The following is a 55,824-nucleotide window of genomic DNA, read 5'->3' on the forward strand; positions in this document are numbered from 1 at the left end:
GACGCCGCCGGCCCGTTCGAAAACACCGACCTCGCCGTCAAGCGGTCGCATCATCGGAAAACGGCGACGGATGGCATTGGTGTCGAGCAGTTCGACGTGCAGATCGTGGCGTTTCGCGCTCTCTGTCGAGCCGATGATCACTTTGCTCGTCGGAGCGCCCGCCAACAATATTCCGGTGAGGGTCACGAGTCGCTCGCCGCTCAACGCTTCGAGCTCACGCCACAAATCGTAGGCTCGCAGTAAGAGCGGCACGTAGTCCGCATGTTCGAAATACGCCTGGCGGATGAGGCGCGATTTTCCGTGCGATGCGCCGAGGCTGTGTGCGGGACCGTGGCGCTCGATACCAAGCACTGACCAGCCGCGGCGCGCGCATTGCGCGGCCACGGCGCTGCCCATCGCGCCAAGGCCGACCACGACGACGTCATATACCACGCGCGGCGTTTCTCAACGGCACAGGCGAACTCCGGCAGGGCGTGTCATCACACCCGTGAATCCTTATCGAGCGCGCGGTCCTCGATTCGTGCGCGTATGGATTGCCCTCGTAGTTCAGCGGATTAGAATGCCGCGCTTCGAACGCGGAGGTCGGGGGTTCGACTCCCTCCGAGGGCGCCAGAACCATGAACCGAGCATGGACACGATCTTTAGCGTATGCTCTATCGGCTGCCGCTGCGTTGAATACGGCGCCGACATCTACCGCTTTGACGCCGCCAAACGCATCCGGCGCGCAGGTGATCCAGTACGTGCAAGTGCAGTACCGGAACGTTGTGCTGAACAATGGCCGCCCAAGCATGGGATCGAACCTCCTGAAGTCCGCGCTGCAGACGGCGGCGCACCAGTTCCTGTCGAATCTGCTTCAGACGGCCCTGACGCACGCCAACCCGGTCCTCGGATTCATCGCGCAGCAGATCGCCGCAAAGGCGCAGGCGAAGCTTGCGAGTAGTGTGGCCTCACGGCCGATGCACCTGGATCCCAGAATAAACGTGGCAGCCGAATTTGAGGCGACGACGACCGTCGCTGCCGATCGCACGCGCACGGACATCGGCGACGTATCCACGATCATCCAATGCGATCTGCGAAAGGTCATCGTCCTGGACAACGCCGAGAGGACGTACTCGGTCACGACGTTTGACCAAGCGGAGTCGCAGCAACAATCGCCGCAGTTCACGAGCGGCTTTGATTTCATGACGGCAGCGCTTGGGGGCTCTCCCGATGAAACCGCCGCAATGACCATCTCTCCTCAGCCGGACGACGGCGCTGTGACGATCGCCGGCCTGACGGCGCGACACGCGATATTCTCCCTGTCGTCGAACGGCGGCGGGAGCGGTCAGAAGACCGATCTTTGGTACGCGGATATTCCGGTCGCCGACCATTGCTCGCTCGATGCACAGAGCGCGCAAGAAGGCCCGAGTCCAGCGAGCGCCGGCGACGCATCGAAAGTGCGTGTGCCGCTGCGCAGCGTCGAATGGACAGAAATGCAGATGGGCGCGAACGAAGACTCCGCGACTCCGGCCTCTACCATCGCCCCGTCAGACTATGTGGACCCTATGCTCAAGCGGCCGGGGTTCGCGTGGCTTGAAACGACGTCTGTCGCGCAGTTGCGCTACGACCCGGCGTTCTTTGACGTGCCTGCGGGATATGCGCTCGTGACGCCCGCCCCGACCGACACGCCTTCGCCGGGAGCGTCGTCACCGCAGCGCCCGGTCGATAGCGCGAGTGCGGCGCCGGCGGCCGCGCCCTCGCCGAGCGCCTCACCGGCCGGCGCTCCGCGTTAAGCGCTTAGCGCGAAGCCATGGCCGATTTGCTTCGCACCTCGTTACTAGCGGCTGCGTCTAACCAGACGCTCAATCGCTTCGTCTCGACGCACGGCCGACGATTTGGCGCGGACCGGTTCGTCGCGGGCGAGACGGTGGACGAGTTCATGCAGGCGGTCCGATTGTTGAACGGGCGCGGCTTTCGGGTCGCGGCGGGTTTACTCGGCGAGGATGTCCGCACGGCAGACGACGCTCGCTCAGCCGCCGAGCAGTATGCGGCGATTCTCGACCGGTTCGCACGCGAGGGCGCAAACGCGAACGTCGCACTCAAGTTGACGCATCTCGGGCTGGCGTTGGATCCGGGCCTCGCCTTCGAGAACCTTCGCGCCGTGGCGGCCCGCGCCGCGAGCGTCGGAAATTTCGTGCGGATAGACATGGAGCAATCCGCCCATACGCAAGCGACCCTCGACATCTATCACCGGTTGCGCGGCAACGGGATGGACAACGTCGGCGTCGTACTGCAGGCGTATCTCTATCGCTCGGAATCGGACCTATCGTCGCTCAAAGCGCTCGCACCGAACGTGAGGCTGGTGAAAGGCGCGTACCTCGAGCCGGCAAGCGTGGCATTTGCGCGCAAACGCGACGTCGACGATCGCTTTGCCAGCCTCATCGAGGTCAGTCTGCAGGGCGGCGGCTTCACGGCGATCGCCACCCACGATGACGCGATCATCGAACGCTCGATCAGCTTCATTCGGGATCGCGGCATCGCGCCCGGATCGTACGAATTCCAGATGCTCTTCGGCGTACGTCCGAAGCTGCAAGAACTGCTGCTCCGCAGGGGCTTTCCGGTCCGCATCGCGGTGCCCTTTGGATCGTTGTGGTTTCCCTACTTCATGCGTCGCTTGGCGGAGCGCCCTGCAAACGTCTTGTTCTTCCTACGGTCGATGTGGCGCGGATGAACCGGCCGCGCACGTCCGGTATTACCTGCGCCAGTCTCACGCCGCTCGACGAGGCGGGTCAACCATGTCTCGCACTGCTCGAAGAACATTGCCGCTGGCTGATCGCGTCCGGCTGCGACGACATCCTCTTGCTCGGCACGACCGGCGAAGCGAACTCGTTCACTGTCGAAGAGCGGATGTCGATCCTCGAAGGGGTGCTCGACGCGGGTCTCCCCGCTTCTCGGCTCATGGTGGGGACAGGCTGCTGCGCGGTCGGCGACAGCGTCCGGCTGACGCGACACGCGATTTCGGTAGGCGTTGACCGCGCGCTCGTGTTGCCGCCCTTCTATTATAAGTCCGTTCACGATGCCGGCGTCATCGCCGCGTACGCGTCCATGATCGAATCTGTCGCGGACGAGACCCTGCGCGTTTACCTGTACAGCATCCCGCAGTTCTCCGGAGTGAGCATCGGGGCTGAGGTCATCCGCGAGCTTCGCGTTCGCTACCCGACTGTCGTCGCCGGCCTCAAGGACAGTTCGGGCGACAAAGCGAGCACGATCCGCCTGTGCGAAGAGTTCGGCGACTCGTTTGACGTGCTCGTCGGATCGGAATCGTTCTTGCTGGAGTGTCTGGCGGCTGGCGCATCGGGTTGCGTCACCGCGACGGCGAACGCGCACCCGGAGCTGATCAGCCGCCTTTATGCCGACCGGGGCCGACCCTCGGCGCCGGCCTTGCAAGCGCGAGCCGCCGCCGCTCGCTCGATGTTCGAATCGAAGCCGATGATCGCAGAGCTTAAAGATTTCACGGCTCGCCGCACCGGCGACGGCCGGTGGCGCAACGTACGGCCGCCGCTTATCGCCCTCGACTCTGGCGAACCCGAAGAAAACGTCACGCGGCTCGTCTGAGCGGGACGTCAATCGGCGATGCGGAGACGTGCACCGTCGCGGCGTAGGTCTTCGATCCGCTGAAGCGCTAGTTGTACGAACAGATCGGTTGTCGCCGCGCTGATTGCACCCCGCCGGGTCATATCCGGACGCCCCAGCCGCCGAAAATCGTGTCGCTTGCGCCCGACGGAACTCTCACGAGATCCGTGCGGCTGCGATCGAGCGCGTCCGGCGCGTCTAGGATATGTACGACGGTTGTTGATCTCGTGCGTCCCATGGTCTTTCTCCCTGCTTAGTAGTAACCTGCAATCAGTTTACACCAGTGACTGCTAACCTGTCAAGTAATTTTAATGGTTCCATCGCATCATAACAGTGTCATGATTGTCTTGATTTGTAACCATCATTGCTCTATAATAAGTGCCATGGATGAAAGCGGGACAGCCGATCGACTGGGCGATAAGCCGGCAGACGGGAAGTTGCGAGTCGTCCACGCGTTTGTGAACACGCGCAACGGATCGGGTCGCGAGGACTTCCCCAACCCCGACGCTCTGCGCGATTGGCTCGCCGGGCACGACCTGATCTCCCCGCGCGTTCGTCTGAACAACGCCGATCTCGAGCAGGCGCGTTGCGTGCGCGACGCACTTGTTCGCCTCGCGCTCGCCCGGCAATCCGGTCAACAAGATACGGACGCCATCGAGACGCTCAATAGAGCGGCGGGGCGTGCGCAGATGGCGGTCTCGTTCGATGCAGACGGCCGCGGCCGGATCCGTCCGCTTGCGCCGGCCGCGGACGGCGCGCTCGGCGCGATCATCGCGATCGTCTTTGAAGCGATGACCGACGGGACGTGGAACCGCCTGAAGATATGCCGCGACCCGTCGTGCGCATTCGCATTTTACGATCGCTCGAAGAATCGCTCAGGTGCGTGGTGCGACATCGCGAGCTGCGGCAACGTCGCTAAAGCGCGGACTTTTCGCGCGCGCCACGCGCACCACGCGCACCACACTCGCAACGCCTCGTAGTAGGGCAAGCATCGCTTGCCCAGGCGGCGTGAAGCATTCGCGCGGGGCCGCACGGAATACGCCGGGCATGAAAAAAGCTTTCGCGTTCGCGCAAATCAGCGTCCTCTGCGCATCGATCTTCTGCCTTTCGGCCGCCTGCGCTTACGCCTCGACAGAGACCCGCACGGTCTCAGGGATTCCGCTTGACGCGCCCTGGAAAGTCACGATCTACGAGATGGCGCGTTCGAAATTCATCCATCCCGCGTGGGGCTGGCAGCACAGTGAGCGCAATTATGACCTCGCTCTGCGCCTGGCTCACGGCGACCACCTGAAGGTCGACACCGACGTTCTGTTCGCGGCGTGTTTCCTCCACGACATGGCCGCCTTTCCGCCGTACGCGAAATCCGGAATCGAACATGGTGATCGCGCAGCCCAAGAGAGCGGCGCGGTTCTCCGTGCCGCCGGATTTCCAATGCAGAAGTTGCCGGCGGTGCAAGCGGCCGAACGCGGTCACATGTACTACCGCGATCCGGGTTCCCGCCCCGAGGCGATCGTGTTACACGATGCCGATTCTCTCGATTTCCTCGGTGACATCGGCGCTGCGCGGATGATCAGCTTGACCGGTGAAAACGCCGCTGATTTTCATTCGGCGATCGTCGCGCTGCGCGGCTTCTTGCAAAGCATTCCCCCGCGCCTGATCACAAAAACGGCACGTGTGATGGGCGTGCAGCGCAGCGCGGAGCTCCGCCGGTTTCTCGATGCATTGTCGACCGAGACACTTCAGGAAAAGCTTATCTGACGCTGTCCTGAACGCTGCGGACGCGGCGGCCGATGAAGTAGACCGCCATGCCGCCGCCGATCATCAAGGCGGTCATGCCGAGCACCTTGATCACCGCGAGCGCCTTGTGCGGGTCGTCGTCCGCCGGAAACGCCGAGAGCACCATCGACGCGGCAGTGGTGGTGAACCCGATGACCCCCGCCGCTGCGACAGTCCACCGGCCGCCTGGAATCCGAAGCGGGTCCGCGCCGCTCGGATCCACATACAGTTTGATCGCCGAGGCGAAGAGGAAAAGAAACGGAACCATAGTGATGAGCACCGTCGTGCTGACGAGCACATCGTAGGCGCCCTTCACGGTCGTGCCTCCTTGACCAAGGAAGATGAACACCGCCGCGATTCCGGCTTGGGTCAGAATCGCGACGACCGGCGAACGAAAGCGCGGATGCATGCGACCGAAAATCGGCGGAAGAAACCGGTCGATGCCGGCGACGAATGGGATGCGCGCCACCGCACCCAGCCATGCGCCCGCGCTGCCTAGGCAGCTTATCGTCACGAGGACCGCGGCTATCGGCGTGAGCCATGGCCAGCCGAAACGGCTTGCGGTGATGCCGATCGTCTGCATCACGCCCGACGACGCGTTGACGGAGCTCGCCGGCAGCGCCGCAAGAACGCTCGCCGTACCGGCGATATAGATGGCGGCGATCATCGGCGCCGCAAGCACGAGGCCGAGCGGAATCGACCGGCGCGGATTTTTAATTTCGCCCGCCATGAATGACGCCGCTTCTGGTCCGGTCCATGCAAACGCGATCACCGACCAGAAGATGATGTCCTTGAATTGAAAATTCAGGCGCGCGGTCGTCGCGTTGATAGGCGTCGCGGGTCCGAATTTCAGCCACGCCATCACTCCCAGCGCGATCAGCAGCATCGTCGCGATCCACCGGCCGAGTGCGCCGACGTTGTTCAGCCACTTGCCCACGGCCAGCCCGTAGACATTCAGTATCGTCGCAAGTCCGAGACCGGCGATCGAGACAGCGATGTAGTACCACGGCGACGCCGCGAGAATGCCGCCGCTCGTGCCGCTGATGAAGAGCGCGTTTCCAGCGGTGAAATAGAGGAGCGCCGGAAAATAGGGCAGATTGCTCGCCCAATACGTCCAGCCGGTCATGAATCCGGCGAAAGGCCCGAACGCGCGCTTGCTCCAGACGTAGAGACCGCCTTCGTCGGGATGATGCGCGGAAAGATAAACGACCACGAGGGAGAGCGGCAAGAACATCGCGATTCCGCCGATGAGCCAGACGACAAGCGACGACGGACCGGCGGCCGCGGCGGTGGCAACCCACTGAAAATTCGAACCGGCGATGACGAAGAACAGGACGACGTCGCCGAGACCCATCGCGCGCCGCAGCTCGGGGACTTCCGGCATGGAATCCGTCCCCGCGATCGACGGCGTCGCCACGGTCAGCGGAGATCGAAGTGCGCTTGGATGTAGTCCATCCAGTGTTCGTACACATCGAGCGTGCGAACGGGGTCGGACGGGAAATGCCCGGGAACCGGCCAGACACGTAACGTGGCATCCTTGTCGTTGTCGCGCAGCGCGCGCCAGTACATGGATGACGTCGCGAACGGATCTCGGTTGTCGCCGATGTCGGACAGGATGAGCACCGGCGTGGTGACGTCCTTGACGTACGTGATCGCAGACGCACGGCGCCATTCAGCGGCATTGCCGGCGACATACGGCGATCCGTGGAAGAGCGCGGCGTCCGATTGGCTGTCGTCGGCAACGCCGTAGTCCGTGGCCCAATCGTTGACGGACGCACCCGAGACAGCGGCGTTCCAGATGTGGTACTTCGAGATCATCCACGCGGTCATGATCCCGCCATACGACCAGCCGGAGACTGCGATGCGGCGATCATCGACTATTCCGCGCGCGCGAACGGCAGCGACGGCGCTCATGATATCCTTGCCGGGACCTTCGTCGGGGTCGTAGAGCACGCCGCGCAGATATGCCAGACCAAGATTTGTGCTGCCGCGATAGTTCGGTTCAAGCACGAGCCAACCGCGCGCAGCCATCAGCTGTGCAAACACATCGAAAGACCGCACGGAGGCGCTTGTGGGACCCCCGTGGATCTTCAACACGAGCGGGTAGCGCCGATGCGGGTCGAAATGCGGCGGTGTGAAGAGCAGCGCATCGCCGACGATACCCATCGTGGTGGGAAAATCGATCGTCTGCGCGTCGGCAAGCTCAAGATCCGCGACCGACCGGTTGTAATCGGTGAGCTTTACCGCAACGCCATCCTTCGACCGGACGTATAGCTCGCTCGGCTGTTTCACGCCGTTTCCGACGAATACCATCGTCCCGTCGGCCGCGATTGCGCCAGCGAGCGACGAATCGACGCGTACATCGCCAACATCGACATTCGTGCTCGTTCCATCGAGCGACCGCGCGCGCAACGCAAGCGACGTATGATCGTATGTCGAGATGATGAGCCCGCGGGAGTCCGCAAGCCACGCCGCGTCGTTGACGTTGCAGTCGCAGCTCCTTGTTATCGAGACGCCGTTGCCGCCGGCCGGCGACGTCACATACATCTCGATCTGGTTCGATTGATTGTCGCCTTGAGAATAGCTGTACGCGATGTGCTTTCCGTCAGGCGAGAACAGCGCCCCGCTCTCCCACATGTCGTGGGCGGTCAACCGCGACCGTTTCCCAGATGACACGTCGACGAGCTCGATGTGCGAGACGTAGGAGTCGTTGAGAATCGCGTTCGGATTGACGGTGTAGGCCAGCGTTTTACCGTCGGGCGACCACGCAAGATTCGAATCGCTCGCGTCGCCGAACGTGAGCTGCTTCGGGCGTCCGCCGGCTGCCGATGTGACGAAAACATGCGCGGGGCGCGGCGCTGAGTGCGCGACTATCGGTTCGGTTGTGAAGACGAAACTGTCGCGAAAGCGGTCCGCGCCGCTGCGTTTCGGCTTTGGATCCGCGGCTGCATACGCAATCCCGCTGCCGTCCGGCCGCCACGTGTATTCTTGGATACCGTCGCCCGCCGACGTGACCGGTTTCGCGTCGCCGCCGTCGAGCGGCATCACCCAGACTTGGACCGCCGCGTCATCGCCGCTGCCTGCATCTGCGAGAAATGCGAGCTTCGTGCCGTCGGGCGAGAACGACGGTGCGTCGACATCGTGCCGATCCTGGGTCAGCGTTCGTCGCGAGTGCGTGGTCAGGTCGATGAGGTCGAGATCGGTCGAGTAGGTATCGTCATCCCAATTGATCCGCGATACGACGACCGCGGCGAACTTGCCGTCGCGCGAGATCGCCGGGGCCGACAATCCCACGAGCGCCCGAAAATCCGAGGATCGCATCGTGCGTGCCTGCGCTTCGCTCGACGCTCCGTGCGATACCGCACCGATACCGACCAGAAATAGTAAGAGCCGACCGAGATGTCTAGTCATGTGGCTAGCGCACGTTCGACGCGGCGAGCGTCTGCGGCCTTCGCGCGGCCCGCCTTATAAATATGCATTATTGCGGTTTCAACGGAGGTCGCGCTGCGCTCTGCTCCGTAACACCGACGATTGTCCGGAGGAAATACATGCAATCGTTGTTTGCGATCATTTTCGCTTTGTTCTCAATGGTGGGCAGCGCCGCGTCGGCGGCTCCCGAGGCCTCGCCTTCGCCGAGCGCGCCGGCGCCGTCACCCAAACCGACGGCGACCGCAGCCGCACCCAAAGCATCGCCCACGCCTTCCTCGCCGTTCGCAAATATGAAATGGCGGGAAGTCGGTCCCGCCGCGTCCGGCGGCCGGGTGGCCGCGGTCGCGGGCAGCGCGACCGATCCGAATCTTTACTATATCGGCGCCGCCGGCGGCGGCGTCTGGAAGTCCGACAATGGCGGCGTGACCTGGGACTCCGTCTTTGACGATCAAGACGTGCAGGCTATCGGCGCGGTCACCATCGCGCCGAGCGACGACAGCACGGTCTGGGTCGGCAGCGGCGAAACCAATCCGCGCAACGACGTCATGCTCGGAACCGGCATCTTCAAATCCGTAGACGCGGGCAAGTCATGGACGAAGATGGGCCTCACGGATCTGCGCACGATCTCTCGCATCGCCGTGGATCCGAAAGACGTCAATCACGTCGTCGTGTCGGGCATGGGCGATCTTTTCAAAGATAGTCCGGCGGGCGGCGTCTACGTCACGAACGACGGCGGCAAGACGTGGACCCATTCGCTGTACGTCGGGCCCTCGAGCGGCGGCTCCGACCTCGCGATGGATATGAAAGATCCGAACGTGGTGTACGCGGGCATCTGGCAATTCCGGCGGCAGCCATGGATCGCATCGAGCGGCGGCCCGGATGGCGGCCTCTACAAATCAACAGATGGCGCCAAGACGTGGACGAAGCTGACCGGGCATGGGCTGCCGAACGGCATCACGGGTCGAATCGGCCTTGCGATCGCGCCAAGCGACTCCGCGCGCGTCTACGCGCTGATCCAAAGCACGGACGGTTTCCTTTACCGTTCGGATGATTCGGGCGCGACGTGGACGATGGTCAATCACGACACGCTCATCGATCAGCGACCGTTCTACTTCAGCCATATCGCGGTCGATCCAACCGATAAGGATACCGTTTTTTCCGTCTCCGAACAGGCGTCGAAGAGCAAGGATGGCGGCAAGACGTTCAAGACCATCGCCGATCAAGTGCACGTGGACTATCACGCGATCTGGATCGCTCCGAACGATCCCAAGCGCATCATCTTGGGCGAGGACGGGGGTGCACCGGTCACCGTGGACGGCGGCGCGAACTGGTTCTTCTCGCGCAACTACGCGATCGGAGAGATCTACCACATCGCGGCCGATGACGCCACGCCGTACAATGTTTGCGCGGGCTTCCAAGACAACAGCGGCTGGTGCTGGCCGTCGAACAGCCGCGATTCCGACGGGATCACGAACGAATACACGACACCGGAGGTAGGCGGCGACGGTCAGTGGCTCGTGCCTGACCCAGCCAACCGCGACTACGTTTGGACCGATTCGCAAGACGGAGCCGTGAGCATCTGGATGAACTCGAGCCGGATCAGCTTCGGCGTCGCACCGGATCTGACGTGCTTCAACGGCTTTGCGATCGACAAGTGCACGTACCGTTTCAATTGGGATTCACCGATCGCGTTTGCGCCGTGGAACCCACATATCGTGTGGTACGGCGGCAACGTGATCTTTCAGTCGCAAGACGAAGGCCGGCATTGGCTGCCGATCAGCCCCGACCTCACGCGCAACATAAAGTCCCATCAACAGGCATCCGGCGGCCCGATCAGTCTTGACGTTTCGGGCGCCGAGACGTCAGACACGATTCTCGACATCGAAGGCTCGTCCGTCAAGCGCGGCGAGATATGGGCCGGTACCGACGATGGTCTCATCCAGCTGACGCGCGACGGCGGAAAGCACTGGAAGAACGTGACGCCGCCAGGCGTGCCTCCGTTCGGACGCGTTGAGGCGATTGCCCCGTCGACGATCGCAGATGGCACCGCTTTTGCCGCGATCGATCGTCATTACAGCGGCGACTACGCACCGTATATCTTCAAGACGAGCGACTTCGGAAAATCGTGGACGTCGATCGCCGCCGGTCTTCCGGCAGATCAATCCGCGCGAGCCGTGCGCCAAGACCCGGTCAATCCGAATCTCGTCTATGCGGGCCTCGAGCGCAGCATGTGGATCTCGTTCGACGGCGGCAGCCGCTGGGAAAAGCTCCAAAGCAATCTTCCCCACACGGCGGTCTTCGATATACGAATCCAGCCGCGATTCGATGACCTTATCATCGCAACGCACGGCCGCTCCGCATGGATCATGGATGACATCCGTCCGCTCCAAGATCTCGAAGCCGCGAAGAGCGCCGGACATTATGTCTTTCAGCCGCCGGTCGCATATCAGTACAACAACACCGAGAAAGCGGAAGGCACCTACACCGAATACGCGGCTCCGAACCCGCCCACCGGCGCGGTCATCGACTTCTTCCAAGCCAAGGCGGGCGGAAAGGCGCCGGTGGTCGACATCCTCGACGCGCGCGGCCGCCTCGTGCGCAGCTACGCCGGTTCGCATCCGGTCGGCACGAGCGGAAAGAAGGAGCCGTGGATCAAGAACGGCTCGGGTGTCACGCGCTTTATCTGGGATTTTTCCGAAACGCCTATCACGCCGTGGTATGGAGCGGCGAGCAAGGGCGCCCGTCTTCCGAACATCAGCAACTCCGTCGTCCCCGGCACCTACACGGCGCGCGTGACCTTCTCGAATGGTCTGCGCCTGTCGCGTACCTTTACCGTTCGACCCGATCCCGATGCACCGTGGACGCAGGCCGACTATAAAGCCCAGTACGATTTCTCGGAGCGCGCGTTGTCGATGCTGGATAACATGAATAAGGGATTCAACGCGATCGACGCACAGGTGGCCCGCTTGAAGAAGCTTGGCTCGCCGAGCGCCGTCGCGCTCGCGCGAGAAGGCTCGGCTGTCGAAAACTCGCTGACCGCGAACTACAAAAACGGTGAAGACGGCATCATGTTCGCGCCGAAAGTCTACGAATTCGTTCAGGGATTCGTGTTCAGCGGTGCTGCCGGACCCGTCTTGCAGACGCAACGACAGGCCGCCAAACTAATCACGCCGCAATACGCCGCCGCGATGGCGAAGATCGACGGTTGGCTCGCGCGGGCAAAGGCGGTGCGTTGAACGGCATACGGCCGATCTCGCGCGCCGACGTTGAAGCGGCCCGCGAGCGCATCGCAGGCACCGTCCTGCGCACGCCGCTTGTCAAGCTCCAAGTCGAGGGACCGGGCTGTGAGATCTACTTGAAATTGGAAAATCTCCAGCCCACGAATTCGTTCAAGATCCGCGGCGCGGCAAACGCGGTCGCGAAGCTGTCGGCCGATGCGCGCTCTCGCGGCGTCTGGACGATCAGCGCCGGCAATGCAGGACAAGGCGTTGCCTACGCAGCCCGAGCTGCCGGTATCCCATCCACGGTGGTCACCATCGAAACCGCCCCGGAGACTAAGGTCGCGCGCATGCGCGCTCTCGGCGCGCGCCTCGTGAAGGCGCCGTTCGACGAATGCTGGCATGCCATGGAGCAGCGCGCGTTTCCCGGTGTCGACGGCACGTTCATCCATCCTTTTGACGATGATGATTTCATCGCGGGCAACGCGACGATCGGACTTGAGATCCTCGAGGATCTCCCCGACGTCGCGACCGTGCTCACTGCTTTCGGCGGCGGTGGGCTCATCGCCGGGGTGGCGTCGGGCTTACGCGCCGGCGGGCGCGCTGACATCCGCGTCTTTGGTGCCGAACCGGAGACCGCCGCGCCGGCACATACCTCTTTTGCTCGCAATGCCGCGTCGGCATTCGCGGCTTGGGAGCCGAGTTTCGTCGACGGAGCCGGCGGGAAAAGCGTGTTCCCGCGCATGTGGGAACGCATCCGCCACATCGTCACGGGTTCAATCGTCGTGTCGCTCGAAGACACAAGGCGGGCGATGCGAACGCTTGCCGAGAGCGCCCGCGTGATCGCAGAGGGAGCGGGCGCACTGCCGGTGGCTGCGGCGCTTTCCGGCAGAGCCGGAGCGGGGCGTATCGTAGCAGTGGTATCCGGCGGCAACGTCGACCTCGCAAAGTTCTGCGAGCTGATCGCGCAATAATCCGCACGAGGGAAACGGACGAGGATCGGCACGCTGACGAGGCCGAAAACCGGCGATTGATTTAGGAATGCCGCGTCGCCGCGTCAAATCAATGTAATGTGCATCCAAGGCCCCCCGCAGCTTCCGCCCTTGCGCTGTTCGCCCTGGCGCTAGCCATACACGTGACTTTCAGAGCACCCGCGGCCGCGGCCGGCACCGGCGAACTCAGGGCGACCGTCGCGAGTGCCGCGGGCACGCCGATCGCCGGCGCGACCATCCGCTTGATCGGTTCCGGCGGCCGCTACGGTTTCACATCAGACGAGCGAGGCCAGTTCGGCGGCTCTGTTGCAGCTGGAACGTATGTGCTTTCCGCCCACGCTGCGAAATATATGCCCATCTCCGCCGCGACGGTGTTCGTCGCTGCAGACCTGGTCACGGCGATCGATCTGACGATGACGCTTTCCCAAGCCTCGTCGATCGGCGTCTTGGATCGCGTCACCGTCAACGGCGCAGAAGCGGTCTCAACGTCGCCGTCGCATGTCGTGGCCGTGAACGCGCGGCTCGCAGCCGAGCAAGGCGTGACGCGCGTGACGGACATGCTCGGCGACGAACTTTCCACAACCATCGTCCCTGTCGCGGGGGGCGGGTTCAACGCGCCGGCGGCCGTTGCGCTTCGAGGGCCCGATCCAAGCGAGACGCTCGTCGAAATCGACGGGCACCAAGTCAATAATGGAAACGCGGGCTCCTTCGATGTCTCATTGCTCGACCCGGCCGATTTGCAGAGCGTGCAGATCGCGTACGGCATCGCGCCCACGTCATTGTTCGGTCCCGACACCCTTGGCGGCGCCGTGAACATACAGACGCTCGAACCAACGCAAACTGCGCAATCGCTGCTCCGCGTGTCCGCGGGATCCTTTGGTACGTTCGGCCAGACCGCGCAGACGACCGGCACGAGCGGCGACGTGGGTTACGCAGTCTCGATTCATCGGATCACGTCGGCTGGCGAGATACACGACTTTCCAATCGTCGCGGACGGCGCCGACGGAGTTGTCGGCGATGGATCGGATGCCACTTCATCCATTGTGAAGTTGCGCTACGGCTTGGACAGAGGCGCGGGGTTCATCGGCGTCTCGCTGCGCGATCAGGCCGTCTACCGCGACCTTTCCGCCGTGCTCACGAGTTTGGGGAGCAGCGTGCAGAGCGGCGCCGGCTCAGCGCTCCTCGGACATAACTCCGCCTACGGTTTTGACGCGCAGGTACCGCTCGGCGACGCAGCCGCCGACGGCACAGGGCAGACGACGGCTTTGTTCAGGCACCTGACGTCGGTCGTGGCCCAATCGTCCGAGGGCCCGGCGCAAACCGCTTCACCCTTCCTTTACAACGACCGCGACGTCATAAACGACGACACGCTCGAAATCACGCATCCGCTCGATCGCGGCGTCGTGACGATCAAGTTCGCGCAAGCGAGCGAGCAGCTCGCCACCGATTACGTGCCGGGATCCGTCAGTTCGGACATCGTCCTCGCGCCTCCGACTATCGACGTGGCACGGCCCGCGGACTCTCCGAGTCCCGGCAGCGCCGCTGACCCGGGCACGTTCGGCCAAGCGTCGCACTCTGTCGGCGCGCTGTACACGTGGGACGCGACGGCAAAGCTGCACTATTCCCTTGCAGCATATCTCAGCGACTACAGCACCTTTGGAAAAAGCTTCGATCCGCGAACCGGCTTCGTATGGACGCCCAATCCGGCTTCTGCGTTACGCGCATCGATCGGCACGACGTTCCAATCACCGCAGCTGCCGTCGCTCTATGTTCCGCCTGTTTTGCCGCCGCCGGTCAATGGATACATCAGCATCGGAAATCCTCATCTCGGGCCCGACAGAGCGACAGAATACGACCTCGGCTACGATCACTTTTTCACGGCGCCGCGAGGATCGCCGAGCATCAGCTTCGATGTGTATCGCTCCGACCTGCGCAACGCGATCACGACATTCATCCCGCCGACGACGTGCCCGGCGCCTCCGACTGGACCGCCGCCTTGCCTCAGCTATCCGGTCAATGCAGCCGCCCAGGTCTACACCGGGGCTGAAACGCACGCTTCCGTGCCGTTGGCCGGCGACGTTTCGCTACGCGCCGGGTACGGAGTCGATAGTGTGTACCTCACACAGGTGCCGCCGTTCGCACAAGACGGCTCGCTCGTCGTTGGTGAACAGACACTAGGCGTGCCGCTGCACAAGGCCACGCTTTCGGTAGAAAAAGATCCGCACGCCGCGCTCGCCTGGTACGCCCGCGTGCTCTACGAAGGCGAATACAACGAACTCAATCGCCCTCCGTTTGCGACGATCCAGGCCGGCGCCACGTGGCACCGGCGCGACCTCGACGTGGGTCTTTACGGTACCAATCTCACCAACGTCTACGACGACAGGTTCACGCAGCTAAACGGCGGCCTGCCGTACGGCGGGCTGACTGGGCCGATTCCCACGGACGCGCTCCCTCTGGCAGGCAGAGTCGTGATCTTCGCCCTCACCCTTCACTCGCAATAGAGCAGCATCGCTCCAGTCGAAAGGCGGCTAACTTTGGATACGGCACTTGTCATAGCGCGGTTGATCATCGGCCTCGGCATCTTTGCGCACGGAACGCAAAAGCTCTTCGGTTGGTTCGGCGGCTATGGGATCAAGGGCACGGGCGACTTCATGGAAACGCTCGGATTTCGGCCGGGCGCGGCGTTCGCGGTGCTATCGGGATTGGGTGAATCCGGCGGCGGCGTGCTCACGTTGCTGGGATTGTTAAATCCGATCGGCCCGGCGCTCATCGTCATGGTCATGATCACGGCGATCGGATCCGTCCACATCAAGAAGGGCTTCTTCACCTCGGATGGCGGTTGGGAGCTCAACTCGATGTACATCGCGGTGGCGCTGCTCATCGCACTCATCGGGCCGGGGGCGTATTCGATCGACGCCGCCCTCGGCATCACATTTCTCGCCGGAGCTCAGATCGCGTGGATCGCGCTCGGCGCCGCAGTTGTCATCGGCTTATTGAATTTGGCGATGCGCCGCTCTAAGGCCGCGTAGCAGCAGACGGCTGTGCATGCGGCGGGACTTAGCGCTGCTGCTTGCGTACTACCGGCCATGACACGAAGAAATCGCATCGCGATCGCAATCGCGTGCCTGTCTTTCTTTTTGGCGTGGACGCGCGTTCCCGCGGTTTCCGGACCGGCTCCCGCGCCCTCCCCAAGACCCACACCGGCCGGCCCGTTTGCATCGATCGACTTTCGCACGATAGGTCCGGACTTCGGGCGGATCGACGCGGTCGCCGGTGTCGCGGGGAATCCGAAGATCTACTTCGCGGGCGGTCTCGGCGGCCTGCTGCGTTCGCGTGACGCCGGCGCGACGTGGCGTCAGGTATTCGCGGACAAGCCGGTGAGTTCGATCGGCGCCGTTGCAGTAGCGCCGTCCAACCCCAAGATAGTGTACGTCGGCACCGGCGAGCCGAACTTGCGCAGCGATATCGCGTTTGGTGATGGCGTCTGGCGATCCGACGACGGCGGCGACACGTGGCGTCACGTAGGTCTCGCGAATACGAGCCAGATAGCGACGGTCGCGGTGGACCCCACCGATCCGGATACGGTGTTCGTCGCGGCGGTCGCCGATCCGTATAAGAGCGGTTCGGACGGCGGCGTCTACAAGACGAGCGACGGCGGCAAATCGTGGCGGCGCGTGCTCTCGAGCGGAAATGGAATCGGCGCGTCGAGCGTCGTCATGCAGCCGGGAAATCCTCACGTGCTCGTCGCCGGATTGTGGAGCGCATCGCGTTCACCGTACATGTTGACGAGCGGCGGTCCGGGCGGCGGGTTATTCATTTCTTCCGATGACGGTGAACATTGGACTCAAGCGCTGGGTCACGGCTTGCCTGCCGGCGACACCGGCCGCATCGGCCTCGCATTTGCGCCCAGCGCTCCGAGCAGGCTCTATGCGCTGATCGAGTCGCGGAGCGGCGTGTTATGGCGCAGCGATGACGCCGGCGTGACCTGGAAAATGGTGAGCGACGACCATAATCTCGCGCAACGTCCGTTCTATTTCTCAGAGCTTACGGTCGACCCGCGCGATAAGGACCATATCTATTTCCTTTCCGTGCGCTTGATGGAAAGCAAGGATGGCGGCGTCACCGCAAAACGGCTGCGGCCGCCGGGCGGAGACAACCATCAGATGTGGATCGACCCCACCGACGGCGATCGTCTGATCGTCGGCGACGACGGCGGTCTCATGTATTCGCTCACCGGCGGAAAGACGTGGTCGGCGCCGCCGATATTGGTCTCGCAGTCGTATCATGTGTCGGTAGACGATCGCGTGCCGTACACGGTGTGCAGCGAAGATCAAGATACGGGCGCATACTGCGGCCCGAGCAACGACCTTATCAACGGCGACATCGAACCCATCGACTGGATTCCGCCCGGGGGCGGCGAGTGCGGTTGGATCGTCTTTGACGGCAAAGACGACAACTTCATCTACGGCAGCGGTTACGAAGGAACGCTCACTCGTTACGATCGCCGGACGAATCAGGCTGCCACGATCAGCCCGTGGCCGGATGACACGAGCGGTTGGGGCGCGGGCTCGCTGCGTTATCGCTTTCAATGGACGGCCCCGGTTGCAACCGCGCCGTGGAACCCCGATGTGCTCTATTTCGGCGCGAACCGACTCTTTGCGACGATCGATCGCGGGCGCACATGGCAGATCGTCAGCCCGGATCTCACGCGCAACGTAAAGGCGTGGCAACGGCATGCGGGCGGCCCGATCACAGGCGACAACACCGGACCGGAAGAGTACGATACGATCTTCGCGATCGCCGCTTCGCCAAAGCAAAAAGGATCGCTGTGGGTCGGCACGGATGACGGCCTGGTGTGGATCACGCTCGACAGCGGCGCGCACTGGAAGCAAGTGACACCGGCCGGCGTAGGTATGCCGCGTTATGGACGGATCGACTACATCGAACCCTCGCCTTTCGATGTGGCGACCGCGTACATGGCGGTCGAGGATCACGAGCGCGGCGACCGCTCCCCGTACCTCTTCGCCACGTCGGACTATGGCCGCACATGGCGCGGAATCTCCGGCAATCTTCCGCGGACGAGCTACACGCGCGTCATCAAGGAAGACCGCGTTCGTCGCGGACTTCTCTACGTCGGAACCGAAACCGGCTTGTGGTACTCGCTCGACGACGGTGGATCGTGGCAGCAGTTCCACGACAATTTCCCGACCGTGCCGGTCTACGATTTCGCGCTGCAGCAGCGATTCGACGATCTCGTCGTGGCGACGCACGGTCGTGCCAACATGATCTTCGACGATCTTCGCCCGCTCCAAGAGTATAGCCCCGCGGTCACGGCGAGCGCGGTGCATCTCTTCAGTCTGCGGCCGGCTTACCGCTATGCCGGCGGCGGAGGGGGACAGACGAATGAGGGGTCCGGCGACGATCCGCAGTACGGCGTCGACGTGAACTTCTTTTTGAAGAAAGCGCAAGCCAAGAAGGACAAGATCAAGATCGAAGTGTTGGACGGCAACACCGTCATCCGCACGATCGGCGTGAGCGACGCGGTCGAAGGCGTCAACCGCACGTGGTGGGATCTACGCTATGATGGGATCGACAAAGTTCCGCGCGCCGCGGTCGAGGGGTTCGCGGGCTTCACAGGACCGCTCGCAGTGCCGGGGACGTATTCGATCCGGCTCGTCGCGGCCGGCGTGACGACGACGCGCTCCGTCGATGTGCTTCCGGATCCGCGCGCGAGCACGCCGCTGTCGGATCTGCGCGCCCAGCTCTCGTTCTTGCTGCGTATCCGCGACGACGAGTCGCGGATCGGTGCCCGAATCCTCAGACTTCGAGCGGCAAAATCGAAGGCCGACAAGACAGTCGCTGCACCCGGAGCGTCCGCCGCCGCGGTAAGCGCCGTTCACGCGTACGACCAAGCGATCGACATGGCGCTCAACGACCTCTATCAGCCGGCCGATCTCGCGGGCGAGGACGATATCCGCGATCCGATCCACGTGTACGAGAAGCTGAATAGTCTCGCCGGTTTTGTCAGCGGGGCCGACGTCGCTCCTCGATCTGCCGATTTCGAAGAACTCAGCGAGCTTGAGACCCAGATGCGGGCCGGCCTCGCTAAGGCCGATGCGGTGCTGTCTGCAGGCATCGTCCAGAACGCCGGCGGCGGCGGAACCCGGATGCGCGTGCACGGATAGGTCAATGGTGCTTGAAGTATTGCACCGCGCGTTCGTGTTTTTTCGCCGCCGCGAGCGTCTTGAACGTACCGAGATTCCTGCGTTTGCCGGTCTTCGGGTCCTTCTTCCGTGAATAGAGCCGATAGCCGCCCGACGACAGTTTGCGAATCATGCGAACTCCATTATGCGCAGCAGGCTGGCGCTTGACGCGCGTTTACTTGCGTTTCGAGGTGTTTCCGATCGCCGGCACGTCTTCGCCGAGCGCCGTGGCCAAGTCGATCTGATGGTCTTGTTCGTTCACGAGGATCTCGCGGATCTGCTCGGCCATCGCGAACTCGCCGAGCTCTTCGCATTGCCGCACGCGGTCGCGATAGTTCCGGATCGTCTCTGTCTCGTTCTCCAGATCGAATCTGAGCATCTCTCGCGCTTTTGCCGATGATTTGACCGGTTTTGGAGTCACGGTCGGCATCTCGCCCAGATAGTCGATCTGGCGCGAGATGATCAGCGCGTGGTTCAATTCCTGTTTCGCGTGCTCTTCGAGCTGCGCGGCGATGCTCATATATTCAGCGCCCTTGAGGACCTGAGAATAGACGACATACGCGATGATCGCCTGGTACTCGCGCGCGAGGTCCTCGTTGAGCAACGCCGCGAGGCGTTTGCGGGTGATCGCGTCCCCGTCGATCTTTCCGTCTGTCCGAGCGCTCATGCTTGTCTCCTTGCGGTCGTTCGTAGTTCGAGGCGGATACGTTAGCGACGCAGACACGCGCGACCTCGCCAGGGCGCGGGCCCGATGGGTCGAAACGGATTAAGCATGACGCGCGAAGATATCCACCGCCTCACGCACCTGTCACGCTGCGCAGGTTGAGCGGCTAAGATGGACGCCCGCGTCCTCGCGCAAGTCTTGCGCCGTTTGCCACCGATCGAAGACCCAAACGTGCTCGTCGGCACAAGCACGGCTGATGACGCCGGCGTCTACAAGTTGACGGATGAGATCGCCATCGTACAGACGGTCGACTTCTTCACGCCCATCGTCGATGATCCGCGAACGTTCGGCGCCATCGCGGCCGCAAACGCGCTGTCCGATATCTATGCGATGGGAGCTCGACCGGTCAGCGCTCTAGCGATCGCTGCCTTTCCTGAAGAAGGGCTCGACGCAGATGTGCTCGCTGAGATTCTCGCGGGCGGAGCGGACAAAGCGCGCGAGGCCGGCATCAGCGTCATCGGCGGCCACACGATCAAGGACCCGGAGCCGAAGTACGGCCTGGCCGTGACGGGCGTGGTCCATCCGCAGAAGATCTGGCGGAATTCTGCAGCGCGTCCCGGCGACGTACTCCTACTGACAAAGCCGCTCGGCACGGGAATCTTGACCACGGCGCGCAAGCGCGATCTCATCGGCGACGACGTCCTCGCTCCTGCGGTCGTCTCGATGCTGCAGCTCAATCGCACCGCAGCCGACGTGGCCGCGCAGGCGCCGCCGCACGCAGCCACGGACATCACGGGATTCGGTCTGCTTGGGCACCTGCACGAGATGACCAGCGGATCCGAAGTCGGCGCGACGATCGATTCACGGACCGTGCCGGTGTTCGGCCGCGCTCTCGAACTCGCTCGAGACGGCGCAGCACCCGCAGGCTCGGTCACGAATCTCGATGCAGCGATCGGTAGCGGGTGGATATTCGCCGATTCCGTCGCGCCCGAAATGCGTCTCGTGCTCTGCGACGCGCAGACATCCGGCGGCCTGCTGCTCGCTGTCGCGCCGGAGAACGCAGAAACGCTCGTCGACGCCTTGCGCGCAGCCGGTGTTCATGCCGCTTCGCGAATCGGCCAGATCACATCCGATCGTACCCTACGCGTCAATTGATTTGAAGGGGCCGATGATTTGAAGGGGCCGACGCCAGTCGGCCCGCACCACGCCACGCGTCAATTGATCTGAAGGGGCCGATGATTTGAAGGGGCCGACGCCAGTCGGCCCCGCAGTACGCAACCCGTCAATTGATTTGAAGGGGCCGACGCCAGTCGGCCCACGCATTACGCTGCGCATCATTGATTTGAAGGGGCCGACGCCAGTCGGCCTCGCATTACGCTACGCGTCGATTGATTTGAAGGGGCCGACGCAAGTCGGCCCCGCATTACAGGGTCTCAACGATTATGGGCCTAACGATATCGTCGCCCGCGGGAGTAGCTCAATTGGTAGAGCATCAGCTTCCCAAGCTGAGGGTTGCGGGTTCGAGACCCGTCTCCCGCTGCCCAGATCGATACGTCACGGCCCTAGTGAACCTCGGATGCCTTGGCACGATCTCGGCACAACGGTCCGGAGCATTTTTTGGGTCCCGAGCCGAACTGCCCGTGATGAAGATGATAACGAACATCACGACTCTCGCCGCGCTTTCGATAACAATCGCATTGTCGTCGGCCGCCCTGGGCGCGTCGACGACGCCTCCAAAGCCGTGTTCCGCGCCGGAGTATCGCCAATTCGACTTTTGGGTCGGCAATTGGCGCGTGACCGATCCGCAGGGACAGTTCGCGGGCACGAATGACGTGACGACCGAGTACGGAGGATGCGTCATTCAGGAGCATTGGAGCGGCACGGGCGGAGACGTGGGATCGAGCTTCAATGCATATCGAGCCTCCACCCGACAGTGGCACCAGACGTGGGTGGACAACCAGGGCCAAGTGCTGCTGCTCGACGGCTCTTACGATAACGGCGTGATGACCCTTAGCGGAACCGGCACGTCGCTTTCCGGTGCCGAGCGCCTTAACCGCATTCGTTGGACGCGCATCGATGACGATCACGTTCGCCAGTTATGGGACTCCTCAATCGACAGCGGGAAGACCTGGACCGTCGTCTTCGATGGCCTCTACACGCGCACGAAATAGCTACGGCAGCTCAGGGCCGGTAACCGCCATCCATCCAATCTGAAAGCTTCTTCATCTGCTCGTCGCTCCAATATGGACCGCCGGGCGGCATGCGCGAGGCCGCATCGCTCGATAACGATTCGTAGACCCGCTTCGCGTTATCCGGTTCGGACATCCATGCGTGGTCGGCGAGCTGGACGCCGAAGGCTTCCATGTGGTCGATGTCAACGTCTCGAAATAGCGGCCGGATATCGCGCTCAAATGAAATTGCGTCGCCGTTGTCTTGCATAGACTCGCTCCCCGAAGTTGTCTCCTAGTTGGATCAGCCTGTTTATTATACCCAGGGCGGCCACGGTTATCTCATCGAAAAGTCAGCGGATGGCGCAGGAGTTGCTCACGCTTGGACACGGAACGGCCGATGCGGACGAACTCGCGCGCATCATCCGCGAGGCTGCGATCGAGTCGGTCGTCGATGTCCGCTCCTTTCCCAAAAGCCGCCGCCATCCGCAGTTCTGGCGTGAAGAGATGGAACGCTGGATCCCCGATTTGAGCGGAAGCGCTTACCGCTGGGAGCCCGGGCTCGGCGGTTTTCGGAAATCCGATCGCGAGAGTCCGAACATCGCACTGCGCCACCCGTCATTTCGCGCGTATGCCGATTACATGGAGACGGACGGTTTTTGCACCGCCCTCACCGACTTGCTTGCGCCGGTCGGCGTGCGAATCGCGATCATGTGTTCCGAGACCCTATGGTGGCGCTGTCATCGCCGGCTGATAGCCGATGCGGCGGTCTTGCTGCGCGGCGTGAACGCGCACCACCTCATGCACAACGGCGAACTGCGACCGCACATCCCGACCGCCGGGGTCCGCGTCACCGAAACCGGCAAACTCCGGTACGATGTGCTCTTCGAGAGGGAACCGGACGACGAGGCGCGAGACGGCGTGTAGTGCTACCCCTGCGTTTGCCGCTGGAGCGAGACCATCAATCTCGCCGCCGGATGTTGCGGATCGGGGCTGATCCCGGATATCTGCCACCCATCTTTCCCAAGATCTTGCACTTTCTTGAGATCTTCATCGATGGTTGCGTTCTCGCCTTGACTATCGGCGCGGCTCGATACGACGGATACGAAGCAAAATTCAAAACTTGGGCTCACGCGTTTGACCTCCTTGGAACGGCGGTGTGTCTACCGCCTACAGTCTCTTGGCAGTCGAAAGTTCCGAACACGCGACGTAGTGCATGATCGCCGTGGACGATAGATGCATGTTGACGACGTAATCGTCGGCCGTCAACGTCTTTATGCCGACCGGCACGACGGTGACCGACGCGCCTTCCTCGACATCGTTGAGTCCCCACTTCGGATGTGGATCGAGCCGGGCGCACGTGCCGACATGGATGTGCGCCGGCTGCGACGCGCCGCTCGGTTCACCGGTCACGGAGATCGTCACCCGCGTCGATGCGGCGGTGATGGGCGTGAGCGTCACAGATCCGTTCTCACCCGAACCTCGCTGCGCCACGAGCGGGGCCGTCAGCGTATACGTGGTCGGAGCGGCGGTAGCGATCGGCGCGGCAAGTGCGAGCGACATGCCCGCGGCGGCTAGAGCCTTCATAGCGTCGTTTCCTCCGTCTGTATCATTCATTGTACCCGAATCGGAGAGACGGAAACGACGCGTTCGGGCCGAAAGCCGATGCCGATGGCGCGCGCCGGTAAGCGGCGGAGAAGCGGCCAGCGGTCTAACAGCCGCAGCGGCCACGGCGGCGCGAACGGAACGTCGCGCCCCAATATCTTATCGATCAGCCGGTTTTGGATGAAGATTTGCAGCCCTTGCGTGAGGCGAGTCGGCCATTCGCGGCGTCGCTGCACCGCACGAAGATCATCATCATCTACGGCCGAGCGCTGCAACGGTTGTGTGAGGATATTCGCGGTCGCGACGGCATCTTGAACGGCAAGATTGATGCCGACTCCTCCGATGGGCGACATGGCGTGTGCCGCATCTCCAATGCAGAGCAAGCCCGAACGGTACCATCTTCGAAGGCGGTTGACGACGACGGTGAGCAGTTTCACGTCCTCCCAATCGCGGATCTCGACGACGCGGTCGACAAGGAAAGGAGCAAGTGAGGAAAGCGAAGCACGGAATTCTGCGACGCCGCGCTCGCGGATCGCGACGAAATCGCCTTTGCGGATGAGGTAGCCGCATTGCCAGTAGTCGCCGCGGTCGATCATGATCATCATCTTGCCGTGGTCCAGCCGCCCGAAGGCGAGACTCGGATCCTCGCGCCGGCGCGAGAGCCGAAACCACAGGACATCCATCGGCGCGCCGAAATCCCGGACTTCGAGCTCGGCCTTTTCGCGCGCGAGCGAGTGGCGACCGTCGGCTCCGACCGTCAGATCCGCGAAAATCGTCTGCGCGCCCTCAGGCGTGCTGACGTTCACGCCGACGACTTTGCCCGAGCCGTCGAACACTAGATCGGTAGCCGCCGCATTCATCGCCAGATGAAAGCTGGGATATTTTCTGCCCTGACGCGCGATGAAATCCAAGAGATCCCACTGCGGCATCAACGCGATGAAGCGGCAGCGCGCCGGCACATGACTGAAATCCGCGATCTGGACGGAATTCGCACCGATCTGCGCACCGAGCGATCTCACCTCCTGGTGCGGGAGCTCCAGAAGTCCGTCGAGCAACCCGAGCTGGTCGATCACGTCAAGCGTCGACGGATGAATCGTGTCGCCGCGGAAGTCGCGAAAGAAATCGGCGTGCTTTTCCAGCACGGTCACATGGATTCCAGATCTGGCCAGGAGATAGCCGAGCATCATGCCGGCCGGCCCGCCGCCAACGATACAGACGGAAGTTCGCGCGTCCGCGATCACGAGGCGGAGTTAGACGAGCGTGTCGGGCCCCTGCGGTCCCGTGATCGAACTGATGCCGCCGCAGGCTTCATGCCCGCACTTGCAGTGACTGTTGTCGTGAGCATCGCGTTCGCAGCGCTCGCAGCAGAATTGACTCGGCGAGTTCGCGCTGATGATGCACGAGCAATTCTGCTTGGCACAAGCTTGTTCCATGCGGACGACGATCCTATCTGGTCTTGCGGCGCGTTCGCTTCAGTCGCTTGACGGCTGAGTTCACATGCGTCTTGACCACTGCGCGTACGACGGCGGCGAGTTCCCGCTTGTCGGCGTACTTGTTCATGTAAGGAAGCACGCCGATCACCGTCTCGCACGACGTGCAAGCCACGGTCACGATCCGGTGGGTGCCGCCGGCTCGCTCCTCTCCTGCCCGGAAAGGCACGGCTTTCAAACACCGCGGACACTTGCGTTTGAAGATGTCCACTCGGCCGTCAGCTCGCAAGGCGACCTGGGAACGAGCGTTTCGCGGCGTCGTATGCCGCCTCGATGAGCAGCGGATTGAGCGCAAGTCGAATGGGCCGGCGCGGAAGCTCCGGAAGGCGGTGGGCAAAACCCTTGGCGCAGAGAATGGAAAGCGCGCGCTGCACCGATGCGTCCGACATGCGAAGCCGTCGCGCGATCGCTGCAACACCGAGGCCGCGTTCGAAAATGCGCGTTCGAACGTCGACCGTGCGCCACAAAAAGGTGTAAACGCGTCGCTGATCGCGGCTCAACTCGTCGCACGCTTCGATGGACGAGAATAGCGAATCCCAGACACGATCGCAAAACGACCTTACGTTGCCCTTGCGACGTCTGTTCTGCACGAGCGTCGGCCTCCGTACCTCGAACATATGTTTGGACATCGGCTCGCCGCAACCCTGCGCCCTCAGCCTTCGGTCGACGATCGATTCGAGACCCACGTGGCTACCTTTTTGGCACGCCGGATATCGTCCAGCGTGCGGCCGCTCTTGACGGACTCGGCGTGCGCGGTCGCCCGCCAGCGTTTGTCGACGAAGTCGTCGCGCTCTTTGATCAGCAGCCACGCATTCTCCACGCCATCGCGCGCGCGCATCTTCACCAACGCGAAGTTGCCGCGGAGCTTTTTCCCGCGCAGCGTGAACTTGATCTCACCGTCGTCGATCGACTTCTCCGGGCGCACGTCGGTTTGCGGCCGGTACGTGCCGCGATCCCAGACGATGACTTCTCCTGCGCCGTAATTCCCTTTGGGTATGACGCCTTCGAAATCGCGGTAGGCGAGCGGGTGATCTTCGACGCGCATCGCAAGGCGTTTAGCCGCAGGGTCGAGCGATGGGCCTTTCGGCACGGCCCAAGATTTGAGCACGCCCGCGGCTTCGAGGCGGAAATCGTAGTGCAATCGGCTCGCGTCGTGCAGCTGGATGACGAAACGAAGCGACCGCGAGTTGGTCGCGGATCGCTTGGCGGTAGGCTCAGGTGTCCGCTTGAAGTCGCGCTTCGCGTCGTATCGTGCGATCGACGTGTCCGAGCGATCCCCGCGTTTCGGCGTCTTCGCCTTCACGACGATTTCTTTTTTGGTACCTTTCCGCCGCTCTTTCTCGCCTCGGAGAGACCGATCGCGATGGCCTGCTTGCGGCTCTTCACCTTCTTGCCCGAGCGCCCCGACTTGAGCTTGCCCTCCTTCATCTCATGCATCGCGCGCTTGACTTTTTTACCCGCCGTCTTTCCGTATTTCCGCGTCGAACCCGACTTTTTCTTACCAGGCATGACGCCGCTCCCTTCTCGATTGGCGTGGCCCCTACAGATATTTTGCGAGATCGACGCGCCCGGTCCGGGCGAGCAGCGGCTTCCAAAGATCGCCGACCTTGCGGAGCCTAGCCACCATATTCCCGATGTCGAAGTCATCTAACCGCACGCCTTTCTCGAGTTCACGCCATGTGACGGGCGCGGAGACGGTCGGACGTTTTGCGGCGCGCACGGAATAGATGGATGCGAGCGTGCGCCCCCACGCGTTCTGATTGTAGTCGATGAGGACGCGACCATGCGGCCGCTTGGCTTTCGCGTATACCGCGGTTATAAGCTGCGGACTCCGTTCGGCGATCTGCATCGCGAGGGCTTTGGAAAACGTCCAAACGTCTTTCTGAAGCGGGCCGCGCTTGATCGGCACGTAGATGTGAATGCCGCGCGAACCCGTTGTCTTGGCGAAGTTCGGCATCTCCAATCGCTCCAGCGCGTCGTGCACCGCAAGCGCGGTCTCGCAAACGCGCTCGAACGTCGCGCCGGGGACCGGATCGAGGTCGAAATGGAAATAGTCAGGGCGGTTCGGGTCGTCGCAGCACGCATACCACTGATTGAGGTCAATGCAGCCGAGATTCACTATCCAGAGCAGCGACGCGAGATCATTGACCATCGGGAATTCGACGATGCGACCACCGGCGTGCTTGATCTTGCACGTGGAAAGCCACGCCGGGTGCGAGTCCGGAACGTGTTTCATGAAGAAGAACTCGCCGCTCGCGCCGTTCGGATAGCGCTTCATGACCATAGCCCGATCGCGGACATGCGGCAGCAACCACGGGCTGATCGCCGCGTAGTAGCGAAGCAAGTCGCCCTTTGTGACCGTCGGGCTTTTCCAGAACGGCTTCTGAAGATTCGTGAGATGCACGCGCCGCTTGCCGTCCGCGGCATCGAATGTTTCGGCCGTCCGGGGAATCTCGGGCGGCCGGGTTCTCGCGCTCACGTGCGCGCCGTCGTCCGCCTCGTCTTCGTCTTGTCGGCCTTCGTCTTCGGCTTCTCAGCCTCAGGCTTCGACTTCTTGCTGCGCGCCGCAAGGCTGCGCTGCAGCGCGGCCGCGATGTCGTCCAAGTTCTGCTCTTGCGCCGGCGCGGCTTTTTTCTGCGCGACGATCTTCTTGCCTTTGGCTTTGTCCTGCAGCGTTTTGAGCATGGTCTGCCGGTACGTGTCCGTGTACTCTTTCGGTTCGAACGTTCCGGCCATGGCGTCGATCAGCATCATCGCCGCCTTCATCTCGCCCGCGGAGACTTTGTCTTTTTTTGTGGGCACGTCGACGTCTTCGGCCGGCACGAGTTCGCCTTCGAAGTGCATGAGCTCTAAGACAAGCGCGGTGTCGTACGGTTTCAGAGCCGCGAGATGCTCGCGCGTGCGGAGCACGATGCGCGCAATGCCGACCTTGCCGGATTTCTCCAGCGCCTCACGTAGGACCGAATATGCATGCTGGGCCTTCTTCTCGGGCTCCAGATAGTACGGCGTCTCGTACATGCGCGGGTCGACTTCGGCCGCATCGACGAATTGCTCGATGTCGATGGACTTCGTCAGTTCCGGCCGCGCCGCTTCGAAGTCTTTGTCTTCCATGATGACGTACTTGCCGTCGTCGAGTTCGTAGCCTTTGACGAGATCCGCCCATTCGACTTTCTTGTGGCAATGATCGCACACACGCTCGTTATGGATACGGCCTTTATCTTTTCCATGGAGCATGTGAAACGAGAGGTCGTTCGTGCGAACCGCGGTCACGAGCCGAACAGGTATCGAGACCAATCCGAAATTGATCGCGCCGCTCCAAATCGCATGTGCCATATCGTTGACTTTTCCTCCAGCGCGTCACGAGCGCTCCCGCACCCGCACGCAGTCTTCCGGGCGTTTGTCAACTCGCAACCCGATGTAAACCGGCTGACGCAAGATGCTGCTGCGAATCGGTTCGACGATCTTCACTTCCGCTACGAGTTCCGGCCGCACCCAGTGAACCGGAACGTCGATTGCCGGCACCACGTCGTACGGACATTTTTTGGTCTCGCGCGCCGCCAGTTCGTCTCGGAGCGATTCGAGAGAGGGGCTGCTAAATCCGGTCAGCGCATGGCCCGCATAGCGCAACGCGTCACGGTCATAGACCCCCAACAAAATCGAACCGCGCCGCCCGCTATCCGCGCGCGGCTCGGTCCATCCCCCGATGACGAACTCCTGGCGCTCGCGAACATCCCCCTTACGGGATGTCGCCGCACGAGACGTATCGGCCAAGTTGCGAAGCTGACTCATGGACGTTGATCGCCATGCCATGCCCCAGTATAGCGGTTATCGGCACATCGACGGTGGTGTTGGAGTGTCCGAGGACGACGTTTTTCAACGGGTATTTCGGCGCCGGGTTCAGTTTAGCACACGGCCCGAGATGGACATGTGCCGGCTGATTACCGAGCGTGTTTTCGTGCTGCAGCGCGATGACGATGCGCGTTCGGCCGCCAAGGTCGGTGAGCGTCGCGGTTCCGTATTCGCCCGATCCATTCTGCGCGTGCATCTTGATAGTGACGTCCGGGTGTGCAGCCGCGGCGGGAATGGCTGCAGCGGAAAGTAGCAAGCCGCTTGCCGCGCTCGCCGCGGCGATCAGTGTGATGCGCATAGTGTCTCCTCCACGGCGGAAATCGCCTTACCCAGCGCCTACCCTCTAGGCTGCTCGCTGAAACGCCCGGATAGCGGCCGTCTCGATCGCGCTTAAGCCGGAAAGCGCGCGCCGCGGGGTCCGGACGCGCCGCGCGATCGATCCGTCTTCGTGCCAAGAAAACACGAGCGGATGTATATAGCACTTTCTGCAAACAGCCGCGGTATTGCCGAGGATTTTCGCGACGTGCTCGACCGCCGCAGCTTGGATGCGACGCGCATCGTTCGCGTCAGGCGCGGATTCACATCGCCGGAGGATATCGAGACAGAGGACTGTCGCGTGCCACGTTCTGACATCCTTCGCCGAAAACTCTGCGGCGGTCGCGCTGCGAAGGTAGTCGTTGACGTCCTGTGACTCGATCGGCACCGCGGTTCCAGTTTCATCCTCATATTGGAAAAGCTCTTGACCCGGCAGCTCCGCGCACCGTCGCACGATCGCCGCCAATCGCGAATCGGCAACCGAGATCTCGTGAAAACGTCCGGATTTTCCGCGAAATCGAAAGTGGAGCGTATCACTCTTTGCCACGACATGCTTTGTCCGCAGCGTCGTCAAGCCGAAAGATTTATTCGCTCGTGCATATTCCTCATTGCCGACTCGGATCAGCGTATCTTCCAGCAATCTCACGACGGCTGCGACGACTCGTTCCTTGCCTAGTCCCCGTTTCCGCAAGTCACGCGCGACTCGCTTTCTGAGTGCGGGCAGCGATTTCGCGAAGCTGAGCATGCGATCGAATTTCGCCGCGTCGCGCACGAGGGTCCACTCTGCGTGGTACTTATACTGCTTGCGGCCGCGATCGTCGCGCGCGCTGGCTTGGATGTGTCCGCGAGGGGACGGGCAGATCCAGACGTCGCGGTAGGCCGGCGGAATTGCGAGAGCGCGGATCCGCGCGAGTTCCGCGGATTCGCGCACGGCCGACCCGTCGGGGGCGATGTAGCCGAACCCTCGACCCCGTCGCAGGCGGCGAATGCCGGGTTTGCGATCGTTCACATAGAGCAGGCCGGCCGCGCGCGACGCTTCCCGGCCGTCCTGTTCTGCATCGGTCACTGCTCTCGATTCTCCCGATTGGCTGTTCTCCAGAGTTGGTACAAGGTAAACGCATCCGTCGACTGCCGCTTCAGGAGGTCCGCTCGTGAACGAGCCATCTCGGCATGACGTCACTCAACACAAGTCAGGTGCATCCTCGATCGTGTACACCTTCATCGCCATCGTCGTCGTGACCGTGGCGGCGATGTTCTTCTGGCAGCCCTGGAAGGGCTCGCCTCCGGCGGCACCGCTGCGATATGCCACAGCGGCTCCGAACGCGCACTCCACGTCCACCGCCGTGCCGACCCCCTAACGCCGTGTCGCCTACAGGAAGGCCTACGAATGCGCAGCGGTTCGGGGCTGAGATCATAGGAACGTTCTTTCTGACATTCGTCGCGGCCGGCGCCGACGTGCTCGATCACGTCGGAGGCGGCATCGGCCACACCGCGCGCTACCTCGCGCCCGGCCTTGTCGTCGCGGCGATGATCTGGAGTCTGAGCGGAATCTCCGGCGCGCATCTGAATCCGGCCGTCACGCTCACCTTTGTCTTGCGCGGCTCATTCCCGCCGAAGCTGGCGGGTCTGTACGTCGTCGCCCAATTCGCCGGCGCTGTCGCTGCCGCCGCGACGGTCGCGCTCGCGTTCGGCTCGTTGATCGATGAGGGCGTGACGCAGCCGGGAACGGGGGTCACGCCGCTTGCGGCCGTCGCCTGGGAAGGGCTCCTCACCGCGCTCCTGGTGTTCGTGATTCTCGCCACCGCCGAGGAAGAAGCGGTGGTCGGAAAAAATGCGGCGCTCGCCGTTGGTCTCACTGTCGCCCTGTGCGGCCTGTTCTCCAGTCACATGACCGGCGCATCGATGAACCCCGCGCGATCATTTGGTCCGGCGCTTGTGAGCGGTGATTGGCGATACGCGTGGGTATATATCGTCGGACCGCTGGTCGGCGGCGCGGTCGCTGCGGCGCTCATCCGGCCGCTCTTCGGGCCGCCCGGTCGATCCGGGTTCAAGGCCGCCCGCGGAAAGAATGAGGAATGAGCAGAGTCAACGCGACCCATTTTGAGCGCATCCCGACATTCCCGAATCCGAAGGACAAGAATATCGTCCACGCGATCATCGAGACGCCGCGCAACATCCGCCACAAGTTCGCGCTCGAACCGAAGTACGGCATCCTCAAGCTCAAGCAGACGATCGCGCAAGGTCTCGCGTGGCCTTACGACTACGGTTTTGTGCCCCAGACGCTGGCCGACGACGGCGATCCCACAGATATCGTCTTCCTCAGCGACGCGCCGACGTTCCCGGGGTGTCTCGTCGAAGCGCGCATTCTCGGCATCATCCGTCTCAAGAAGAACGGCGTCGAGAACGACCGGATCGTGGCCTGTCCGCTTCGGATGGACGGCGTCGCCCAGAACACCGACAAGTACGACGATATCAAAGACATCCCGAAGGAAACGCTTGAGAGCCTTTGCCGCTTCTTGGTCGAGTATTCGTCCGACGAAGACAACACGATCACATTCGAGGGCGTTCGATCTCGTAAAAAGGCCAAGAAGTCGGTGGGTGAGGGAATAACCGCCTACCGGGCACGGCGTCACGCCAAGAAAAAGGGCTGAGGTCGAGAGGCCGAGCGCTTCTTCGGATCATGAGCGCTCGTGGACTCGCACGCAGTCTTCCGGCCGTTTGTCAACGCGCAGACCGAGATACACCGGCTGCCGCAGCACGTTGTCGCGCGTCCATTCGCCGAATTTCACTTCCGCCACTAATTTGGGCCGCATCCAGTGCACGGGCGAATTCACGGCCGGGATGACACGAAACGGACAGCGTTTTGTCTCGAGGCGGGCCATCTTTTCGTGGAGTCCAGCCAGGGCGTTCTCATCAAACCCGGTTCCCGCGTGACCGGCGTACACTAGTTCACCGCGGTCATGGATGCCCAACAATATCGATCCGAAATGACTTCGGCCACCGCGGGGTTCGGTCCAACCACAGATCACGAATTCCTGGCTATCGGTCACTTTGATTTTGAGCCACTCGCGCGTCCGCCCGGCGTGATATTGCGAGGCGCGGCGCTTCGCGATGATGCCTTCGATGCCTTGACTGCGCGCCTTTTCGAACAGCCGGATACCTCTGCCGGTCACGTGCGCTGAAAACGCGATGCGCGAATTTCCGCGGACGATCGCCTTCTTCAGGAGGTCCTTGCGCACTTCGAGCGGTTGTTTACGCACGTCATGTGCGCCCATCGAGAGAACGTCAAATGCCATGAACTTGATCTGAACAGCGCCGTTCTCGGACGCGCGCAATCGGTTGATGCGGGGTTGAAGACGCTGGAACGACGAGCGCCCTTTTCGATCGAGACTGACGATTTCGCCGTCTACGACGATGGGCAGCAGACTGAACGCCTTCCGAAGTTCGACGAGTTCCGGAAACGCCCGCGTGAGCTCTTGTCCGGTTCGCGAGCTCGCCGTCACATCACGGTGCGTCACCACGCAGATCGCGCGGACGCCATCCCACTTCGTCTCGAACAACCAATCGGGCGAGTCGAACGGCCGCTCGACGGCGGTCGGCAACATCGGCGCGTATCTGTCGCGCGCGCTCGGCGGGCGTTTCACTACGGCCGACGATTCGAACTCGAGATGGATTATCCGTCAGGCGCGGCGTCGCTGCCGATACCAGGCCAGTCAAAGACGCCGATTCGCCGATTCCAACCGACGCCTGCGGCGGCGCCCTCCATGGAGGCCAAAACGGTCGGCAGGACCACGATATCACCGTCGCTCAGCTGCGCGATATCGATCAGCTCGCGCTCCTGTAATTCTTGGAGTGCGGCTGCCATCGCGTTGCCCGCGACCGACGTGCGCATGTGACCGTCTTCCCAGGCGTGTGCGATGCAATCTTCCAGCAGCACGGCTGCGGCAGCGCTGAGGCCGCTCGCCGCTGCGAAGCGTTCGACGTTGTGGCGCGCCGATTCGGGCGAATTTGCGATGTAGACGTGAAAACTGCTCATGGGTGCCTCTGCCGTCCTCGTACCCATGAAGAACACGATTGAACGCCGGACTTCACGGGAACGAGGCTGACAGGGTAAACCGGGCGAGGCGCGAGGGCAAGCGGCGCTTGCCCTCGTTCGGCTGCGGGATCACGGTTTGATTCTGAAGATCACGCCCTGGCCGGATGGACCTCCGGCGACGGTCGATGCGAGATACCATCCGTTCGGCGCCAGAGACAGACCGTAGTATGGGTTCATACCGTCGCCGATCGCGCCAAAACGGTGCAAGACGGTCTCCACATGCGAGGCGTCGCTGATCTTGAAAACGGTGCCGCACGAGCAGCCGCTGTTGCCGCCGGCGGACGTCGTACCGAGCAGATCGCCCGCACCGTCGAAGACGAGCGTGCTCGTCGGCGAGCCGCCGTCCATGCCGCCCGTGAAGCTGTAGATCACGTGCTCTTTCCAAGTGCGCATGCCGGCCGGACTGAGTTCGAAGACAGATCCGGCGCCTTTTGTGCCGCCGTAGTACGTCGTGCCGAAAAGGTCGCCGCTCGCGTCGGCGAGCAGACCGCCATACGCGAAACCCGCATCCGGCATGCCCTTGAACGCATACAGCGTCGTGAGGTCGTACGTACCGCCCGATTCCGGCGCGAGTTTGTATACCGTTCCGGCTGAATGCGCACCGCCAAGCTCCGTCACTCCGTAGATGGTATTCGAGTTGTCGATGAGGAGGGCACCGAGCGATCCGACACCGCCGTCCGCGCCGCCGGTGAACGCATGAATGACATTGAAGTGCCACGATCCGGCGGAGTGCGTGAGTCGATAGACCACGCCTTGTGAGTACGCTCCGCCATCCGGCGTCGTTCCGTACAGCCGGCCCTGCTTATCGAACGAGACGGCGCCGCCGGGGCCGAAACCATCGTTGCCGCCCGTGAAGTTATAGAGCACCCGCTCGCCCGCCGGCGTCAACTCATAGACTACTCCGCAACCGTCGCCGGTGCAGGCGCCGCCCGAACCGCCCGCGGTCGTGGTTCCGAAGAGGTCACCCTTGCTATTGAGCGTCACGCCGCCATGAGGGTTCTTGCCGTCCGAGCCGCACGTGAAATTATAGAGCACCGACTCCTGCCACGTGGACGGAGACGTTGGGGTGAGTTTGAAGACCACGCCGCATCCATACAGCCCGCCGATCACCGCCGTGCCGTACGCATTGCCGCTGGAATCGAAGGTCAAGCCCGTCGCCGCATTCCCGCCGTCGTTACCGCCGCTGAAACGATAGACGAGCGAATAGGTCCCGGCGGCGGAGGAAGCTCCCGATTGAAGCAGTGCGATCGAGACGGCGATCGCCGCAACGGAAAACGCACCGAACCTCTTTGTGAGTCCCATAGTTTCTCTCCTCATGACGCTTTTGAAACTCGCTCGGTCTGAGCGCAGAGTTCCTCCAATTCCGACCAAGCCACTTCAACGGCGCGCAGCGCGGAGCGGGGAAAAAGTCCTAGGACGCCATTTTTCAGTTTTAAGCGTTAGTTGACGCTTACGTTCGTATGTGCTAACATACTATCCATGGACGCCGCTATCCGGGCACTCGCAGATCGTCGACGACGGGATATACTCGCGCTCATCGCCGTCCGGGAACTTCCGGCAGGCGAAGTCGCCGCCCATTTCGCGATCACACGGCCGGCCATCTCGCAACACCTCACCGTGTTGAAGAATGCAGGTCTCGTATCGGAGCGCAGAGCGGGCACGCGCCGCTTCTACCGGGTCAGACCTGAAGGGCTTTCGGAGCTGCGAGGCTTTCTCGAGTCGTTCTGGGATGCGAAGCTGCGACGTCTGAAATACGTCATTGAAGCCGATGAGAGGGGTTCACGCCGCCATGCCGACAGTCGACACTCGAGCAATCGAACGAGAAATAACCATAAAGGCAAAACCTGAGACGATCTTCCCCTATCTGACGGATCCCGCACAGCTGCAGCGCTGGTTTCCTGTCGAGGCCACGACAGATGTCCGCGTCGGAGGAACCTACCGGCTCGTGATGTCGAAAAGAGATTACATCGCCAGCGGCACGTACGTCGAAGTGACGCCGCCCACGAGGTTGGTCTTCACGTTCGGCTGGGAAGGCGACGATCAACCCACGCCCGCCGGATCGAGCACGGTCGAGATCACGCTGACGCCTGTCGGTTCGGACACGATCGTGAAGCTCACGCATCGCGGTCTTGGATCAGACGAATCGCGGCAAAACCACGGCGAAGGCTGGGCGAAATATCTCAAACGGCTGGCGATTGCCGCGACCGGCGGTGATCCAGGCCCGGACGAGATGTGATCGCTCTCTACAATAAAGAAAGGGCCGGCGCGACGCCGGCCCTCTCGTTAGACGGGCCGATCCGACTTAGCGGCCGGCTCCGACAGGCTGCCTGCTCTTCTTTCCGTTGCCGTTGCGCGATCGATTGCCGCTCGACACGTCCGCCGAGTCCTCGCTTTCGGATGCCTCCGGATTCACCGTCTCCGCGATGCCGGTGAGCCGCTCGTCAGTCTCTTTCTCTTCATTGAGCGTTTCTTCAAGCAGCGCGACCGCGTCGCTCTCTCCGAGAATTTCCGCATACGTCCGCACCGTGCCGTATGCCGCGATCTCATAGTGCTCAACTCGCTGCGCTGCGGCGATCAGAGCCGCGTCGCCGACAGGCTCCGGCAGATCCAGCTCGAGCATCTCTTTGCCCTCTGCGATGATGCCCTCCATCCCTTTGCAGCGCTTGCCTTTCGGCGCTTCGTCGATCTGTTCGAATACCTGCTCGAGCCGCTCGACGTGGCCGCGCGTCTGTTCGAGATGTTCCTCAAATGCCGTCCGGAGTTCTTCATCGACGGCTGCCTTTGCCATTTTCGGCAACGCTTTTAAGATCTGATTTTCGGCATGATAGAGATCTTTGAGTTCGTCCACCCAGAGATCCCGCAAATTTTGTAACTTCACTTTGCCCACACTTTCGTCCGGCTCGTTGCAAGCGGCCGGAATGACGACCGCACGGAAGCACATACCCGAGGTGCGTGCGGGCAAACATCGTCCGAACCGCCTGAATGACTAGCCGATTTGGCGAGCGCTCGCGCTCATTGCGTAGATGTCGTCGCGAGTCGCGGGTGCCTTGATCGCGCCGCGCGCATCGCGTTTCGCGAGCAGCATTTGCACAACGCCCATTCTGCCGACCGCAAATCCGCGCGCCGATCCGGCCATATAGAGCCGCCATGTGTTGTAGGTCGCATCGCCGACCAGCGCGCGAGCTCGCGCTTCATTGTTTTCGAGCCGTCGGACCCAGTGACGCAAAGTGGTCGCGTAATGCGGCCGCAGATTTTCGATGTCGAGGGTCTCAAAGCCGGCGTTCGCTGCCGCCGAGGCGGCGCGATCGAGGCGCAAGAGATCGCCATCGGGAAACACATATCGACCGACAAAACCGCGCAGTCCGGACCCTATCGCATGCTCGACAAGTCTCCGAAGCCCTGTCGGTTCGGGCGCTTGGCTCACAATGCCGTGGTTGAGGAAGAGACCGCCATCGGCGAGCCCGCGATATGCCGCATTGAAGTACTCCCGTAGGCTCGCGGCGCCGACGTGCTCGACCATGCCGACGCTCGCGATCTTGTCAAAGCTGCCGAGCTGCGACAGATCGCGATAGTCGACGAGCTCGACCGAGCAGACGTTTGCCAGACCTTCGTCGCGGATCCGTGAGCGCGCGTATTCGGCTTGTCGGCTGCTCAGCGTGATACCGACCGCACGCGCTCCGTACTCCCGCGCCGCGAAGCGGATCAAACCGCCCCAACCGCAACCGATATCCAAAAAACGGTCGCCTTGCGCCAGCCGCAGTTTGCGCGCGATAAGGTCGAACTTGCTCTGCTGTGCGACGTCGAGCGTATCCGACGGCGAACGGAAGTACGCACACGAATAGGTCATATCCGAATCGAGCCACAGCGCGTAAAACTCGTTCGAGACGTTGTAGTGGTACTCGACCGCCGCTCTATCGCGCGCGCGAGAGTGGAGCCTGCCGCGAAGCCGTGCCGGCTCGCGCGCCGCTTTCACGTTCGGCGATTGCGCGGACCCTTTCAATCCGATCGCGAGTTGGACGATTCGCGACAGCTCGCGCGCCGAACGGACGGCGCGCGCATCTTCCAGACTCCCGATCGCGCTCTCCAGATCGCCGTCGACGCGGATGTCTCCGCGCACAAACGCTTCGCCCGCGCGCACATCCGACGCGGCGATGAGGATATCGCGCAAGACGGAGAGATCGCTCAGGATCAGACTAGCGCGCGGCGACGATCCGCCGTAAAGCATGCTTCCATCCGCGAGGCTGACGTTGGGCGCGTTCTCGATGCCGCAGAAAAGGATGCTCAGCAGTTCGGACGCGGCGTCGATGCCATCGGACGTCGAGGTCCGGCGCGGGTTGTGTGCGGCTGAATCGTGGTATCGTGCTACATGCGCCATAGGGTGCCTCATCGTGCTTCTCGGGTGTCGCCGAGACTTGCGCAACGAGGTGGGCCCGACCCTCTCTCCCTGGACCTAACTCACCGGTATGTCTACGGTTCCTTGCCGTCGTCCGTCAGGGTCGGAAGGCTCAACGCCGGCAGCGGACCGCTCAAGGGCTGAGGCGCGCTGCGTACGATGCCGGCGATCATATCGCTCCACGCGAGGCCGAGCGACGGCTGGAGCGTTCCCACGATATGCGTACCGGCCGGCTCTTGCCGGAATTCGACCGGAATTCCGGACGCGTCGAGATATGCTGCGGTGAGCTCTCCGTAGCGCGCCGGGATGCTGTCATCGAGCTTTCCATTGATGACGTAGACGGGCATATTTTGGAAGTGCCAGAGCACGTCCGCGACGTCGCCGTTCACGAGCGATCCGGAAATGCACATGATGCCGGCCCAACGGCTCGCGTGGATAGGCCCCACGATGAAGACCGAAAACCCGCCCATCGAATACCCTGCGAGAAATATCTTGCGCGGATCAGGATGGAAAGCCGCGACCGCGAGATCGCGAGCTTGATACACTTCTTCCGCTGCGGGCGGCGCAAAATCGTAATTGCCTCGTCCATACGGCGCGACGATGATCGTCTGCGTGCTGTCGGCCAGCGCCTTGAATACGGATCCGCCGAGGATCTGCGATTCGGTCTGCGGCCGGCCGTGGAGAAGAACGACGAGAGCGGGATGCGGACCGGGCGATGGCGGCACGTAGATCGCCATCGGCTGATACGTCCCGTCAAATTTCGAGACCATGACGCGCTCGACGAGCCCGTGAGCCGATTCGAGCGGAAGCGGTTTGCCGGATAACGCCTGACTCAGGAAGTCGGTATCCAGCTGTGCCACATTCGCGATCCGCCGATACCAATCGGCCGGCGGATACCCATCGGGGCGAGAGTCGGTGGTGAGGGCGGTATAGTCGTCGTCGAATCGCTGGCTCAGGTCTGCCGCGCCATTGAGGCCGACGGCGCGAGTCAGCTGATCGAAGTGGCTTTGCAGCAGCGCGCGCGATTGCTGAACCTCGACGATCGCTGCCTGCTGATCCGACGGCGCGAAGCCGCGATCATCGCTCGCAGCAGGTGCTGGCGTTGACGACTCCCCGGATGCCGCCGCGAAAGACGAGAGCAGCACGATCATCGCCGTCAACGAAAATGTGCGCATGGCCGTGATGAGATTGGACGCCGCAGAATTCGACATACGGAGGCATTCAATCCGCAAGTCGGTCCCTCCCGGATTTTGCCTGCCCAAAGGGGGGAACTGCCGTGGGCTCCAAGTGCGCGGCGGGACGAAATACGCGGACTATTAATGTTTCGCTTAGATAGCCGGACGGAGGAATCAGTACAGATGACTCGAGTTTCACTTTTTGCCGTTAGCGCGTGTTTTACGCTTATGCTCGCCGGATGTTCTTCGGGCGGCAGCGGCGGCGCTCAAAGCCAATCAGCCGGGAGCGCATCCGGCGCGATGCTCGCCGCGAGCGGCACCGAAGTGGATGGTGCATTGCAACAAGAATTGAGTTCCAATAAGAGCAAGGTCGGCGATACCTTTTCGCTGCTCGAACGCGACACGTTCTTCCATAAGAATCCGCAGCTGAACCAGGCACGTATCGACGGGCACGTGACGAACGTTTCGCCCGCCAGCCCACTGCACAATGCGACGATGACCGTCGTCTTCGATGATGTACGATTGAGCGACGGCACGACGATGCCGCTACGTGCGACCATCATCTCGCTGGGAGATTTTGAACCGAAGAGCCACATGCTTCGCAATGCTGGTATCGTCATCGGTTCAGCAGTCGTCGGTCACATGGTCGCAAAGCACACGGGAAATAAAATGGGAACGCTTGCCGGAGCCGCGGCAGGAGTTGCGCTCGCGTCGTCACTGAAGTCGAATATCGTGATCAAGCCCGGCGCAATCATCCGCCTGAGGCTGACGGAAGATCTGATGCGTTCCCCAGCGCCGGCGTCGACGTAGTTCCCGGCCTCGCGAACGTAGGGCGGGGCCGACGAGTGTCGGCCCCTTCAACCGGCTAGCGCGCGCCGACGAGCGTCGGCCCGTTCGCCGGTCCGCTCATTGGATCGCGATTACCGCCGTTTCGGCTGCGACCGACCCCGGCGGAGGGCTGCCGTTCACAAAAACGGTGCCGCCGTCCAGAACGCCGCCGCCGCGCAGCGTCAGCGTGTGGCTGTAGGTGCCCGGCCAAGGAAAAGTCTTCGAACCGGCGCGGTTCGAATTGACGACGATCGCACACCGGCCGACGCTCACGCCGAGCAAGTAGCACGAATTGTATTGGCGGCCGTATGTGCCGCCGGGTTGGAGCAGGGCGCTGATGTCGGTCGGTTCTCCGACGACAGGATCCAACGGTACGAACTCGACTTCCGGATCGATGTCGAAGCCCGTCGGGGTGGGAAACTTCTCAGAAACGATCGTTGTGGCCGGATCGTATGTGAGCAGGATTGACGCGTCCATGTACAATCGCAACGGAATCGCTTGCGCGGCAGGTGTCAGGTTCAACCCTCGACATGAGAACAATTTCTGGGCAGCGACCATTTGCAGCTCCGTGTTCTCCATGGCAGCCCAAACCTTCTCGTGCGGTTTTGCGTCGCTGCCCGCGCTGGAATAACACCCTTCCATAAATCCGCCCACGCTCGTCTTGTTCAAGCCGATCGAGGGACTCGATGACCAGTGGCCTTCGTCGTCGGCGAGGGCTCCCAGCCCATTGTAGATGATCGTCCGATTCAGTGCGCGATCCATCGCGTTTGTTGCTGCCGTCCAATCGTCTTGCTTGAAGTTGCATGGCAAGGCGCTCGTGACGCCGACCACGATATCTGCAGAATCCTCGTACACCGCATCGAATTGACCGCCGACGCCGTCGACCCAATTTTTCCAGAGTTCGGCGAGCTTCGTCGAGTGAGGATCCATGAGATATCTACCGGGTTTCAGCGGAAACGTGATCCGGTGACCGGCACAATCGTGGGCAAAGGTGGACTCTACGTCCGAATAGAGCGGATCGCCCGGTGCGACGCGATTGGGGTCGGTGTAAAATTCTGTCTTGACTCCAAGGCTGTGAAGTATGACGGACTGCGCGACCGTCGCCGTGGCCCACGTGAGCCATGGCGCCATTTTTGACCACGCCCCGTGAGGCGCGCCGTCTGCGGCGTATAGTTCCGTCAATTGGTGCGGTTGAACGGCAAGGGCGTGCTCGGCCGGAACGGGGACCACGCTGTTCATCGCACTGTTTGCGGGCGCTGTCGGGGGAAGCGGCAGCGCGCCGTTGGAATGCGCGCAGCCGACGAGCAACGCAGTTACGGATGCGATCCCAAGCACGCGCGCCGAATGTCGCACATGCGCGAACGCATGAGTCATTCTCATGATCGATAGTCTTTCCGTCGCCTGCGAGGTTAGCTGACGGGTTAGCGCGGAAAGTGCGCTTCGCTTGCTACGAGCACGCGATTCACCCCTACGTTGGTTCCCCCGCTCCGCGGGCTCGGATTCGGCGCCCTTGCCCGGCTTGAACCTCGCATGGTTTGACTCCGTCTCCACGAACTTCCCTCGCTTTTGCCATTGCTTGCCCGGCAGGAGTGCTCGCGGCGAGAATCGACGCACCGCGATACCGCTGCAGCCGACCGGAGAGGCAAGAACTGCTCACGGCACAAAATACGCGCGGATGAAGGCCGTTGTCGGCGCGAAGATCCTCGTCATCGACGACGAGAAGCGCATCCGGGAGATGCTGCAGATCGGTCTGGAACGGCAGGGATTCTCGGTCCGCTGTCTTCCCGATGGCCGGTCGCTCGCCGCGGCCATAGACGAGTGGCATCCCGACGCCGTTCTCCTCGACGTGATGCTGCCGTATGCCGACGGCTTCACGTTGCTGCCGCAGATCAGGCGCAGAACGCACGCACCGATCATCATGTTGACGGCAAAGGGTGACGTAGACGACCGCGTGACGGGTCTCGAACTCGGCGCGGACGACTATCTGCCGAAACCGTTCGCGTTGAACGAACTTGTCGCGCGTCTCAACGCGGCACTACGCAGGCCGGCGCTTGCGGCCGAAGAGCGCTTCGCCTTTGCCGACCTTGTGATAAATCTCGGAACTCACGAGGTGCGGCGCGGCGACACGATCGTGAGTTTGACGCCGCGCGAATATTCGCTTCTGGTCGCGCTCGCGCGCGAACCCCGCCGCGTGTTCAGCAAAGAACAACTGTTGAACGCCGCATGGGGGCATGATTTCGACGGCGATATCGGCGTGGTCGAGACGTACGTCTCGTATTTGCGCGCTAAGATCGACGCAGGTTTCGAAGTGAAATTGATCCACACCATCCGCGGTGCCGGTTACTCGCTTCGGACGGGCTGATCTCTTGGGCGTCGCTTTCCCCGGGCGGAGGATGAGAATGTACCTCGGAGCGCTGGTTCTCACGCTTGCGATCGCAAATCCGCCGGTTGCGCGCGCTATGCCTCTCGCGACCGCCGCCGACATCAGATCGCTCATAAGCCGGCGGATCGACCAGAGCCCGGGTGTCGGCGTGATCGTCGGGGTCATCGACCACCACACAACGAGGATATACAAGGCGGGCGAAACGGGCAACCAGTCCTTGCTCGGCGAGCATACGCTGTTCGAAATCGGGTCGGTCTCTAAGACGTTTACCGCGACGATCCTTGCGTCGATGGTGCTCGACGGGAGCGTGAAACTCGACGATCCTGTTGCGAAATATCTTCCGGCTACCGTCCGCGTCCCATCGCGCAACGGCAAGCAGATCACGCTGCTCGATCTTGCGACGCAACATTCCGGCCTGCCGCGGTTGCCGTCGAACATGGATTTCGCCGATCCAAGCGACCCATATGCCGATTACACGCTCGCGGATATGTACAGATTCCTCGAGGGATATTCGCTTCCGCGCGACCCCGGACAGAGCTTCGAGTATTCCAATCTTGGCGTGGGCTTGCTCGGCGACGCGCTTGCGGCGCGCGCAGGCGTGACGTACAGCGTTCTTCTTCAGAAGAGAGTGCTTGCGCCGCTTGGCATGACGGACACCGCAATCGCGTTGAGCGCGGACCAGCGAGCGCGATTTGCGGTTGGGCACGACGGTGACGGGCAAGCGGTGAAACCATGGACCTTCCAAGCGCTCGCACCGGCGGGCGCAATCCGTTCCACCATCGCCGACATGCTGAAGTATGTCCGCTGCAACATGGGCCAAGGCCCGCTGGCTCGCGTGTGCGAGTTCGCGCAGCGCCCGCGATCCACGTTTCCAGGCAATCAGATCGGTCTCGTCTGGTGGACCGGTGATGTCACGCCGATCATCCACCACGGCGGCGATACGGCCGGCTTCCATGCATCCGTCGCAGTTTCTCCGGACCGCGAAATCGGCGTCGTGGCTCTGACGAACGGCGGTCTGCCGGTGGACGATCTCGCCGTTCACGTCATCGACGCCGCGCTTCCGGTCGCGCAATGGCCGAAGCTCGCGCAGCTCGACACGTCGACGCTGCAATCATATGTCGGGCGCTATGACCTCAAAGAAGCGGGCGGTCTGCTCAGCGTGACGCGCAGCGGCGATCGGCTCTTCGCGCGCTTGACCGGACAAGAGCCTGCTGCGATCTACCCCTCGGCGAAGGATGTGTTCCACTATCGCGTCGTCGACGCAGAGCTGGATTTCTCTCGCGATGCCGCCGGCGACGTCTCATCGGTCGTCTTGCAACAAGACGGCCGCGAGATCCGCGGCACGAAACTCAGCGCTTCAGCCGCAGACCCCACGACCGCTCCCACGACGGCACAGCCTTCGACCGCTTCGCCGTCGCCCACGCCCGCGTCAGCGGGCGCGTCGTCAGCGATCGACCTCGGTGAGTATGTAGGAGACTATGTCGCAAGCCAGGGTGCGATCTTCACGATCAGCCGCAGCGGCGATCAGTTATCTGTTCAGCTCACCGGCCAGCCGGCCATACCGATCTACCCTTCGGCGAAGGACGTGTTCAACGCGCGAATCGTCGTCGCGCAGATCGTCTTCAAACGCGACGCGCAGGGCAAGATCAATGCACTCGAACTGCACCAGAATGGTGTCGTCGTGCAAGCGGCTCGATCCGTCGGTCCGCTGCCGCAGCCTTCTTATCCGCCGATCGTCAAGCTCGATGATGCGACGATGAACGGATACCTCGGAACGTACGTCGCGAGCCCTGGGGCGGCGTTTACCGTCTCTCGCACGGCCGACCAGTTGCTCGTGCAGCTGACCGGACAGCCGTCATGGCCGGTTTACGCTTCGGCGAAGGACGAATTCTTCTATAAAGTAGTCGCAGCGCAGATCTCGTTCGTGCGCGACGCAAGCGGGAAGGTCACCGGCTTGGTCTTGCATCAGAACGGACGTGACATTCCGGCTACGAAGATGTAGGGCGGAACTTCATGGTCCGCCCGTCGAGGCGGGTGTGAACGACGCGGGAAGCTTGACGACGACGCGAACGCCGCGGCCGGGTGCGGTATCCATCTCGACGCCGCCGCCGGCTCGATCCGCGATGCGCTTCACGATCGCAAGACCGAGCCCCGATCCTGGAATGTTGCCTCTGTTATCGCCGCGAGAAAAGCGATCGAACGCACGCACCCGTAACGCGGGATCCATGCCGGGACCGTCGTCGGACACTTCGACTTCGACGTAGCCGTTGATCCTGCGCACCGCCGCTCGCGTGGTCGAGCCGGGCGCGTACTTGATCGCGTTGTCGAGCAGGTTGCCGATCAATTCGCGAACTTCATTCGGCGTCGACTGCGCGCGGGCGTCGCCGGCAGCCGAGAATTCGAGCTTTGATTGGCCCGCCAGCGTGCGAAACGATTCGACGACTTCACGTGCGATCGCCGCGATGTCGACTTCTTCACGATTCTCGGGCGCGACGGAATCAAGTCGCGCGAGCAAGAGCAGTTTGCCGATCAGCGCGCGCATGCGTTCGCCTTCGATCGACATCGACTCCAAGATTCGCTGTGCGAGCGCTTCCTCGCGCACCGCCCCTTGGCGAAGCACATCGAGGAAACCCATGACGACCGTGAGCGGCGTCCGCAACTCGTGGCCGGCCTCGGCGACGAACTGGCGCATGTTGTTCTCGGCATCGGTTTGCCGTTTGAGGGCTCCGGTCACCTGATCGGCGGCCGCATTGTAAGCCGAAACAACGCCTTGATCTTTCTGTTCGGCATCGACGAGCTCTATGCGCGCGTAGTCGCCTTTGGTCCAGCGCAGCAGCGCGCCCTCGACGGTTGCCATGGGTCCGAGCTGTCGCCGTACGACGCGGCCCAGCACAAACCAGGCAAGGACCGCACCGATGATGAGCAGAGCCGTCATTGCGATCAGGTAGCCGCGCAGAGCGGCGACCGCGAGCGACGATTGGAGCTGGAGCACGGCGAAGCCGCCGGGGAAGTGCACGGCTGTCGACGTGACCGGCAGTACGGAGCCCGGAGCCGCCTCGAGCAGGGGAGCGCTCATGAACATCCCGCCGCGCACCGCGAACGCCTGATCCGGCGGAGGCGGGAGTCCTTGCGGCGGCTTTGGACTTGGGCCGACGTGGAAGTTGAACGACTGAACGCCGGTGCGCATGACGATCGCGTGAGACTCAGCCATCGACGGCGCCGAAGCGTCGCCCGAAATCCGTCGGCCCGAATCGTCGAAGATGCTCACCGCCACGTCTGGCCGGGGCGGAAGTTGGCCGAGCTTTGGCAACAGTTCCTTATCCTGCGCGCCGCCTGCGCGAAGGTCCATGGCCGAACGGAAGATGTCGCCGGCCGCGCCCGTGAGCGCGGCGTCATCCAACCGGCTGCCTACGACCGCAGCATTGAGGAAATACGCCGACAATAATGCGGCCGCGAGTGCCCAGACGATGAAGAATGCACACTGAAGGCGAGTTAGTCTCGTTGCGATCGGGTTCATGCCGCTGAACGATTCATGGCCGACGCATGCTTGGATAAAGGCCCGAAGCAGCCTGCACAAACGAGGCCGGCCGATTCGGCCGGCCTCGTGCTGCAGCGCTGCCGCAGAACATCACGCATCGGGCTGAGGAGCGATTCCTAATGCGTGACCGTCTTGTCGATGAACACGCGATGCATTTCCATCATCGGGCCCGCGGATCCGAGCATCAGTAACGCGTGGCCGGCATCGAGCGTGCGTGGACCGTCGCCAAACACTCGGTTCTGCACCCTCACCGCTCCGGAGGCGCCGTTCGCGCCTTGCGGCGGAGCAGGCATCGGCGGCATGTGCGCGCGCATCAGGGCATCCATCTGTTGATGGAATTGCGTCGCGATGCGTAAAATCGACTGCGTCTCCTGCGCGCTCAACGCAGCATCGATTTGCCTGGCGGCCGCATCATAATCCGGATCAGCGGACAGCGCGAGATTGCCGATCGTCTGCGCGAGCATCGTTCGGTGCTGCGCGCTGAGTGACTGAAGGAGCGCGGTTCGCATGCCGACGGTGAGCTGGTGGACTTGAGCGTGCATCTGCGCCATGTCCGGCGGGGGGCCGTTGAAACCTCCACCCATGATCATCTGGGGACCGCACGGAGCGGGCGGCTCGGCTGCCATCGCCCCAAGGGGAAGCGCGGAAATTGCAATCGCGAGCATTGCCGTGTTCAGTCTGTTCATGAGTGAACACTACTGCGCACGCCTTAGATTGTGCTGAGAACGACGTGTATCGGGGCTTACACTCAGGCTCTCTCGTCGGGCCGCGCGGTGTCGTCCGGCTGCGATTCTTGAGTTGGCGCCGAGGGCGGGGCCGGCGGAGGGAGAATGTACCCGTACTGATAGTCGCTTGCATAGTCACAATAGAACATGGCTGGAAAATACCCAATTTTTACGCCGTTAACCAACGGCCGAGTACAGCATATCGGCAGCGCGCGGCTCAGCGTCCTCACAGCCGCCTTCGCAGCCGCGCTCGCGTTTGGGTCTCTTTGCGGATGTGCAGAACAAGCGGCTAACGATATCCGGCACCGCACTGCACCGTTCACTTCTACGCGGGATCAGGCCATCAATGCGGTGGTCACCTCGCGACGAATCTTGCCGGCTGCTTCCCTCGGTCAACTGCAGATGTGCTACGCAGACGTCCAGTCGAAAGCAAATGCGTATGCCGGGTTTCTCGTCGCGCTCGTGTCGGACGGAACGTACGACGACGCAGCCAACGTCACGCTGTCGCAGCAGATGGGCGCCGCGATCGGCGCGTTTGATGATTGCGAATTGAAATTGCAGCGCGCCGACGCCACGCTTGCGCCGTCCACAAACGCCGCAGGGGCGGTCACGCAGCCTTCATCGCTCCCGGTGCTCTCCGCCGACTGGGTTCCTGCGTTTTCGGCGTCGGTTTCCGGCTACTGGCGACGTGACCAAAAGCAGATCCGTACGCTCTCGGCGGCCGAGAAAAGCGACCTGATCAAGAACCTCAACGCCGCGTTGATGTTTCCCGACTTCGATCAGATACAGTCCTGAAGAAGATTCATTTCTGAAGGGGCAGTTCTGAAGGGGCCGACGTCAGTCGGCCCGCGTGAAGGTCCTGAAGGGGCCGACGTCAGTCGGCCCGCGTGAAAGTCCTGAAGGGGCCGACGTCAGTCGGCCCGCGTGAAAGTCCTGAAGGGGCCGACGTCAGTCGGCCCGCGCGAAAGTCCTGAAGGGGCCGACTGACGTCGGCCCCTTCATCTCAGAGCGATTCGCGGATGTCGAAGATTCGATTAAGCCCCGTCATGTCGAAGATCTTGGCGAGCTGACGATTTAGCCCGACGAGCGCGATCGTTCCGTGGTGTTCGTGTGCCCGCTTGAACGCGGCCACGAGGACACCGAGTCCGGTTGAGTCCATATACGCAACGCGGCTGAGATCGACGACGACCGAATAATTGCCTTGATCCAGTTCGCGAGTGAGCGCGGCCTTCAATGGGCGGGCAGAAAACACGTCGACTTCGCCGGATACTTCGATGACGCGAGCGTTGAGGCGCTTAGACGCGCGCACGCGCACCTCAAACCGATCTTGTTCCTCGCGAGCACGATCTAACATATAGTTCGCTAGGTTGTTCCCAGAATCATATCCGTCCAAACAACGGGCCTTTGAGCTCTAACGCGTGTTTGAGTCCTGGTTCGTCTGGGCACACGGCTACCGCACTTGCTTACGTCAGGAGGCATCAAATCATGGGCATACTTGCATGGATCGTCGTCGGGATCATAGCCGGCTTCTTGGCGAAGTCCGTGGTTCCCGGTGAAGGCCCGGGGGGAGTGCTAGGCGACATGGTCGTCGGAATCGTCGGAGCACTCATCGGCGGCTGGCTTTTCACTTCCTTTGGAAGCGCCGGCGTGACCGGGTTCAGCTTGTGGAGCGTCCTTGTCGCATTCGTCGGTGGCGTCGTGCTCTTATTGATCATGCGCGCACTAACGGGAGGAATGCGATCTACGGTCTGAAGTCGCGCTTCCCCAAGAGGCGCTTCAGCGCGAGGAGCCGGTCGTTTGACCGGTTTTTCGCGTATTATGAGAAGCGATGAAAGGACTCGCGGCGCTACGGCGCTACCTCGTCAAGCTTGGGCCGGGCTTGATCACGGGCGCGGCCGACGACGACCCGTCCGGAATCTCGACGTATTCGGTCGCCGGCGCCACAACCGGTCTGAGCATGCTCTGGCTGGCTATTCTCACGACGCCCATGATGGCGGTCGTGCAAGGCATGTGCGCGCGCATCTCGATGGTGAGCGGCCAAGGCTTGGCGGCGGTTCTTCGCAGCCGGATCCATCCGGCTCTGCTCTACGTCGTCGCGGCGATGGTCGTCATCGCCAATACGTTCAACGTCGGCGCTGACATCGCGGGCATGGCGGCGTCCGCTAACATGGTGACCGGAATCGCAGTCCTCGTCTGGGTCATCGTCTTCGGCTTAGCTTTGATCGTCATCCAAGTCTATCTCTCGTATAACGTTTTCGTCAGCGTCATCAAATGGCTCTGTCTCGCTCTGTTCGCGTACGTGATCACCGCATTCGTCGTGCATCCCGATTGGCGTCATGTCCTTGCGAGCGCTGTGGTTCCGCACGTCTCCTTGACATCGGCCTGGATCACGACACTCGTCGCGGTTTTGGGGACGACGATCTCACCGTACCTTTTCTTCTGGCAGTCGGCTCTGATGGTAGAAGAAGAAAAAGCGGCCGGGCGCAAGACGGTCGCGGAACGCCGGGGCGCGACGAAGACGGAGGTCGCTGACGCCCATACCGACGTCAACACAGGGATGCTGGCCTCGAATTTGGTGATGTTCTTCATCATCGTCACCACCGCCAGCACTTTGGGCGCGAGCGGAAGCCACCATATCGAATCCGCCCAACAGGCGGCCGAAGCGCTGCGTCCGCTTGCCGGCAAGTTCGCGTATCTGCTCTTCACGCTCGGTATGGTCGGGACGGGAATGCTCGCGGTGCCTTCGCTCGTCGGCTCGTCGGCCTATCTGATCTGCGACGTCTTTCGGCTTCGCCACGGAATGGACGAAAAACCGCACCGCGTCCCCGCATTCTATGGCATTATCGTTGGCGGCATCGTCGCGGGCGTCTTGATGAATTTGATGCGAGTGAACCCGATCAGCGCGCTCTACTGGTCGGCCGTCGCAAACGGTCTCGCCGCGGTGCCGCTCGTCATCCTGGTCACGATCTTATCCAACGACGCGAAAATCGTAGGCAAGTGGCGCAATTCCCCGCTCGCGAACGTCTGGGCTTGTCTCGCGATCGTCACGATGACCGGCGCGGCGATCGGGATGTTCATTCCGTGGGGCAAGTGATCGGTGGATAACGGTGCGGACCGTCATCCTTGCTGCAGTCCATCGTGACTTTCGTGCCCTTCGGCGACATATCGAGCGATACGCGATCCATGAGACTGCGCATCAAGAAGAGCCCAAGGCCGCCGATGCGGTCGGGTTCTCGCGCGAGCTGAGGCAGCGTCTCGGCACCCGGATCGGCAACCGTCACGGTGATCATATCGCCGCGTCCGCGCGCTTCGACGCAGTACCAGCTGTCGGAGGCGGCAGCGTGCATGACAGCATTAGCACAAGCCTCGCCGACGGCGAGGCCGATGTCGAACGTCCGCTCTTCTGAAAAGCCGCGACGGCGCGCGAACCGCACCACCCGGTCGCGCGCTACCGAGACCGTCGCGGGGATGCGCGGCAATCGAAGCGATACTTTACAGGATTTCTTTCGGATCAGGTACTGGTGCTCCCGTCTGCTAAGCGGCTCGACGTCCGCTCAACAGATTGACGATGACGAGGATGACTGCCACGATTAGCAAGATGTGGATAGCAAAGCCGCTTACGTGCAAAGCAACGAACGAGATCAGCCAGATGATGAACAAAATGACGATGATCGCCCAAAGAAGTCCAGCCATGTTATGAGATCCCTACACTTTCTTATCATTGCTCGTACCCTTCCGCCGCCGCGTGAAACGACGCGGCAAGCGAGCGGCCGCCGCGTCTTCGATGAAACGACCGTGAGAATTGTCTTGCCGGCTTAGGCGTCGCGTTTCAGCAAATGCTCTTAGCGGTACGTTATCCGTTATCGAGTCACTTCAAATTCGCAATAGGGTGCGATATTAGGAGATGCAAAGACGTGAACGGACCACGAACGATTATATGGCTTTCTGCGGCGGCCGCGTTAGCGCTCACAGGCTGCAGCAACTTATCCAACGTGATCGGCGGTCTCGGGGGCGGTAAGGGGAATGCGCGGCTGGTCGTCGCCTCGCTCACCACGCCGCAAACGAACATCTCGTTGACGGCCGACGGCGGCACGATCAATTCGGGGCTCAGCGCGACAACGCCCATCGGCACGTATGCGCAGGTAGGAGCCGGCCAAGAGACCTTTGCGATCAACACCGGTGCTGGTACGGGCAACCTCGTCCCGCCGATCAACGTCAGCGTCGCCGCGTCGACGAACTATTCCATCGTTCTTGAAGGCGAGCCCGGCTCCGCCGACTACATGGCTTTCGGTTTTCAGGACACGAACGCTCTGAATAACGCCGCGACGGTTCGTTTCAAGGTGAACAACGCTGCGCCGAACCTCGCGAGCGCGGTCGATGTCTACGTCTGGCTTTCCACCAACGCGATTCCGTCGACGCCGACCGTGGCGAACCTGGGTCTCAATCAAGATTCAGGCAGCGTGGCCGGTGCGCCAGGCAACGCATATATCCCGCAGCAAGGCAGCTCGACGATTCTGCCGGCCGGCGTGTATGATGTCGCCATCGTTCCAGCGGGCACGGTGCCGAACGGTTCGACCGATCTCTTCGACGGATCGACATCGTTCGCGTTGAACACATCGTACTCACTCACCCTCGCGGACATCAACGCGACGCAGAACAACATCGACGTGCTCGTCTCGATCGACGAACCGTTCCAGACACAGAATCAATCGATTCACCGGCAGCGCATCTTGCGGCGCTAAAGCCGCCAAACAGGGAGCGCATGGGCCTGCACGGCCCATGCGCCATTCACGGCTTGATGGTTGCTTGCACTTTGCGCGCGATGATCAGGCTTTCGTCCGATTGGATGACGTGCACGGTGACGCGGCTCTCGGCGCTCGAAACCACGCGCTCACCAGCCGCGTTTTTGGCTGGATCGAGACACGCGCCGACATAGCTGAGGCGGTGAGCGACACGCCCTCGGATCTCGGCCGAGCGTTCGCCGATGCCGCCGGTGAAGACGAGCGTATCCAAGCCGCCCAGAACGGCGATCATAGAACCGGCGTGTTTGACGATCTGATAGACGAAGAGTTCGATCGCATCCCTGGCGTGGACATCGACGGTTTCGCGCTCTAGAAGCGTTTTGAGATCCCCGCCGTGCTGCGACACGCCGGCAAGACCGGACCGCTCACTGAACAACTCCACGAGGTCCGACGCGGTGCTGCCGTTCGACAAGAGATAGAGCAGGATTCCCGGATCGAGGTCGCCGGGCCGCGTGCCCATCATCAACCCGCCGAGCGGGCTGAATCCCATCGTCGTATCTATCGGCTGACCGTCGCGAACGGCGGCGAGACTCGCGCCCGAACCAAGATGAGCGATGAGTACGCGCCCCTCAGCAAGCGGCCCAAGCGTCGAAATCACATACTCGTACGATATGCCGTGGTAGCCGTAGCGCCGTACCAATGGCCCGACGGACCGAGGAAGAGGCAGACGCTTCGCGACGTTCGGCATTCGGCGATGAAATTCGGTATCGAAACAAAGAACGTGCTTGGCTCGCGGGTAGCGCGACATCGCGGCGCGCACGAGGTCGATCTGCGTACGGAGATGCATCGGGTCGAACGGCACGAATCGTTCGAGGTCCGCCAACACGTGGGCCGCCGCATGCGTCGGCGCGACGTGGTCGGGACCACCGAACACGATCCGATGTCCGATAGCGTCGATCTCCGAGCTGCTTTCCCGGGCGACGGCTTCGAATGCGCGATCCAATGCTGCGAGCGGCTCTAAAGGAACCGGCGGCTCTAGGACACGGCGGTTGCCGTCGGCTCGTTCGTACCAAAACAGCGAATTCGTTGGGCCTAGGTTTTCCGCGGCGCCGCGCATGAAGAAGCGACCGACCGCGTCGGACGTCGCATAGAGAGCAAATTTTAGCGAAGACGATCCGCCGTCTAGGGCGAGTATCCTCAAGTAACCTCGGGTCTGCGATTGCTCAGCGCCAAGACGCGACTTCCGGCATGTCGATGCCGTTGTCTGCGATGTACTTGTGATGCGCTTCGAGTCTTTCTGTGAAGAATTCGAAAGCTTCTTGCGAGCCTTCTGCGGCGAGATTCGTCCGGCGCAAGGCTTCCAGAGCGAGATGGAACCGCGACATCCGATTGAGGACAAGCATATCGAATGGCGTGGTGGTGGCCCCCTCCTCGATGTACCCTCGGACGTGAAAGCGCTGTGCGTTTTCGCGCCCGTGCACGAGTTCGTGGATCACGCGCGGGTACCCATGAAACGCGAAGACGACCGGCTCGGCCGAGCCGAACGTTCGCGCAAAATCAGCGAACTCCAGGCCGTGGGGATGCGTCGCGCGCGGCGTAAGCGCAAAAAGATCCATGACGATGACGACCCGGGTGCAAAGCGACGGCACGTGCTTCTTCAAAAGCGCGGCCGCCGCGATCGTCTCCTCGGCGGGCACGTCTCCGGCCGCAGCCAATATGACGTCGGGCGAGGAACCGGCAGCGGATTCGGTGCCCGCCCATTCCCACACCGATGCACCGGCGGCAAAATTCCGTCTCGCATCGTCGATCGCAAGCCATTGCGGCGCTTGATGCTTCGACGCGATGATGAGGTTGATCTCGTTCTTGCTCTGCAGGCAGTGTTCGCCCACGACGAGGAGGCTGTTCGCATCCGGCGGGAAGTAGATGCGGACGATTCCGCCTTTCTTGCTGATGAGGTTATCTATCGATCCAGGCCCTTGATGCGAATAGCCGTTGTGTTCTTGACGCCAAGCGTGCGACGTCAGCAGGATATTGAGCGACGGCACGGGCAGCCGCCACTCGACTTCCCGCGACGACTTGAGCCATTTCGCGTGCTGCGCGATCATCGAGTCCACGATGGGGGCGAAACCCTCGTAGCACGCGTGCATCCCGTACCTGCCGCTCAGCGCGTAGCCCTCGAGCAGGCCTTCGCAGACGTGCTCGCTCAGGATCTCGATCACGCGGCCGTCTCGAGCGAAGTGCTCGTCTTCGGTCGTGAGGGGAAGCATGAACGCGCGCTCGGTGGCCGCGAACACCGGGTCTAGCCGATTCGATGTGGTCTCGTCGGGGCTGAACAGACGAAAGTTCGCCGCTGCCGCATTCTTGAGGAATACTTCACGCAGATATCCGCCCAGCACGCGCGTGGATTCGGCCGACGCGCAGCCGGGCTCGCCGATCTGAATCGCGTTTGCATCGACGTCGGGAAGGGTCAACGGGGGCGGCACCGGCCCCGTGACAATCGGATGCATACCGAGCCGGGCGGCCCCACTTGGACAAGCCCGGGTCACCGCGTGCGAAGGTGTGCCATCGGCATCGAAAAGCGTATCCGGGTCATAACTGCGGAGCCAATTCTCCAGCAGCGCGAGATGCTCGGGATTGTGCGCTGGATCGGCGATGGGCAGTTGGTGTGCGCGCGACGTGCCTTCGACTTGCTTGCCGTCCACAACGCGCGGTCCGGTCCAACCCTTCGGCGTGCGCAGCACGATCGCGGGCCAGCACGAACGTTCCGGCAGCTGCCCCGCACGAGCGGCTTCGCGTATCGCGGCGATTTGTCCGAACGCCCAATCCAGCGCGGCATCCATCATCACATGCGCGTTCATCTCGGTGCGCGGTTCGACGACCCGGATCTCGTAACCGCAGCCATGCAGATACTCGTGCAGCTGAAGGCCGCTGACCCTACCGAAGATCGTCGGGCCAGAAAGCTTGTACCCGTTGAGATGAAGAATCGGAAGCACAGTGCCCGATGTCGCCGGATTGACGAACCGATGCGCCTGCCACGACGCCGCAAGCGGTCCGGTTTCGGCCTCTCCGTCGCCGATCACACAGACCGCGGTCATATCCGGGTTGTCCAACACCGCGCCGAATGCGTGCGCGAGACAGTACCCCAGTTCGCCGCCTTCATGGATCGACCCAGGAATGGCCGGTCCCACGTGGCTCGGCAGTCCGCTCGGATGCGAAAACGCTCGGGCGAGATTCCGCAATCCCGCCTCGGTACGCACATATTGCGGATAGTAATCGCCAAGAGTGCCGTCGAGAAAGAGATTCGCGTTCACCGCCGGCGCGCCGTGGCCGGGTCCTATGATCGGCAAGATCGACTGATTCGGGTCCCGTGCCATCCGATTGAGATGCGCCCAGATGAGATTGATCCCGGGCTGAGTGCCCCAATGCCCAAGCAGCCGCGGCTTGATGTGCGCCTTGGTCAGGGGCGCGCGCAGCAGCACATTGTCCTGCAGATACAATTGCACGGCGCCGATGTAGTTCGCGGCGCGGAAGTACGCCGATGCGTCGAACGTGCCGCTCTCTCGCCGGACCCTCTCCGCGCCGGCTGCGATCACGATGCTTTCGCCGCGAACGCGAGCCTATGCGAGCGTTCCATGTCCTCGGCGATGCTATCCAAAAGCCGCCGCGCGGTATCCCGTGCGACTTTATTTCCCACAATCGCGTCGAAGATCGAACCCAGTTTTCCAAGCGGGGGTTCGTACATACCTTCGAGCGTCATACAGCACATGGAATGGTTTTCATCCGCCGAGATGACGATGCTCCCTGAAAACGTCGGGACCGGGCTACCATCCACGGGATGCCATTCCAGTTCCGTCCGGTCGACGAGGTGGCCGGGATCGGCGACCTCTCGAAACGTGACTTGGACCGTTTTCTTCATCTCGATCTGGCCAGGAATGGGCGTGCGCAACTCGATACCGGACGACAGCGAAAGCTGACCTGCTTGATGCGCGCGTATGAACTCTTCGAAGTACCTTGGTGCTCTACTGAACGGGACGTTGACGTATAGCCGCTCGTGAATCTCCGCCATGACCTTGACCTCCGCCGTAAGACCCCTTGATGCGGCTAAGTTTACGCGGGGCATTGGTAGATTCGGCGAAGGGGGTGTGAATCTTGAGCGCTAGAGGCAGTCCTTGCAGCGGTCGCATCGCGCTGCATGTTCGGTCGAAGGCTGGACGGGAATCCCCGGCAGACGAACCACGAATGTGGTCCCCGACGTTGTCGACCGGAAGTCTATCGTCCCGCCGTGAGCCTCCACTCCGGTCTTCACCACCGACAATCCGAGTCCGGAACCGCCGTCGTCGCCCGCAGCCGAGCCTCGAAACCCAGCCTGGTAGACCTTGGATGCCTCGTGAACCGCGATGCCCGGTCCGCTGTCGACGACGTCGACCTCCAGCTCTCCGGCCTTTCGCGCGCAGGTGATATTCACGGAGCCGCCGCGCGGCGTATAGCGAATCGCGTTGATGATAAGGTTGTCCACGACCTGAGCGATGGCGACTCGGTCGCCGTAAAAGTGCGTGCATTCCGGTGATGCGGCGAGACAGCGATCGACCGTGAATTTCACGCCCTTCTCGGCGGCCAAGCCAT

Annotated in this window: 61 protein-coding genes, 2 tRNA genes and 1 riboswitch (1 of these 64 only partly in view); of the genes, 26 read left to right on the forward strand and 37 right to left on the reverse strand. The window is 62.2% G+C overall.

Going from position 1 to position 55,824, the window contains the following annotated elements; all coding sequences use genetic code 11:
* Positions 1 to 432, reverse strand: a 432-nt coding sequence (locus tag VKT51_06445) for an FAD-dependent oxidoreductase (protein HLJ83791.1), incomplete at its 3' end; no start/stop codon positions are given.
* Positions 433 to 535: 103 nt separating this feature from the next.
* Between VKT51_06445 and VKT51_06450 the strand changes: the two genes are divergently transcribed.
* From VKT51_06450 to VKT51_06465, 4 genes are all read left to right on the forward strand, one after another.
* Positions 536 to 612, forward strand: a tRNA-Arg gene (locus VKT51_06450).
* A gap of 86 nt (positions 613 to 698) precedes the next feature.
* On the forward strand, positions 699 to 1,772 hold the full coding sequence (locus tag VKT51_06455; protein HLJ83792.1) for a hypothetical protein: 1,074 nt from the start codon (positions 699 to 701) through the stop codon (positions 1,770 to 1,772).
* A 17-nt stretch (positions 1,773 to 1,789) separates the two neighbouring features.
* Entirely contained in the window at positions 1,790 to 2,710 is a 921-nt protein-coding gene (locus VKT51_06460) for a proline dehydrogenase family protein (GenBank protein HLJ83793.1), read from the forward strand.
* Positions 2,707 to 3,594: a dihydrodipicolinate synthase family protein gene (locus VKT51_06465; protein ID HLJ83794.1), complete on the forward strand. Its 888-nt coding sequence runs from the start codon at positions 2,707 to 2,709 to the stop codon at positions 3,592 to 3,594. Before VKT51_06460 ends, VKT51_06465 begins: the two co-directional genes overlap by 4 nt.
* Positions 3,595 to 3,712: 118 nt before the next feature.
* Here the strand turns inward: VKT51_06465 and VKT51_06470 are convergent, their stop codons facing one another.
* Positions 3,713 to 3,850, reverse strand: coding sequence for a hypothetical protein (locus tag VKT51_06470; GenBank protein ID HLJ83795.1), 138 nt, complete (start codon positions 3,848 to 3,850; stop codon positions 3,713 to 3,715).
* 145 nt (positions 3,851 to 3,995) lie between these two features.
* Here VKT51_06470 and VKT51_06475 point away from each other — a divergent pair, with 145 nt between their 5' ends.
* Together VKT51_06475 and VKT51_06480 are read left to right on the forward strand one after the other, a co-directional pair.
* Positions 3,996 to 4,592, forward strand: a complete 597-nt coding sequence (locus VKT51_06475; GenBank protein HLJ83796.1) for an ABATE domain-containing protein — start codon at positions 3,996 to 3,998, stop codon at positions 4,590 to 4,592.
* 67 nt (positions 4,593 to 4,659) lie between these two features.
* On the forward strand, positions 4,660 to 5,370 hold the full coding sequence (locus VKT51_06480; GenBank protein ID HLJ83797.1) for an HD domain-containing protein: 711 nt from the start codon (positions 4,660 to 4,662) through the stop codon (positions 5,368 to 5,370).
* Here VKT51_06480 and VKT51_06485 read toward each other — a convergent pair.
* From VKT51_06485 to VKT51_06495, 3 genes are all read right to left on the reverse strand, one after another.
* Entirely contained in the window at positions 5,363 to 6,805 is a 1,443-nt protein-coding gene (locus VKT51_06485) for an APC family permease (GenBank protein HLJ83798.1), read from the reverse strand. The two genes, VKT51_06480 and VKT51_06485, sit on opposite strands and share 8 nt — an antisense overlap.
* A 2-nt stretch (positions 6,806 to 6,807) precedes the next feature.
* Positions 6,808 to 8,799 (reverse strand): S9 family peptidase, encoded by a 1,992-nt coding sequence (locus tag VKT51_06490; GenBank protein ID HLJ83799.1) that lies wholly within the window; start codon positions 8,797 to 8,799, stop codon positions 6,808 to 6,810.
* Between the two features lie 67 nt (positions 8,800 to 8,866).
* On the reverse strand, positions 8,867 to 9,085 hold the full coding sequence (locus VKT51_06495) for a hypothetical protein (protein ID HLJ83800.1): 219 nt from the start codon (positions 9,083 to 9,085) through the stop codon (positions 8,867 to 8,869).
* A gap of 22 nt (positions 9,086 to 9,107) precedes the next feature.
* On the opposite strand from VKT51_06495, the gene VKT51_06500 reads away from it, so the two are divergent.
* The 5 genes from VKT51_06500 (at position 9,108) to VKT51_06520 (ending at position 19,212) form a co-directional block, all read left to right on the forward strand.
* A complete protein-coding gene (locus VKT51_06500) occupies positions 9,108 to 12,053 on the forward strand; it encodes a hypothetical protein (GenBank protein ID HLJ83801.1) in 2,946 nt (981 codons plus the stop codon).
* A complete protein-coding gene (locus tag VKT51_06505) occupies positions 12,050 to 13,009 on the forward strand; it encodes a threonine/serine dehydratase (GenBank protein HLJ83802.1) in 960 nt (319 codons plus the stop codon). The genes VKT51_06500 and VKT51_06505 overlap by 4 nt, the downstream gene beginning before the upstream one ends.
* A 161-nt stretch (positions 13,010 to 13,170) precedes the next feature.
* Positions 13,171 to 15,528, forward strand: coding sequence for a TonB-dependent receptor (locus tag VKT51_06510; protein ID HLJ83803.1), 2,358 nt, complete (start codon positions 13,171 to 13,173; stop codon positions 15,526 to 15,528).
* A gap of 33 nt (positions 15,529 to 15,561) precedes the next feature.
* The gene (locus VKT51_06515; GenBank protein ID HLJ83804.1) at positions 15,562 to 16,056 is read left to right on the forward strand and encodes a DoxX family protein; all 495 of its coding nucleotides are present in this window, start codon (positions 15,562 to 15,564) and stop codon (positions 16,054 to 16,056) included.
* A 57-nt stretch (positions 16,057 to 16,113) separates the two neighbouring features.
* Positions 16,114 to 19,212, forward strand: coding sequence for a hypothetical protein (locus VKT51_06520; protein ID HLJ83805.1), 3,099 nt, complete (start codon positions 16,114 to 16,116; stop codon positions 19,210 to 19,212).
* Between the two features lies 1 nt (position 19,213).
* On the opposite strand, the gene VKT51_06525 is transcribed toward VKT51_06520, so the two are convergent.
* Both VKT51_06525 and VKT51_06530 read right to left on the reverse strand, forming a co-directional pair.
* Positions 19,214 to 19,363, reverse strand: coding sequence for a hypothetical protein (locus tag VKT51_06525; protein ID HLJ83806.1), 150 nt, complete (start codon positions 19,361 to 19,363; stop codon positions 19,214 to 19,216).
* Between the two features lie 42 nt (positions 19,364 to 19,405).
* Complete coding sequence (locus tag VKT51_06530; GenBank protein HLJ83807.1) at positions 19,406 to 19,897, reverse strand: ferritin-like domain-containing protein; 492 nt, start codon at positions 19,895 to 19,897, stop codon at positions 19,406 to 19,408.
* A gap of 105 nt (positions 19,898 to 20,002) precedes the next feature.
* Here VKT51_06530 and selD point away from each other — a divergent pair, with 105 nt between their 5' ends.
* From selD to VKT51_06545, 3 genes are all read left to right on the forward strand, one after another.
* Positions 20,003 to 21,049 (forward strand): selenide, water dikinase SelD, encoded by a 1,047-nt coding sequence (gene selD / locus VKT51_06535; protein ID HLJ83808.1) that lies wholly within the window; start codon positions 20,003 to 20,005, stop codon positions 21,047 to 21,049.
* Positions 21,050 to 21,360: 311 nt separating this feature from the next.
* A tRNA-Gly gene (locus tag VKT51_06540) sits at positions 21,361 to 21,433 on the forward strand.
* A gap of 104 nt (positions 21,434 to 21,537) precedes the next feature.
* Entirely contained in the window at positions 21,538 to 22,065 is a 528-nt protein-coding gene (locus VKT51_06545; GenBank protein ID HLJ83809.1) for a hypothetical protein, read from the forward strand.
* A 10-nt stretch (positions 22,066 to 22,075) separates the two neighbouring features.
* Here VKT51_06545 and VKT51_06550 read toward each other — a convergent pair whose 3' ends face one another.
* Positions 22,076 to 22,333, reverse strand: coding sequence for a hypothetical protein (locus tag VKT51_06550; protein HLJ83810.1), 258 nt, complete (start codon positions 22,331 to 22,333; stop codon positions 22,076 to 22,078).
* A gap of 89 nt (positions 22,334 to 22,422) precedes the next feature.
* Here VKT51_06550 and VKT51_06555 point away from each other — a divergent pair, with 89 nt between their 5' ends.
* Entirely contained in the window at positions 22,423 to 22,989 is a 567-nt protein-coding gene (locus VKT51_06555; protein ID HLJ83811.1) for a DUF488 domain-containing protein, read from the forward strand.
* 2 nt (positions 22,990 to 22,991) lie between these two features.
* Here VKT51_06555 and VKT51_06560 read toward each other — a convergent pair whose 3' ends face one another.
* From VKT51_06560 to VKT51_06620, 13 genes are all read right to left on the reverse strand, one after another.
* Positions 22,992 to 23,195 carry a hypothetical protein gene (locus VKT51_06560; protein HLJ83812.1) on the reverse strand — a complete coding sequence of 68 codons (204 nt, stop codon included), beginning with the start codon at positions 23,193 to 23,195 and terminating at the stop codon, positions 22,992 to 22,994.
* Positions 23,196 to 23,232: 37 nt separating this feature from the next.
* Entirely contained in the window at positions 23,233 to 23,649 is a 417-nt protein-coding gene (locus VKT51_06565; GenBank protein ID HLJ83813.1) for a hypothetical protein, read from the reverse strand.
* A 26-nt stretch (positions 23,650 to 23,675) separates the two neighbouring features.
* Positions 23,676 to 24,908 carry an FAD-dependent oxidoreductase gene (locus VKT51_06570; GenBank protein HLJ83814.1) on the reverse strand — a complete coding sequence of 411 codons (1,233 nt, stop codon included), beginning with the start codon at positions 24,906 to 24,908 and terminating at the stop codon, positions 23,676 to 23,678.
* 9 nt (positions 24,909 to 24,917) lie between these two features.
* Positions 24,918 to 25,100, reverse strand: coding sequence for a hypothetical protein (locus VKT51_06575; GenBank protein HLJ83815.1), 183 nt, complete (start codon positions 25,098 to 25,100; stop codon positions 24,918 to 24,920).
* 13 nt (positions 25,101 to 25,113) lie between these two features.
* Positions 25,114 to 25,326: a hypothetical protein gene (locus VKT51_06580; protein ID HLJ83816.1), complete on the reverse strand. Its 213-nt coding sequence runs from the start codon at positions 25,324 to 25,326 to the stop codon at positions 25,114 to 25,116.
* Between the two features lie 49 nt (positions 25,327 to 25,375).
* Positions 25,376 to 25,747 carry a hypothetical protein gene (locus VKT51_06585; GenBank protein HLJ83817.1) on the reverse strand — a complete coding sequence of 124 codons (372 nt, stop codon included), beginning with the start codon at positions 25,745 to 25,747 and terminating at the stop codon, positions 25,376 to 25,378.
* Positions 25,748 to 25,809: 62 nt separating this feature from the next.
* On the reverse strand, positions 25,810 to 26,460 hold the full coding sequence (locus VKT51_06590; protein ID HLJ83818.1) for a DNA polymerase ligase N-terminal domain-containing protein: 651 nt from the start codon (positions 26,458 to 26,460) through the stop codon (positions 25,810 to 25,812).
* Complete coding sequence (locus VKT51_06595) at positions 26,457 to 26,666, reverse strand: DUF6496 domain-containing protein (protein HLJ83819.1); 210 nt, start codon at positions 26,664 to 26,666, stop codon at positions 26,457 to 26,459. Before VKT51_06595 ends, VKT51_06590 begins: the two co-directional genes overlap by 4 nt.
* Before the next feature lie 31 nt (positions 26,667 to 26,697).
* Positions 26,698 to 27,636 carry a non-homologous end-joining DNA ligase gene (gene ligD, locus VKT51_06600; GenBank protein HLJ83820.1) on the reverse strand — a complete coding sequence of 313 codons (939 nt, stop codon included), beginning with the start codon at positions 27,634 to 27,636 and terminating at the stop codon, positions 26,698 to 26,700.
* The gene (locus tag VKT51_06605) at positions 27,633 to 28,490 is read right to left on the reverse strand and encodes a Ku protein (protein ID HLJ83821.1); all 858 of its coding nucleotides are present in this window, start codon (positions 28,488 to 28,490) and stop codon (positions 27,633 to 27,635) included. The genes ligD (VKT51_06600) and VKT51_06605 overlap by 4 nt, the downstream gene beginning before the upstream one ends.
* A gap of 24 nt (positions 28,491 to 28,514) precedes the next feature.
* The gene (locus tag VKT51_06610) at positions 28,515 to 28,946 is read right to left on the reverse strand and encodes a hypothetical protein (GenBank protein ID HLJ83822.1); all 432 of its coding nucleotides are present in this window, start codon (positions 28,944 to 28,946) and stop codon (positions 28,515 to 28,517) included.
* Positions 28,894 to 29,304 (reverse strand): hypothetical protein, encoded by a 411-nt coding sequence (locus tag VKT51_06615; protein ID HLJ83823.1) that lies wholly within the window; start codon positions 29,302 to 29,304, stop codon positions 28,894 to 28,896. The genes VKT51_06610 and VKT51_06615 overlap by 53 nt, the downstream gene beginning before the upstream one ends.
* 45 nt (positions 29,305 to 29,349) lie before the next feature.
* Positions 29,350 to 30,387, reverse strand: coding sequence for a hypothetical protein (locus tag VKT51_06620; protein ID HLJ83824.1), 1,038 nt, complete (start codon positions 30,385 to 30,387; stop codon positions 29,350 to 29,352).
* A gap of 85 nt (positions 30,388 to 30,472) precedes the next feature.
* Between VKT51_06620 and VKT51_06625 the strand changes: the two genes are divergently transcribed.
* From VKT51_06625 to VKT51_06635, 3 genes are read left to right on the forward strand one after another with little or no spacing between them, the layout of a single operon-like run.
* Positions 30,473 to 30,679, forward strand: coding sequence for a hypothetical protein (locus VKT51_06625; protein HLJ83825.1), 207 nt, complete (start codon positions 30,473 to 30,475; stop codon positions 30,677 to 30,679).
* Positions 30,680 to 30,683: 4 nt separating this feature from the next.
* The gene (locus tag VKT51_06630) at positions 30,684 to 31,400 is read left to right on the forward strand and encodes an aquaporin (GenBank protein ID HLJ83826.1); all 717 of its coding nucleotides are present in this window, start codon (positions 30,684 to 30,686) and stop codon (positions 31,398 to 31,400) included.
* A complete protein-coding gene (locus VKT51_06635) occupies positions 31,397 to 31,972 on the forward strand; it encodes an inorganic diphosphatase (protein ID HLJ83827.1) in 576 nt (191 codons plus the stop codon). The genes VKT51_06630 and VKT51_06635 overlap by 4 nt, the downstream gene beginning before the upstream one ends.
* 27 nt (positions 31,973 to 31,999) lie before the next feature.
* Here VKT51_06635 and ligD (VKT51_06640) read toward each other — a convergent pair whose 3' ends face one another.
* The 3 genes from ligD (VKT51_06640) to VKT51_06650 all read right to left on the reverse strand — a co-directional run bounded on the left by ligD (VKT51_06640) (position 32,000) and on the right by VKT51_06650 (position 34,719).
* Positions 32,000 to 32,965, reverse strand: a complete 966-nt coding sequence (gene ligD / locus VKT51_06640; GenBank protein ID HLJ83828.1) for a non-homologous end-joining DNA ligase — start codon at positions 32,963 to 32,965, stop codon at positions 32,000 to 32,002.
* A 29-nt stretch (positions 32,966 to 32,994) separates the two neighbouring features.
* On the reverse strand, positions 32,995 to 33,357 hold the full coding sequence (locus VKT51_06645; GenBank protein ID HLJ83829.1) for a hypothetical protein: 363 nt from the start codon (positions 33,355 to 33,357) through the stop codon (positions 32,995 to 32,997).
* A 129-nt stretch (positions 33,358 to 33,486) separates the two neighbouring features.
* Positions 33,487 to 34,719, reverse strand: a complete 1,233-nt coding sequence (locus VKT51_06650; GenBank protein HLJ83830.1) for a choice-of-anchor tandem repeat GloVer-containing protein — start codon at positions 34,717 to 34,719, stop codon at positions 33,487 to 33,489.
* Between the two features lie 466 nt (positions 34,720 to 35,185).
* On the opposite strand from VKT51_06650, the gene VKT51_06655 reads away from it, so the two are divergent.
* Positions 35,186 to 35,653: an SRPBCC domain-containing protein gene (locus VKT51_06655; protein HLJ83831.1), complete on the forward strand. Its 468-nt coding sequence runs from the start codon at positions 35,186 to 35,188 to the stop codon at positions 35,651 to 35,653.
* Positions 35,654 to 35,719: 66 nt separating this feature from the next.
* On the opposite strand, the gene VKT51_06660 is transcribed toward VKT51_06655, so the two are convergent.
* The 3 genes from VKT51_06660 to VKT51_06670 form a co-directional block, all read right to left on the reverse strand.
* On the reverse strand, positions 35,720 to 36,295 hold the full coding sequence (locus VKT51_06660; protein ID HLJ83832.1) for a ferritin-like domain-containing protein: 576 nt from the start codon (positions 36,293 to 36,295) through the stop codon (positions 35,720 to 35,722).
* A gap of 108 nt (positions 36,296 to 36,403) precedes the next feature.
* Positions 36,404 to 37,792, reverse strand: coding sequence for a class I SAM-dependent methyltransferase (locus VKT51_06665; GenBank protein HLJ83833.1), 1,389 nt, complete (start codon positions 37,790 to 37,792; stop codon positions 36,404 to 36,406).
* Positions 37,793 to 37,884: 92 nt separating this feature from the next.
* Positions 37,885 to 39,021 carry a hypothetical protein gene (locus VKT51_06670; GenBank protein ID HLJ83834.1) on the reverse strand — a complete coding sequence of 379 codons (1,137 nt, stop codon included), beginning with the start codon at positions 39,019 to 39,021 and terminating at the stop codon, positions 37,885 to 37,887.
* 147 nt (positions 39,022 to 39,168) lie between these two features.
* Between VKT51_06670 and VKT51_06675 the strand changes: the two genes are divergently transcribed.
* Complete coding sequence (locus VKT51_06675) at positions 39,169 to 39,795, forward strand: hypothetical protein (GenBank protein HLJ83835.1); 627 nt, start codon at positions 39,169 to 39,171, stop codon at positions 39,793 to 39,795.
* Positions 39,796 to 39,891: 96 nt separating this feature from the next.
* Here VKT51_06675 and VKT51_06680 read toward each other — a convergent pair whose 3' ends face one another.
* Complete coding sequence (locus tag VKT51_06680) at positions 39,892 to 41,193, reverse strand: hypothetical protein (protein ID HLJ83836.1); 1,302 nt, start codon at positions 41,191 to 41,193, stop codon at positions 39,892 to 39,894.
* A 3-nt stretch (positions 41,194 to 41,196) separates the two neighbouring features.
* A riboswitch (cyclic di-AMP (ydaO/yuaA leader) is annotated at positions 41,197 to 41,330 on the reverse strand.
* A 158-nt stretch (positions 41,331 to 41,488) separates the two neighbouring features.
* Between VKT51_06680 and VKT51_06685 the strand changes: the two genes are divergently transcribed.
* Together VKT51_06685 and VKT51_06690 are read left to right on the forward strand one after the other, a co-directional pair.
* On the forward strand, positions 41,489 to 42,175 hold the full coding sequence (locus tag VKT51_06685; GenBank protein HLJ83837.1) for a response regulator transcription factor: 687 nt from the start codon (positions 41,489 to 41,491) through the stop codon (positions 42,173 to 42,175).
* Between the two features lie 31 nt (positions 42,176 to 42,206).
* The gene (locus VKT51_06690) at positions 42,207 to 44,198 is read left to right on the forward strand and encodes a serine hydrolase (protein ID HLJ83838.1); all 1,992 of its coding nucleotides are present in this window, start codon (positions 42,207 to 42,209) and stop codon (positions 44,196 to 44,198) included.
* A gap of 9 nt (positions 44,199 to 44,207) precedes the next feature.
* Here the strand turns inward: VKT51_06690 and VKT51_06695 are convergent, their stop codons facing one another.
* Both VKT51_06695 and VKT51_06700 read right to left on the reverse strand, forming a co-directional pair.
* Complete coding sequence (locus tag VKT51_06695; protein HLJ83839.1) at positions 44,208 to 45,713, reverse strand: HAMP domain-containing sensor histidine kinase; 1,506 nt, start codon at positions 45,711 to 45,713, stop codon at positions 44,208 to 44,210.
* Positions 45,714 to 45,850: 137 nt separating this feature from the next.
* Complete coding sequence (locus VKT51_06700; protein HLJ83840.1) at positions 45,851 to 46,420, reverse strand: hypothetical protein; 570 nt, start codon at positions 46,418 to 46,420, stop codon at positions 45,851 to 45,853.
* Positions 46,421 to 46,606: 186 nt separating this feature from the next.
* On the opposite strand from VKT51_06700, the gene VKT51_06705 reads away from it, so the two are divergent.
* The gene (locus VKT51_06705; protein HLJ83841.1) at positions 46,607 to 47,254 is read left to right on the forward strand and encodes a hypothetical protein; all 648 of its coding nucleotides are present in this window, start codon (positions 46,607 to 46,609) and stop codon (positions 47,252 to 47,254) included.
* A gap of 208 nt (positions 47,255 to 47,462) precedes the next feature.
* Here the strand turns inward: VKT51_06705 and VKT51_06710 are convergent, their stop codons facing one another.
* Complete coding sequence (locus VKT51_06710; GenBank protein ID HLJ83842.1) at positions 47,463 to 47,813, reverse strand: STAS domain-containing protein; 351 nt, start codon at positions 47,811 to 47,813, stop codon at positions 47,463 to 47,465.
* 131 nt (positions 47,814 to 47,944) lie between these two features.
* Here VKT51_06710 and VKT51_06715 point away from each other — a divergent pair, with 131 nt between their 5' ends.
* On the forward strand, positions 47,945 to 48,211 hold the full coding sequence (locus VKT51_06715) for a GlsB/YeaQ/YmgE family stress response membrane protein (GenBank protein HLJ83843.1): 267 nt from the start codon (positions 47,945 to 47,947) through the stop codon (positions 48,209 to 48,211).
* A 76-nt stretch (positions 48,212 to 48,287) separates the two neighbouring features.
* The gene (locus VKT51_06720; GenBank protein ID HLJ83844.1) at positions 48,288 to 49,553 is read left to right on the forward strand and encodes a divalent metal cation transporter; all 1,266 of its coding nucleotides are present in this window, start codon (positions 48,288 to 48,290) and stop codon (positions 49,551 to 49,553) included.
* Here the strand turns inward: VKT51_06720 and VKT51_06725 are convergent.
* Both VKT51_06725 and VKT51_06730 read right to left on the reverse strand, forming a co-directional pair.
* Positions 49,534 to 49,938 (reverse strand): ATP-binding protein, encoded by a 405-nt coding sequence (locus VKT51_06725; GenBank protein HLJ83845.1) that lies wholly within the window; start codon positions 49,936 to 49,938, stop codon positions 49,534 to 49,536. The genes VKT51_06720 and VKT51_06725 overlap by 20 nt on opposite strands.
* A gap of 55 nt (positions 49,939 to 49,993) precedes the next feature.
* Positions 49,994 to 50,152, reverse strand: a complete 159-nt coding sequence (locus VKT51_06730) for a lmo0937 family membrane protein (GenBank protein HLJ83846.1) — start codon at positions 50,150 to 50,152, stop codon at positions 49,994 to 49,996.
* A gap of 221 nt (positions 50,153 to 50,373) precedes the next feature.
* Here VKT51_06730 and VKT51_06735 point away from each other — a divergent pair, with 221 nt between their 5' ends.
* A complete protein-coding gene (locus VKT51_06735) occupies positions 50,374 to 51,201 on the forward strand; it encodes a DUF4397 domain-containing protein (protein ID HLJ83847.1) in 828 nt (275 codons plus the stop codon).
* Between the two features lie 46 nt (positions 51,202 to 51,247).
* On the opposite strand, the gene VKT51_06740 is transcribed toward VKT51_06735, so the two are convergent.
* The 4 genes from VKT51_06740 to VKT51_06755 form a co-directional block, all read right to left on the reverse strand.
* A complete protein-coding gene (locus tag VKT51_06740) occupies positions 51,248 to 52,402 on the reverse strand; it encodes an acetate/propionate family kinase (GenBank protein ID HLJ83848.1) in 1,155 nt (384 codons plus the stop codon).
* A 22-nt stretch (positions 52,403 to 52,424) separates the two neighbouring features.
* Entirely contained in the window at positions 52,425 to 54,794 is a 2,370-nt protein-coding gene (locus VKT51_06745) for a phosphoketolase family protein (protein ID HLJ83849.1), read from the reverse strand.
* Complete coding sequence (locus VKT51_06750) at positions 54,791 to 55,267, reverse strand: hypothetical protein (protein ID HLJ83850.1); 477 nt, start codon at positions 55,265 to 55,267, stop codon at positions 54,791 to 54,793. Before VKT51_06750 ends, VKT51_06745 begins: the two co-directional genes overlap by 4 nt.
* Positions 55,268 to 55,357: 90 nt before the next feature.
* Positions 55,358 to 55,824: the 3' portion of a HAMP domain-containing sensor histidine kinase gene (locus VKT51_06755; GenBank protein ID HLJ83851.1), read on the reverse strand. It continues 271 nt past the right edge of the window; the window shows 467 of its 738 coding nt (coding positions 272-738); its start codon lies beyond the right edge, outside the window; it ends in the stop codon at positions 55,358 to 55,360.

The organism is Candidatus Eremiobacteraceae bacterium (assembly GCA_035295225.1).
Taxonomy (GTDB): Bacteria; Vulcanimicrobiota; Vulcanimicrobiia; order Eremiobacterales; family Eremiobacteraceae; genus JABCYQ01.

What these genes read in the sequence shown, in the direction of transcription:
- VKT51_06700 (HLJ83840.1), bottom strand. Translation starts at nt 46,420, where the DNA reads ATGAACAGACTGAACACGGCAATGCTCGCGATTGCAATTTCCGCGCTT.
- VKT51_06520 (HLJ83805.1), top strand. Translation starts at nt 16,114, where the DNA reads ATGACACGAAGAAATCGCATCGCGATCGCAATCGCGTGCCTGTCTTTC.
- VKT51_06715 (HLJ83843.1), top strand. Translation starts at nt 47,945, where the DNA reads ATGGGCATACTTGCATGGATCGTCGTCGGGATCATAGCCGGCTTCTTG.
- VKT51_06650 (HLJ83830.1), bottom strand. Translation starts at nt 34,719, where the DNA reads ATGGGACTCACAAAGAGGTTCGGTGCGTTTTCCGTTGCGGCGATCGCC.
- VKT51_06475 (HLJ83796.1), top strand. Translation starts at nt 3,996, where the DNA reads ATGGATGAAAGCGGGACAGCCGATCGACTGGGCGATAAGCCGGCAGAC.
- VKT51_06470 (HLJ83795.1), bottom strand. Translation starts at nt 3,850, where the DNA reads ATGGGACGCACGAGATCAACAACCGTCGTACATATCCTAGACGCGCCG.
- VKT51_06530 (HLJ83807.1), bottom strand. Translation starts at nt 19,897, where the DNA reads ATGAGCGCTCGGACAGACGGAAAGATCGACGGGGACGCGATCACCCGC.
- VKT51_06555 (HLJ83811.1), top strand. Translation starts at nt 22,423, where the DNA reads ATGGCGCAGGAGTTGCTCACGCTTGGACACGGAACGGCCGATGCGGAC.
- VKT51_06645 (HLJ83829.1), bottom strand. Translation starts at nt 33,357, where the DNA reads ATGAGCAGTTTTCACGTCTACATCGCAAATTCGCCCGAATCGGCGCGC.
- VKT51_06595 (HLJ83819.1), bottom strand. Translation starts at nt 26,666, where the DNA reads ATGCCTGGTAAGAAAAAGTCGGGTTCGACGCGGAAATACGGAAAGACG.
- VKT51_06635 (HLJ83827.1), top strand. Translation starts at nt 31,397, where the DNA reads ATGAGCAGAGTCAACGCGACCCATTTTGAGCGCATCCCGACATTCCCG.
- VKT51_06575 (HLJ83815.1), bottom strand. Translation starts at nt 25,100, where the DNA reads ATGGAACAAGCTTGTGCCAAGCAGAATTGCTCGTGCATCATCAGCGCG.
- VKT51_06605 (HLJ83821.1), bottom strand. Translation starts at nt 28,490, where the DNA reads ATGGCACATGCGATTTGGAGCGGCGCGATCAATTTCGGATTGGTCTCG.
- VKT51_06525 (HLJ83806.1), bottom strand. Translation starts at nt 19,363, where the DNA reads ATGATTCGCAAACTGTCGTCGGGCGGCTATCGGCTCTATTCACGGAAG.
- VKT51_06615 (HLJ83823.1), bottom strand. Translation starts at nt 29,304, where the DNA reads ATGCGCATCACACTGATCGCCGCGGCGAGCGCGGCAAGCGGCTTGCTA.
- VKT51_06680 (HLJ83836.1), bottom strand. Translation starts at nt 41,193, where the DNA reads ATGAGAATGACTCATGCGTTCGCGCATGTGCGACATTCGGCGCGCGTG.
- VKT51_06565 (HLJ83813.1), bottom strand. Translation starts at nt 23,649, where the DNA reads ATGAAGGCTCTAGCCGCCGCGGGCATGTCGCTCGCACTTGCCGCGCCG.
- VKT51_06710 (HLJ83842.1), bottom strand. Translation starts at nt 47,813, where the DNA reads ATGTTAGATCGTGCTCGCGAGGAACAAGATCGGTTTGAGGTGCGCGTG.
- VKT51_06500 (HLJ83801.1), top strand. Translation starts at nt 9,108, where the DNA reads ATGAAATGGCGGGAAGTCGGTCCCGCCGCGTCCGGCGGCCGGGTGGCC.
- VKT51_06705 (HLJ83841.1), top strand. Translation starts at nt 46,607, where the DNA reads ATGGCTGGAAAATACCCAATTTTTACGCCGTTAACCAACGGCCGAGTA.
- VKT51_06665 (HLJ83833.1), bottom strand. Translation starts at nt 37,792, where the DNA reads ATGGCGCATGTAGCACGATACCACGATTCAGCCGCACACAACCCGCGC.
- VKT51_06465 (HLJ83794.1), top strand. Translation starts at nt 2,707, where the DNA reads ATGAACCGGCCGCGCACGTCCGGTATTACCTGCGCCAGTCTCACGCCG.
- VKT51_06460 (HLJ83793.1), top strand. Translation starts at nt 1,790, where the DNA reads ATGGCCGATTTGCTTCGCACCTCGTTACTAGCGGCTGCGTCTAACCAG.
- VKT51_06550 (HLJ83810.1), bottom strand. Translation starts at nt 22,333, where the DNA reads ATGCAAGACAACGGCGACGCAATTTCATTTGAGCGCGATATCCGGCCG.
- VKT51_06610 (HLJ83822.1), bottom strand. Translation starts at nt 28,946, where the DNA reads ATGAGTCAGCTTCGCAACTTGGCCGATACGTCTCGTGCGGCGACATCC.
- VKT51_06545 (HLJ83809.1), top strand. Translation starts at nt 21,538, where the DNA reads ATGAAGATGATAACGAACATCACGACTCTCGCCGCGCTTTCGATAACA.
- VKT51_06730 (HLJ83846.1), bottom strand. Translation starts at nt 50,152, where the DNA reads ATGGCTGGACTTCTTTGGGCGATCATCGTCATTTTGTTCATCATCTGG.
- VKT51_06720 (HLJ83844.1), top strand. Translation starts at nt 48,288, where the DNA reads ATGAAAGGACTCGCGGCGCTACGGCGCTACCTCGTCAAGCTTGGGCCG.
- VKT51_06670 (HLJ83834.1), bottom strand. Translation starts at nt 39,021, where the DNA reads ATGTCGAATTCTGCGGCGTCCAATCTCATCACGGCCATGCGCACATTT.
- VKT51_06690 (HLJ83838.1), top strand. Translation starts at nt 42,207, where the DNA reads ATGAGAATGTACCTCGGAGCGCTGGTTCTCACGCTTGCGATCGCAAAT.
- VKT51_06480 (HLJ83797.1), top strand. Translation starts at nt 4,660, where the DNA reads ATGAAAAAAGCTTTCGCGTTCGCGCAAATCAGCGTCCTCTGCGCATCG.
- VKT51_06655 (HLJ83831.1), top strand. Translation starts at nt 35,186, where the DNA reads ATGAGAGGGGTTCACGCCGCCATGCCGACAGTCGACACTCGAGCAATC.
- VKT51_06675 (HLJ83835.1), top strand. Translation starts at nt 39,169, where the DNA reads ATGACTCGAGTTTCACTTTTTGCCGTTAGCGCGTGTTTTACGCTTATG.
- VKT51_06695 (HLJ83839.1), bottom strand. Translation starts at nt 45,713, where the DNA reads ATGAACCCGATCGCAACGAGACTAACTCGCCTTCAGTGTGCATTCTTC.
- VKT51_06490 (HLJ83799.1), bottom strand. Translation starts at nt 8,799, where the DNA reads ATGACTAGACATCTCGGTCGGCTCTTACTATTTCTGGTCGGTATCGGT.
- VKT51_06685 (HLJ83837.1), top strand. Translation starts at nt 41,489, where the DNA reads ATGAAGGCCGTTGTCGGCGCGAAGATCCTCGTCATCGACGACGAGAAG.
- VKT51_06750 (HLJ83850.1), bottom strand. Translation starts at nt 55,267, where the DNA reads ATGGCGGAGATTCACGAGCGGCTATACGTCAACGTCCCGTTCAGTAGA.